This window comes from Zobellella endophytica (assembly GCF_003012775.1).
Taxonomy (GTDB): domain Bacteria; phylum Pseudomonadota; class Gammaproteobacteria; order Enterobacterales; family Aeromonadaceae; genus Oceanimonas; species Oceanimonas endophytica.
Genome location: NZ_PXYG01000005.1, coordinates 171,640 through 228,182 on the forward strand (window position 1 = coordinate 171,640; position 56,543 = coordinate 228,182).

The following is a 56,543-nucleotide window of genomic DNA, read 5'->3' on the forward strand; positions in this document are numbered from 1 at the left end:
GTGGGTTTCAAGAACGGTACCGACGGCACCATCAAGGTGGCGGTGGACGCCATCGGCGCCGCCAGCGCCTCGCACCACTTCCTCTCGGTGACCAAGTACGGCCATTCCGCCATCGTCGCCACCGCCGGCAACCCGGACTGCCATATCATACTGCGGGGCGGCAAGGAGCCGAACTACAGTGCCGAGCATGTGGCGGCGGTGTGCGATGGGCTGGCCAAGGCCGGCCTGCCGCAGAAACTGATGATCGACTTCAGCCACGCCAACAGCAGCAAGCAGTACCAGCGCCAACTGGTGGTGTGCGAGGACGTCTGTGGTCAGTTGGCCGCCGGCCAGCAGGCGATCATGGGGGTGATGGTGGAAAGCCACCTGGTGGCAGGACGCCAGGATCTGGAGGAAGGCAAGACATTGACCGTCGGCCAGAGCATCACCGACGCCTGTATCGGCTGGGAAGATACCGAGGCCCTGCTGGCCCAACTGGCGGAGGCGGTCACCGCCCGCCGCCAGGCCTGAGCCGATAGTCGTACATTAAAAATTAAAAAGGAGCCGAAAGGCTCCTTTTTGTTATTTGACTTCCACACCCTGGGCTTGCAGATCCGCGTGGTAGGAAGAGCGCACGAAGGGGCCGCAGGCGGCGTGGCTGAAGCCGATGCTGTCGGCCACGGCTTTCAGTTCGTCGAACTCGGCGGGCGGCACGTAGCGTTTCACCGGCAGGTGGTGGCGGCTGGGCTGCAGGTACTGGCCCAGAGTCAGCATGGTCACATTGTGTTCACGCAGATCCTTGAGCACCTCCACGATTTCCTCGTTGGTCTCGCCGAGGCCCATCATCAGGCCGGATTTGGTGGCCACCTGGGGGTGCATTTCCTTGAACCGGCGCAGCAGCTCCAGCGACCACTTGTAGTCGGCGCCGGGGCGGGCCACCCGGTACAGGCGCGGGGCGGTTTCCAGGTTGTGGTTGAACACGTCCGGCGGGGTGTCCTTGAGGATCTCCAGGGCGGTGTCCATACGGCCGCGGAAGTCCGGGGTCAGGATCTCGATCCTGGTGTTGGGGCTCTGCTCGCGGATGGCGCGGATGCAGTCGGCGAAGTGCTGGGCTCCGCCGTCGCGCAGATCGTCCCGGTCCACCGAGGTGATCACCACGTACTTCAGGCCCAGCTCCCTGATGGTCTTGGCCAGCTTGGCCGGCTCTTCCGGATCCGGCGCCAGCGGGCGGCCGTGGGCCACGTCGCAGAAGGGGCAGCGGCGGGTACAGATGGCGCCCAGGATCATGAAGGTGGCGGTGCCGTGGTTGAAGCACTCGGGCAGGTTAGGGCAGGAGGCTTCCTCGCACACCGAATGCAGCTTGTTTTCGCGCATGATGTTCTTCAAACCCTGTATGCGCTGGTTGCTGGGAGGAAGCTTGATCTTCATCCACTCCGGCTTGCGCAACACTTCCTCTTCCGCCTCCGGCATGTATTTGACCGGGATCAGGGCCATCTTGTCGGCGTCACGCAGTTTTACGCCGGGCTCGACGCGTACGGGTTTACTCATAATTTCAGCTTCTCTGTTGTGTAATAGAGATGCTGGTAACCAAGCTGTTCCGCCAGCAAGGGTACCAGGCGCGATTGGGCTTCTTCGATGGACTGCGGGCCGCCCAGGGCACAGCACTGGGTCATGGCCATGCCCGCATAGCCGCAGGGGTTGATGCGCAGGAAGGGGTTCAGGTCCATGTTGACGTTCAGTGCCAGGCCATGGAAGGAGCAGCCGCGGCGTACCCGCAGCCCCAGCGACGCTATCTTGCTGGCGCCCACATAGACGCCGGGGGCGTCGGGTTTGGCATGAGCTTCAATCTGGTATTGGGCCAGCAGGGTAACGATGGCGCTTTCCATGGCGGTGACCAGGTTGCGCACCCCCAGTTTCTTGCGGCGCACGTCCAGCAGCAGGTAAAGCACCAGCTGGCCGGGACCGTGATAGGTGACCTGTCCGCCCCGGTCGGCCTGGATCACCGGGATATCTCCCGGGTTGAGCACGTGCTCGGGCTTGCCCGCCTGGCCCTGGGTGAACACCGGCAGGTGCTCGACCAGCCAGAATTCATCCGTGGTGTCCTGATTGCGCCTGTCGGTAAAGGTCTGCATGGTGTGCCAGACGTGCTCGTAAGACGCCTGTCCCCAATGCCTGACGGTCAGATCCTGCGGTTGTTGCATCATGGTGTCCTAGAGCACGTACTTGACCAGTTCCAGCTTGCCCAGCTCCTGATACAGCAGCTCCACCTGTTCTTTGCTGTGCACCGTGACCTGCACGCTTACCGCATGGTAGTTACCCTTGCTGCTGGGGCGGATCTGTGGGCTGTAGTCACCCGGCGCGTGCTGCTGCAGCACTTCCACCACCATGTCGGGCAGGCGGGCGTCGGCCAGCCCCAGCACCTTGAACGGAAAACGGCAGGGAAAGTCGAGCAACTCATCAAATTTGGTATTCATGGCAACCTTTCAAACGGCAGTATTCAATTAGGTATGGAACGCGTTTCCACAGCCCGTGCCGCATTTTTATCATAAAACCTGCTAATCTGAAACCGACAACTTGCGGGGGGATTAAACACAGACTCAATGAAGTACAACGGGGACCCTGGGTCCCCGTTGCGGCATTAGTTGAACAAGCCCTGGATCAGCAGCTTGATGTAATCGATCAGCCGGCTGAACAGGCCGCCCTGCTCGATATCCTCCAGCGCCACCAGCGGCAGTGTCATCACATCCTCGCCGGCCAGCTTGAGGTGCAGGGTGCCGACCGGCTCTCCCTTGACCAGCGGCGCCTTCAGCGCCTTGTCGAGGGTAAAGTCGGCCTGCAGGTTCTGGGCCTGGCCGCGGGGGATGGTCACCGCCACCGCCTTGTCGACCCCCAGGCTGACGGTGTCCTTGTCGCCCATCCAGATGCGCTGGTTGATAAGCTCGGCACCGGCCTGGTAGGGGGTCAGGGTCTGGTAGAAACGGAAGCCGTAGGTCAGCAGCTTCTTGCTCTCGGAGGCGCGGACCCGCTCGTTGGCGGCGCCCATCACCACGGCGATCAGGCGCATGTCGTCCTTGGTGGCGGAAGACACCAGGTTGTAACCGACCGCTTCCACGTGGCCGGTCTTGATGCCATCGACGTTCAATGACTGATCCCACAGCAGGGAGTTGCGGTTATGCTGGGTGATGCCGTTGAAGGTAAAGGATTTTTCCGCGTAGACGGCGTATTCCTCCGGCACATCGCGGATCAGCGCCTGGCCCAGCAGCGCCATGTCGTAGGCGGTGGTGTACATCTCTTCGCTGTGCAGGCCGTGGGGGGTCACGAAGTGGCTGTTGTTCATGCCCAAGCGGGCGGCCCAGGAATTCATCAGATCGGCAAAGGAATTGACGCTGCCGGCTAGGTGCTCGGCCACGGCGATGGTGGCGTCGTTGCCGGACTGGATGATGATGCCCCGGTTCAGGTCGTCGATGCTGACCTGCTTGCCCACTTCCAGGAACATCACCGAAGAGCCGGGGAAGTTCTGGGCCCAGGCGGCTTCGCTGACGGTCACCATGTCTTCCCGCTTGACCTTGCCTTCCTCCAGCGCCTGACCGAGGATGTAGGAGGTCATCATCTTGGTCAGGCTGGCCGGCGGCAGCCGTTCATCGGCCTTCTCGGATACCAGCACCTGGCCGCTGGCATAGTCCATCAGCACATAGGACGTGGCGGCGATGGCCGGCGGCTCAGGGATCATGGGCGCGACGGTCTGGGCCTGGCCGGAGAAGGACACCACGGCGGCGAGAAACATAGTGGGGATAGTTTTAACCATACGCATAACGACTGTTTGGTCCCTGTAAAAATGGCAATGAGTGCCGGTTTAAGATGAAAGTCAGGCCGATTAGTTCAAAAAATACGCCTGGGCATAGCCTTCGGCAATCAGCCGGGCCAGGGTGTCATCCGTTTTACTGACCGGAATCGGCCCCATCTGCAGTTTGTACCATTCCGACTGGTGTTCGACCCGGGCGGGGAAACCATACTCCCTGCTCAACCGGGCGGCAAGTTCCTTGGCCTTGTCGCCGGAGCGGGTGGCCAGCAGCTGGATGTGCTTGCCGGCACCGGCTTGGGCCAGCCAGGTTTCCCGGCCGCTGGGTGCCGTGCGGATCAGCTCGACCCTGACCGGCGCCGTGCCGGTATCCAGCATGCCGAGTTTATAGGCGGCGGCATAGGACACATCAATGATGCGGCCGTCGTGGAAGGGGCCCCGGTCGTTGACCCGCACGATGACCTGCTTGCCGTTGGCGGTATTGGTGACCCGGACGAAGGAGGGCAGCGGCAGGTGCTTGTGCGCCGCGGTCATGGTGTACATGTCGTACACCTCGCCGTTGGAGGTATGGTAGCCGTGGAACTTGGTGCCGTACCAGGAGGCCAGGCCTTTGTCCTTGTAGTTTTCAATGTCCCGCCAGACCACGTAGTCGGCGCCCCAGACATTGTAATCCTTGTTGCCCTGACGGCTGTAGGGCTCGTAGCGCGGCACCGCGTCCTTGACGTGATCCAGGTTGGGCGCCACCCCGGGGGCCTTGTCCTGGCGCAGGGCGTAGCGACCGCCGGCGGTTTCCCGGTCGTAGGCCTCGTCGTTGTCTTGCCGCTCGGGCTGACTGCTGCTGCAGGCCGCCAGCCAAAGGGCGGCCAGGGGCAACACGCATTTAGCGAGATTGTTCATAAGCCTGCTTGATTTGCTCACTGAGTTGATAGACCGCCATGGCGTACAGAGGGCTGCGATTATAGCGGGTAATGACGTAAAAGTTATGCCGCACCACCCAGTATTCTGGGCCTTCCAGGCCATCCAACTTGATCAGTTTCACCGGGGTGTCCGCGTCCAGTTGCCGGTCCAGCACCACGCCGGCGGCGGCCAGTTCGGCCCAGGTCTTGTCGATTTCCAGGGCCGGGCTGAGCAGGGCGTCGGCCGTGTCCGCGTCGGTCACCCTGGCCGGGTAGGCCACGTCTTCGTTCCATTGCCAGCGATGCTGGTGGAAATAGTTGGCCACGCTGCCGATGGCGTCGGTCGGTGCGAACAGATCCCGCTTGCCGTCGCCGTCGAAGTCGACGGCGTAATGGCGGTAGCTGGAGGAGATGAACTGGCCCATGCCCATGGCACCGGCATAGGAGCCCTTGTGCTCATCCAGCGACCAGTTCTGCTCCCTGGCCAGCTGCAGGTAGTGGCCGAATTCGGAACGGAAAAATTCCCCCCGGGGCGGGTAGTGGAAGCCCAGGGTATAGAGGGCGTCCAGTACCTTGTGGCTGCCCATGTGGACGCCGTAAAAGGTTTCCACCCCGATGATGGCGGCGATGATCTGCGCCGGCACCTGCAGCTCCCGCTCGGCCCTGGCCAGGGTGTCGGCGTGCTGCTGCCAGAATGCCACCCCCTGCTGCAGCCGTTTTTCGGTGAGGAAAATGGGCCGGTACTGGTGCCAGGGCTTGCCCTCAGCCGGCCGGGTCATGGCGTCGATGATGGATTGCTGGTAACTGGCCTGCGCCACGGCCTCGGTCAGCTCGGCCCGGGGCAGTTCGAACTTGCCGGTCAGCTCGTCCAGCCACTGCTGTTGTTCATGATTCAGATCCGCCGCCTGCACCGAGGTGGTCAACAACAGGGCAGCAGGAAAAAAGGCAAGGCGCATTCAGTGATCCTTTTATTTCGCCAACAGGCGCTTATGGGTATGAACAGACATGAGAATGCCAAAACCGGCCATCAGTGTCACCATGGAGGTACCGCCGTAGCTGATCAGCGGCAGGGGCACCCCCACCACCGGCAGCAGGCCGCTGACCATGCCGATATTGACGAAGACGTACACGAAAAACGTCAGCGTCAGGGCGCCGGCCAGCAGCCGGGGAAAGGCACCCTGGGCCTGCACCGAGATGTAGAGGCCGCGGCCGATGATAAAGAGGTACAGCAGCATCAGCAGGCTGACGCCCACCAGGCCGAATTCCTCGCTCAGCACGGCGAAGATAAAATCGGTGTGCCGCTCGGGCAGGAACTCGAGCTGGGACTGGGTGCCCTGCAGCCAGCCCTTGCCCCAGAGGCCGCCGGAGCCGATGGCGATCTTCGACTGGATGATATGATATCCGGCGCCCAATGGGTCGCTTTCCGGATCGAGCAGAGTCAGTACCCGTCGCTTCTGGTAATCGTGCATCAGGAAAAACCACAGCGCCGGCAAAAACGCCGCCAGCGCCGCCGCTGCCGCCAGGATCAGCCGCCAGGACATGCCCGCCAGGAAGATCACGAACAGGCCGGAGGCGGCCACCAGCACCGAGGTACCCAGATCCGGCTGCCTGGCGATCAGCAGGGTGGGCACCAGCACCAGGGCGAAGGCCAGGCCCACGTGCAGCAGGCTGGGGGGCAACGGATAGCGGCTGATGTAGGCGGCGATGGTCATCGGCATGGCCAGTTTGAGGGCTTCCGAGGGCTGGAAGCGGAAGGCGCCGATCTCCAGCCAGCGCTGGGCGCCCTTGCCGATGTCGCCCACCAGCAGCACCAGCACCAGCAGCACCACTCCCAGCACAAACACCGGCGGCGCCCAGCGGGCATAAAAGCCGGGCGGCAGCTGGGCCAGCGCCATCATCACCAGCAGCGACATACCGATGCGGATCCCCTGGCGGGTGAGGGCCGCGGTGTCCTCGCCGCTGGCGGAGTAGAGTATCGCCATGCTGGCGGTGAGCAGGATCAGAAGGCCCAGCAGCAGGGGCCAGTCCAGGTGCAGCCGCTCCCATAACGGGCGGCGGCGACGGTGCTTATTCATCCGCGGCGAGCTCCTCTGAGGCGGTGGCTTCCGGTAGCAGGTAGGCGTCCAGCATGGCGCGGGCGAGGGGGGCGGCGTGGGTACTGCCGCCGCCGGCATTTTCCAGCACCACCGACACCACCACCTCCGGCTTTTCGAAGGGGGCAAAGGCGACGAACAGGGCGTTGTCGCGCAGGTGCTCCTGGGTGTTTTCGTGATCGTACTGCTGGTTCTCCGCCAGGCTGAACACCTGGGCGGTGCCCGACTTGCCGCCGGCCTGGTAGGGCGTGCCGGTGAAGGCCTTGCGCGCCGTGCCTTCGTTGCCGTGAACGACCCGGTACATGCCGGTCAGTCCCACCTCCCAGTAGCTTTCCTGCCTGAGCCTGATGGGCTCCCCCTTGCTGACGGGCATGACCCGTTTCTCCCCGTCGCTGACGATGCCGTGCAGCAGCCGGGGATGCACGGTTTCGCCGTGATCCACCATGATGGCGGTGGCCCGGGCCAGTTGCAATGGGGTGGCGGTCCAGTAGCCCTGGCCGATGCCCACCGAGATGGTGTCGCCCTGGTACCAGGGCTGCTTGTGGCGCGCCTGCTTCCAGTCCCGGGAGGGCATGGTGCCGCTGGCTTCCTCGTGCAGATCGATGCCCGAATACTGACCGAACCCGAAGCGGCTCATGTAGTCGTTCAGGGTATCGATGCCCAGCCGGTAGGCCAGGTCATAGAAAAAGGTGTCGGCGGAAATTTCGATGGCCCGGTACACGTCCATCCAGCCGTGACCCCAGCGCCGCCAGTCGCGGAACTTGCGGCTGGTATTGGGGATCTGAAAGTAGGGGCCGCCGAAGTAGCGGGTGCCCGGATTGAAGGCCCCTTCGTTGAGTCCCATCACCGACAGCATGGGTTTGACGGTGGAGGCCGGGGCGTAGATACCCTGGCTGGCCCGGTTGATCAGCGGCCGGTCGGGATCGTTGAGCAGGGCCCGGTATGCGGGGCCGCTGATGCCGTGCACGAACAGGTTGGGATCGTAGCTGGGGTTGGACATCACCGCCAGCAGGCGGCCGTCCTGCGGGGTCATCAGGATGATGGCGCCGCGCCGGCCTTCGAGCAGTTGCTGGGCTCGGAGCTGCAGGCGGATGTCGATGTTCAGGTAGATGTCGCTGCCCGGCACCGGCGGCTGATACTTGAGGGTGCGGATCACCCGGCCGCGGTTGTTGACCTCGACCTCCTGGTAGCCCGCCTGGCCATGCAGCAGATCCTCGTAATAGCGTTCCACCCCCAGCTTGCCGATATCCCGGCTGGCGGCGTAGTTGGCCAGCTTGTCTTCCTCGCGCAGCCGCTCCAGGTCCCGGTCGTTGATCTTGGCCATGTAGCCGAGCACGTGGGTAAAGGTGTCCCGGTAGGGATAGAACCGCTTGAGATAGGCTTCGATGGTGGCGCCGGGGTACTTGTGCTGATTGATGCTGAACAGCGCGACCTGCTCTTCGCTCAGCCGGCTGATCAGCACGATGGGGTTGAAGCGGCGCTGGCGGCGCGCGTCGGCCAGGAAGCGTTCCTTGAGCTCCGGGTCGAGCCCGAGCAGCGCGATCAGGCCGTCGACGGTGGCCTCGAGATCCTGCGCCTGTTCGGGGGTGATCTCCAGGCTGTAGATGGGGCGGTTTTCCGCCAGCAGGATGCCGTTCCTGTCATAGATAAGGCCGCGGGTGGGGGCGATGGGCACCACCTTGATGCGGTTGTCGTTGGAGCGGGTCTGGTAGTCCTGATGTTCGTTGATTTGCAGGTGGTAGAGGTTAACGAACAGGATGCCCATCAGCAGTAGTATGCCCAAAAAAGCCACCAGGGCCCGGCGCCAGTACAGGGACGACTCGGCACCGTGATCGCGCATCTTTACCCGGCCTTTTACCATGCTTACTCTCGGTGATAGGGATGGTTGTTATTGATGCTCCAGGCGCGATACAGGCTTTCCGCCGCCACCACCCGCACCAGGGGATGAGGCAGGGTCAGCGGCGACAGCGACCAGGACTGCTCGGCGGCGGCCTTGCAGGCGGGGGATAGGCCTTCGGGGCCACCGATCAGAATGGCGGTGTCCCGGCCGTCGAGCTGCCAGCGGGTCAGTTGCCCGGCCAGTTGCTCGGTGGTCCAGGGCTGGCCCGGGATGTCGAGGACTACGATACGCGCCGATTTGGGGACGGCGGCCAGCATCTGCTCGCCTTCCTTGTGCAGGATCCGCTCGATATCTGCATTCTTGCCTCTTTTGCCGGCGGCGACCTCGGTCAGCTCCAGCGGCAGATCCCGGGGAAAGCGGCGCTGGTATTCCTGAAAGCCGGCCGACACCCAGGCCGGCATTTTTGTGCCGACCGCCACCAGCTGCAATTTCATCAGGCTACGGCTCCGACGGTGCTGCCACCCCAGAGTTTTTCGAGCTGATAGAAGTCGCGGGTTTCTTCCTGCATCACGTGGACGATGACCTCGCCCAGGTCGACCAGCACCCATTCACCGGCGCCCTTGCCTTCCACGCCCAGGGTGTGCAGGCCGGCGTGCTTGGCTTCGGTAGCCAGGTGTTCGGCGATGGCGTTGACATGGCGGCTGGAGTTGCCCGAGCAGACTATCATGCAATCGGTGATGGTGGACTTACCGCGGACATCCAGGACCTGGATGTCCCGGGCTTTGAGATCGTCGAGTTTGTCGACGACAAAGGTGTGCAGTTCATTACCTTGCAAGGGGGTTTTCTCCTCAATTCCAAATGGCGGCGGATTATAACACGGGCCCCTGGTAGAGTCCCTTCTCTCGAATATAGGCCGTTACCGGATCAGGCAACAAATACTGCGGATTGTTCCCGGCCTTGATGCACTGGCGGATCTGGGTGGAAGACACCTCCAACTGGGGGTTGTCGATCAGGTAGATGCAGCCCCCGGGGCGGCGGTGCAGCAGTTCCCGATCCCGGGTGCCATGGGCCCGGTACAGCCCGGCGACATCGTCGTTGAAATCCGCCGTCCAGCCGGGCCGGTAGCTGACCACCAGGTGGGCGTGGTCGAGCAGCTCCCGCCAGCGGTGCCAGCGGTTGAGCGAGCAGAGCGAGTCCATGCCCATCAGGAAGCACAGGGGGCGATGGGGCAACTCCCGGCGCAGCTCGGTCAGGGTATCGATGGTGTAGGAAGGGCGGTTGCGCCTGAGCTCCCGGTCGTCCACCGTCAGCCCCGGGGTCTGGGCCACGGCCAGCCGGACCATGGCCAGGCGGTGCTCCGGCGCGCTGTCGGGGGTGGCCCGGTGCGGCGGGATGTAATTGGGCAGCAGGCGCACTTCGCCCAGCCCCAGCCGCTCCATGGTGCTGATGGCCGGGCGCAGATGGCCGATATGGATGGGGTCGAAGGTACCCCCCAGGAGTCCGATGGGTTTGCTCATGGTGTGATGATCAAGGGTTGTTCGTTCAGGAAGCCGATGCAGAGACTATAGAGCCAGCGCCAGGCTTCGTCGTCGTCGAAGGCGGCCACGGCCCGGTCCGCGGCCGCCAGCATGGCGTGCAGGCCGTGCAGCTTGGCCAGCGGCAGCCGGCCCAGCGCCGCCTGCATCAGCGGCTGGCGGCTGGACCAGACGTGCAGGGCGGCGGCGGCCTGATGAAAGTTCTGGCCGCCGTGCAGGGCCTGTTGCAGCGCCAGCAGGGTGCCCAGCTCTTTGGCCAGCAGGTGGCACAGCATGCCCGCTTCCACTCCTTCCTGGCGCAGTTGCAGCAGGATGCGGCAACCGCGCTTGACCTTGCCCTGCAGCAGCGGATCCAGCAGTTGGAAGGGGTTGAAGTGGTGATGGGGCTGTACATTCTGCTGCAACGCCGCCAGGGTCAGTGGCTGGGGCAGGCCGAGCAGGCTCAGCTTTTCGATCTCGCCGGCCACCGCCAGCAGGTTGCCCTCGAAGGCATAGGCCAGCCAGTGCAGGGCATCCGGCTCGGCGCGCAGCCTGTAGCGGTGCAACCGTTGCTCCAGCCAGCGGGGAAAGTGGCGGGCGTCCGGGGGAAACACGGTGACCGTGGGGCCTGCCGCCGCCAGGGCCTTGAACCAGGCGGTTTTTTGCTGGGCCTGGTTGAGCCGGGGGCCGGTGATCAGCAGCAATAAATCCGGGTGGCACTGGCCGGTGAGCTCGCGCAGCCGCTCGGAGCCGCTCTTGTCGAGCTTGTCCGGCAACTGCAGCTCGATGATCTGGCGGGCGCTGAACAGGCTGAGCGCCTGGCTGGCATCGAAGATGGCATCCCAGTCCAGCCCTTCATCCGCGTCGAAGCGGTGGCGCTCGTCGAAACCCCGCTCGCGGGCGGCCCGGCGCAGGGTGTCCAGGGCCTCCTGTTTGAGCAGGGGCTCGTCGCCGTAAATAAAATAGCAGGGCGCGAGCCCTGCCTGCAGATGTTGTGGCAGTTGCTCGGGATACAGACGCATCAGAACGACAGACGGCTTAGCTGGCGGAGGATCTGTTCGGCGGCCTCGAATTCCATCTGCTCGTGCAGCTGCTGCTGTTCGCGGCTGGAGGCCAGCGCCTGGTTGGACTTGTCCAGGAAGCTGCGGTTGAAGGCCACGTTGAATACCTGGCGCGGGGCGTCGGGCATGTCCAGGATGAAACGGGTACTGAAGCGCATGGCGTACTCGAGCGTATTGGCCCGGGCATTGACCGAGGCAGTGGTGTTGCTTTGCCCCAGGGGGGCGATGGTGAGCACCGGCGTGGCGCCGTCCGGCTCCACCAGCTGTACCCCGGCCCGCTGCAGGCGGGCCGATACCAGCCGGTAAAACTGGGTCTTGTCGTCACCGAGCAGCGCCAGCCGCTGCAGCTCGGGGGGCAGGTTTTCACCGCCCCTGAGCTGAAAACCGCAACCGGCCAGCAGCAGCGTCAGTACGATCAGTACCCCGGCCTTGATTCGAGAGAGCATAACAACTCCTTTAAAAACAGCGATAAGCTTGACGCCGGAAGCGTGAAGAGAAAGGCTTGAATGCTCAAGCCGTTATGCAATCCTTTTCCAGCTTCCAGCTTCCAGCTTCCAGCTTCCAGCTTCCAGCTTCCAGCTTCCAGCTTCCAGCTTCCAGCTTCCAGCTTTTAGTTCGCCACTATGTTCAGCAGTTTGCCGGGCACGTAGATCACCTTGCGGATGGTCTTGCCGTCCAGGTGGCGGGCCACGTTGTCCTCGGCCTTGCCGGCGGCTTCCACCACCGCCTGCTCGGCATCGGCGGCGACGGTCACCTTGCCGCGCACCTTGCCGTTGACCTGCACCACCACCAGCTTTTCGTCCTCCACCAGGGCCTCGGCCTCGGCCTCGGGCCAGGCCGCATGGTCGATGTCGTCATGGCCCAGGGCCTGCCACAGCTTGACCCCGGTGTGCGGCACTATGGGGTGCAGCATCACCACCACCGCCTCCAGCGCTTCCTGCAGCAGGGCGCGGTTCTGCTCGTCGTCCATCTCGACCCGGGCCAGCCGGTTCATCAGCTCCATGATGGCGGCGATGGCGGTGTTGAAGGTCTGGCGGCGGCCCACGTCGTCGCTCACCTTGGCGATGGTCTTGTGCACCTCCCGGCGCAGCGCCTTCTGCTCGTTGTCGAGGTCGGCCGGATCCAGCGCCGCCACCGCACCGCGGGACTGGTGCTCGAACACCAGCTTCCACAACCGCTTGAGGAAGCGCTGGGCGCCCTCCACCCCGGAGTCGGACCATTCCAGGGTCATGTCGGCGGGGGAGGCGAACATCATGAACAGGCGCACGGTGTCGGCGCCGTACTTGTCGACCATCACCTGGGGGTCGATGCCGTTGTTCTTGGACTTGGACATCTTGGTCATGCCGGTGTGCACCAGCTCGCGGCCGGCCTGGTCGACGGCTTTCCTGATGCGGCCCTTCTCGTCCCGCTCCACGCTGACCTCGAGCGGGCTGACCCACACCCGGCCGCCCTTGTCGTCGGTGTAGTAGAAGGCGTCGGCCAGCACCATGCCCTGGCACAGCAGGCGCTTGAACGGCTCGTCGGATGCCACCAGGCCGGTGTCGCGCAGCAGCTTGTGGAAGAAGCGGGCGTACAGCAGGTGCATGCAGGCGTGCTCGATGCCGCCGATGTACTGATCCACCGGCAGCCAGTAGTTGGCCTTGTCCACGTCCAGCATGCCCTGATCGTAGTCGGGGCTGCAGTAGCGGGCGTAATACCAGGAGGACTCCATGAAGGTGTCGAAGGTGTCGGTCTCGCGCAGGGCCGGCCGGCCCTGGTAAGTGGTTTTGGCCCACTCGGGATCGGCCTTGATCGGGCTCTGGATGCCGTCCATCACCACGTCTTCCGGCAGCAGCACCGGCAGGCTGTCTTCCGGCGCGCCGACCACGCTGCCGTCTTCCAGGTTGAGCATGGGGATGGGGGCGCCCCAGTAGCGCTGGCGGCTGACGCCCCAGTCGCGCAGGCGGAAGTTGACCGTTCTGCGGCCGAGGCCTTTTTCCGCCAGGGCAGCGGCGATGGCGTCGAAAGCCTGCTCGAAGTTCAGGCCGCTGAATTCGCCCGAGTCGAACAGCACGCCTTTTTCGGTGTAGGCGGCCTCGCTGATGTCGAGTTCGCTGCCATCGGCGGGCCTGATCACGGGAATAATGTCCAGCCCGTACTTGCCGGCGAATTCATAGTCGCGCTGGTCGTGGGCGGGTACCGCCATCACGGCGCCGGAGCCGTAATCCATCAGCACGAAGTTGGCGACCCAGACCGGCACCTGCTTGCCGGTCAGCGGATGCACCGCGTAAAAACCGGTGGCCATGCCTTTCTTCTCCATGGTGGCCATCTCGGCCTCCGCCACCTTGTGGTGCTTGCACTCTTCGATAAAGGCGGCGAGCTCCGGGTTGTGCTCGGCGGCTTTGGCGGCCAGCGGATGGGCGGCCGCCACCCCCACATAGGTTACTCCGAACAGGGTGTCGGGGCGGGTGGTATACACCTCGAAGCCGTCATCCTGGCCGTCCACCGCGAAGCGCAGGGTGACGCCCTCGCTACGGCCGATCCAGTTGCGTTGCATGGTCTTGACCTGCTCGGGCCAGCCTTCCAGCGCCTCGATGTCGTTGAGCAGCTCTTCCGCGTAGTCGGTGATCTTGATGAACCACTGGGGGATTTCCTTCTGCTCCACCGGGGTGTCGCAGCGCCAGCAGCAGCCGTCGTTGACCTGCTCGTTGGCGAGCACGGTTTCGTCGTTGGGGCACCAGTTGACGGAAGAGGTCTTCTTGTACACCAGCCCTTTTTCATAGAGTCTGGTGAAGAACCACTGTTCCCAGCGGTAGTACTCGGGAGTACAGGTGGCCAGCTCCCGCTCCCAGTCGTAGCCGAAGCCCAGCCGCTTGAGCTGGTGCTTCATATAGTCGATGTTTTCGTAGGTCCAGGGCGCCGGCGCCGTCTTGTTGTTGATGGCGGCGTTTTCGGCGGGCAGGCCGAAGGCGTCCCAGCCGATGGGCTGCAGCACATTTTTGCCCTGCAGACGTTGATAGCGGGAGATAACGTCACCTATGGTGTAGTTACGCACATGCCCCATATGTAGCCGACCTGAGGGGTAGGGGAACATGGACAGGCAATAGAACTTGTCTTTGCCCGGCTGCTCTGTGGCCTTGAAGGTCTGCTGCTCGGCCCAAAAGTGTTGCACTTCGGGCTCAATATTCTGGGGAATGTATTGCTCTTGCATTAGTGACGTCCGGTTCCGTGAAATGGGTGGTAACACATGCGATAAATCGGCATAGAATACCCCAGGGGGGATCAAGCAACAATAGCCGTCCCTCCCCGGCCCAACAGAGGAAAGTGCCATGAGCGAGAAAGAGGATAAGCATAAAAAAGGCTATGAAGCCTTTGTGGAGGAGCTGCGGCGGCAATGGGAGATGGCCGAAAACACCACCATCAAGGAGATGGTGGAAAAGACCCAGGCCTATATGGAGGCGGCCGGGGATCTGACCCGCGACGAACTGGCGCTGATCGCCGAGTATGTGAAGCGGGATCTGGCCGAATACAGCGGCGAGGCGTTCCGGGACAGCCTGTTCTACCGGCGCATCAGTGAAACCGTGTGGGGCTGGCTGGCCGGCGCCACCGACAAGAGCCGGCTGGAGTGGCAGGAGTTCACCCAGGATCTCGACCACCACGGCGAATACCGGGCCGGGGAAGTGGTGGGCCCCGGGTTGTACGATTGTGCCCTCTGTGCCCACCGTCATGAAATCAGTCACCCCGAGGTGCTCTCCACCTGCCTGGAGTGCGGCCACGACACCTTTATCCGCCGGCCGCTGCGGCCCTGAGCGGCCGCTATTTGAACAGGCTCTTCTTCTCCAGGCTCCAGGCGTTTTCATGCCGCCGGCATCCCAGGGCCGCCAGCAGCAGGCTGAGGGCCAGCCAGGCGACCAGGGGCGCGCTGCCGAAGCGGGCGTAGGGCGTGAGCCCGGTCATGCCGGTGACCTCGGCGCGCAGCACGCCCTGCTCGAACTGGGGCAGGCTGGCGGTGATGCGCCCCTTCTCGTCGGTGACCAGGGTGATGCCGTTGTTGGTGGCGCGGATCAGCGGCCGGCCCAGCTCCAGGGCGCGCATGCGGGCGATCTGCTGATGCTGCCAGGGGCCGATGGACTGGCCGAACCAGGTGTCGTTGGAGACGGTCAGCAGATAGTCGGTGTCCGGCTTCATGTTCTCCCGCACCAGTCCGGGAAAGGCGACCTCGTAGCAGATGGCCACGCTGAAATGGCGGCCGGCGGCATCCAGATCCGGCTGGCCTGCCCCGCCCCGGGAGAAGGATGACATCGGCAGGTTGAAGAAGGGCGCCAGCGGGCGCAGCAGGCTGCCGAAGGGCACGAATTCGCCGATGGGCACCAGCTGCTGCTTGTAATAGCGGTTGTCGTGGCCGTCCGCGTAGGCGCCGCTGCCCAGACCGATCACCGCGTTGTAGACCTCACCCTCGGCCGGGCGGGAGACGATGCCGGTGAGCAGGCTCTGGCCCCGCTCCCGCATCAACTGGTCCACCTCGGCCAGCCAGGGCGCCAGGTGCTGCTCGGAAGACGGCAGGGCCGACTCGGGCCAGATCACCACGTCCGCCTGCTGCTCCGGCAGGGTCAGGCCGATATGGCGCTCCAGGCTGAGCTCGAGCTGGCCCGGTATCCATTTCAGCGACTGTTCGATATTGCCCTGCACCAGGGCGAAGCGGCTGCTCTGGGTCGGACTGACCCACTGGACGAAGCCGACGCCGAAAGCGGCGAGCCACAGCGCCAGTGCCGCCAGGCCGGGCCACCAGGCCGGACGGCGCCGAACCAGCAGCCAGAGCGCGCCGGCGGAAAACAGCAGCAGCCAACTGATGCCCTGTACCCCCAGCACCGGCGCCAACCCGGCCAGGGGGCCTTCCAACTGGCTGTAGCCGAACCACAGCCAGGGAAAGCCGGTCATCACCCAGCCACGCAGCCAGTCCGCCAGCACCAGCAGGGCCGGCAGCGCCAGCAGGGCGCGCAGCACCGGGGAGGGCACCAGTCGTTGCGCGAGCCAGAGCGCGGCGGCGGTATAGAGACTGAGGTAGGCGGCGAGCAGGGCGACCAGGAAGAAGGCGGCCGGCAGCGGCAGGCCGCCGAACAGGGTCATGCTGACATGGATCCACCACAGTCCCGGCAGAAACAGGCCCATGGCCCAGGCGAAGCCCCGTTTGGCGGCGAGGGCCGGGGAGACGTGCTGGGTGGCGGCAAAGAGCCCGAACAGCGACACCAGCGCCAGCGGCCAGTAATCGAACGGACTGAAGGCGAAAACACCGAGGGCCCCGCTAAGCAGGGCCCCGAGTGATGGCAGATAATGGCGCACTTATACTGGTTCCGACGAGGAGGTTTCCTGATTGTCGGGTATCTTAACCTGTAACTGCAGCAAGCGTCGACGATCCGCGTGGGCCACCTTGAAGATAAAGCCGTCGATCTCGACCTGCTCTCCCTTGCCGGGCAGGTGGCCGAAGGCGTGCATCACCATGCCGCCGACGGTGTCGGCTTCTTCGTCGCTGAAATCGGTATGGAAGAACTCGTTGAAGTCCTCGATGTCGGTGAGCGCCGCCACCGCGAAGACTCGCTTGCTGATCTGGCGGATTTCGGCGCTTTCCTCGGCGTCGTATTCATCTTCGATATCGCCGACAATCAGTTCGAGGATGTCCTCGATGGTGACCAGGCCGGACACGCCGCCGAACTCGTCGACCACGATGGCCATGTGATAGCGCTCTTCACGGAATTCCTTGAGCAGCTTGTCGAGCCGCTTGCTCTCGGGTACCACCACGGCGGGACGTAGCACTTTTTCGATGGCGAAGGGCTCTTCGGTCAGACTGAAGCCGTATTGCAGCAGATCCTTGGCCAGCAGTATGCCTTCGATGTGGTCCTTGTCTTCGTTGACCACCGGGAAGCGGGAGTGGGTGGACTCGATGATCATCGGCAGGAACGCCGACACCGGCTGGGACTTCTCCACCGTGACCATCTGCGAGCGGGGGATCATGATGTCCCGTACCCTGAGCTCGCTCACCTCCAGCACCCCTTCGATCATGTCCTTGGTGTCCTGGTCGATGAGATCGCGATCACCCGCGTCCATAATGACTTCTACCAGTTCTTCACGGCTCTTCGGTTCGCCCTGAAAAAGCTGGCCAAGTCGCTCAAGCCAGTTTTTCTTGCTGGACGAACCGTTTTCTGAGTTCGAATTGTCGTCGCTCATGGACCTGTTCAACCTTCCTCTTCATCGTCTTGGTAAGGGTTAGCGATGCCCAATCCGGCCAGTATCGCTATCTCTCTGGATTCCATTATCTCGGCTTCGTCATCCTTAATATGGTCAAAACCGAGTAAATGCAAGCAGCCGTGCACTATCATGTGCGCCCAGTGGGCCTTTAACGGCTTGTGCTGCTCCGCGGCTTCCCGCTCCACCACCTGGCGGCAGACCACCAGATCGCCGAGCAGCGGCAGCGCCACCCCGGGCGGCGCCTCGAACGGAAAGGACAGCACATTGGTGGCATAGTCGCGGCCGCGATAGTCGCGGTTGAGCGCCCGGCTTTCCGCCTCGTCCACCAACCGCACCGTGACTTCGGCATCAATGCGCTCACCGGCGAGGGTGGCGGCCAGCCAGCGTTCGAACTCCTGCTCGTCCGGCAGGCCGGGGGCCTCGTCACAGGCTGTCTGCAGATCCAGCCACAGGGTCATGATTTGCTCTCATCGGGATGACGTTCGCGTTTCTGCTGTTCGTCGAAGGCTTCATAGGCGCGCACGATGCGGGCCACCACCGGGTGGCGCACCACGTCTTCGGCGCGGAAGAAATTGAACGACAGCCCTTCCACCTCGCCCAGTACCTCGATGGCGTGGCGCAGGCCGGACTTGGCGTTGCGCGGCAGATCGATCTGGGTGATGTCGCCGGTGATCACCGCCTTGGAGTTGAAGCCGATGCGGGTCAGGAACATCTTCATCTGCTCCACCGTGGTGTTCTGGCTTTCATCCAGGATGATAAAGGCGTCGTTCAGGGTACGGCCGCGCATGTAGGCCAGTGGTGCCACTTCGATGACGTTGCGCTCGATCAGCTTCTCCACCCGTTCGAAGCCCAGCATCTCGAACAGGGCGTCGTACAGGGGGCGCAGGTAGGGGTCGACCTTCTGGCTCAGATCCCCGGGCAGGAAGCCGAGCTTCTCGCCCGCTTCCACCGCCGGCCGGGTCAGCAGGATGCGGCGGATTTCCTGGCGCTCCAGGGCATCCACCGCCGCCGCCACCGCCAGGTAGGTCTTGCCGGTGCCGGCCGGACCGATGCCGAAGGTGATGTCGTGGCTCAGGATGTGGGCCACGTACTGGGCCTGGTTGGGGGTGCGCGGCTTGATCAGGCCGCGCTTGGTCTTGATGGTCACTTCCTTGCCGTACTGGTAGCCGTTGTCCGCCGCTTCCCCCTGCTCCAGCACCCGGCTCTCCTTGATGGCGAGATGGACCTGTTCGGGAGTGATGTCGGGGACCGACTGGCCGCGCACCGCCTGGGTTTCCACGTACAGCCGCCGCAGCAGTTCGCCGGTCACCTTGACCATGGCGGCCGGGCCCACCACCTGGAAATGCTGGTTGTGGTAGTTGATCTCCACCCCCAGTCGCCGCTCCAGCTGTTTGATATTGTCATCGAAAGGCCCGCACAGGCTGGCCAGACGCTGGCCATCGGCAGGCTGCAGTTCAAGTTCCAGATTGTTGACGTTTGCTGTCAAGGTAACTCCTGAATATCGGGGAATAGGGACTGGGGATTAGGACATCCAGTCCCTATTCCCCAATCCCGAGTCCCTGCATTTTAGGGGGTAAAAGTCGCCACGCCGACCTCGTCGGCCACCCCGTCCGGGCGGCGGGCCAGGATGCTCCGGGGCGAGACCTGTACCCGCAGGTCCATCTCGGCCTCGCCACGCAGGAACTTGCCACGCAGGCTGTGGGGCATCACTTCGGTAATTTCCACGTCGGCGAAGCCGCCGATAAGGCTATGAGGGCCTTCGAAGTTGACCACCCTGTTGTTTTCGGTACGGCCACGCAGCTCCATGGGGTTGAGCTTGGAGGGGCCTTCCACCAGGATGCGCTGGGTAGAGCCCAGCATCTGCCGGCTGATCTGCTGGGCCTGGTTATTGATCACATTCTGCAACCGGTACAGCCGCTCCTTTTTCTCGTCCATCGGCACGTCATCGGGCAGGTCGGCGGCCGGGGTGCCGGGGCGGGGGCTGAAGATGAAGCTGAAGCTCATGTCGAAGCCCAGCTCCTCGATGAGTTTCATGGTTTTCTCGAAGTCGTCGGCGTCCTCGCCGGGGAAGCCCACGATAAAGTCAGAGCTGATGGTGATGTCGGGCCGGGCCGCGCGCAGCCGACGGATCTTGGACTTGTATTCCAGCGCGGTGTGCGGCCGTTTCATCAGGGTGAGGATGCGATCCGAGCCGCTCTGTACCGGCAGGTGCAGGAAGCTGACCACCTCGGGGGTGTCCTTGTACACCTCGATGATGTCGTCGGTGAACTCGATGGGGTGGCTGGTGGTGTAGCGGATGCGGTCGATGCCGTCGATGGCCGCCACCAGCCGCAGCAGTTCGGCGAAGCTGCAGATGTCGCCGTCATGGGTTTCGCCCCGGTAGGCGTTGACGTTCTGGCCCAGCAAATTGACCTCGCGCACGCCCTGCTCGGCGAGCTGGGCGATTTCATAGAGCACGTCGTCCAGCGGCCGGCTCACCTCCTCGCCTCGGGTGTAGGGCACCACGCAGAAGGAGCAGTACTTGGAACAGCCTTCCATGATGGACACGAAGGCGGTGGCGCCTTCGGCCCTGGGCTCGGGCAGGTTGTCAAATTTCTCGATTTCGGGAAAGGCCACGTCCACCTGGGCGCCGTTGCCTTCGAGCACGGACTTGATCATCGCCGGCAGCCGGTGCAGGGTCTGCGGGCCGAACACGATGTCCACGAAGGGCGCGCGGGCGCGAATGGCATCACCTTCCTGGGAGGCGACACAGCCGCCGACCCCGATCACCAGCCCGGGGTTGGCCTCCTTCAGCGGGCGCCAGCGGCCCAGCTGGTGGAACACCTTCTCCTGCGCCTTTTCGCGGATCGAGCAGGTGTTGAGCAGCAGCACGTCGGCCTGCTCCGCTTCCTCGGTGAGCTGGTAGCCGTGGGTGGCGTCCAGCAGATCGGCCATCTTGGATGAATCGTATTCGTTCATCTGACAGCCCCAGGTTTTGATATGAAGTTTTTTGCTCATGGCACTCTTTGAATTACGGCAAGGGACATGCGTTCAGGACCGGGCATTCTACTCTTTTCTCCCGGCAGTGACCAGATAATATCCAGTGCGCCCGGGGCCAGATTCTCGCCGAAATCGCCGGTTAAATGGGGTAGAATGGCCGAAAAATCCGGAGGTTGGACAATGGAACACTGTGATGTCGCCATCATTGGCGGCGGTATGGTCGGTGCCCTGGCGGCGGCGCTGCTGGCGCCTGCCGGGCTGCGCATCCGGGTCATCGAAGCCAGGGCGCCCGCCACCTTCGAATCCGGGCAGGCATTTGACCTGCGGGTGTCCGCCATCAGCGCCGCCTCGGTACGGCTGCTGCAGCAAGCCGGGGCCTGGGACGCCATTGTCGCCATGCGGGCTTGGCCCTACCGCGCCCTGGAAGCGAGTGAATGGCAGGGCTTCGGCACCCGCTTCGAGGCCCGGGAGCTGGATTGCGACCACCTCGGCTTTATGGTGGAAAACCGGGTGATCCAACTCGGGCTGTGGCAGGCGCTGGCCCAATGGCGCAATGTGATGCTCGATTGCCCCAATGGCCTGGCCGGGCTCACCCGAAATGAAGACGGCGTCGAACTGGCACTGGAGGACGGCCAACGGCTACAGGCCAGGCTGGTGCTGGCCTGCGACGGGGCCGAGTCGCGCACCCGCCAGTTTGCGGGCATCGGCGTTACCGCCTGGGACTATGCCCAGCACTGCATGCTGATCGGCATCGAAGGCGAATCGCTGGAGGCCGATACCACCTGGCAACAGTTCTGCCCCAGCGGTCCCCGGGCCTTTCTGCCCCTGGGCCGGCATCAGGGCTCGCTGGTATGGTATGACCAGAAGGCGCGGATCAGGGAGCTGGCCGGACTGGATAACGATGCCCTGGCAGAGCGGGTAGCAGCGCATTTTCCGGCCCGGCTGGGCGCCTTCAGGGTGTTGGACAAGGGCCATTTTCCGCTGCGCCGCCGGCACGCCAACCAGTATGTGAAAGGTGCCGTGGTGCTGCTGGGGGATGCGGCCCATACCATCAACCCGCTGGCGGGGCAGGGGGTGAACCTCGGTTTCAAGGACGTGGCTTGCCTGAGCGAGCTGATGCACCAGGCGGTGGAAGGCGGCGAGGAGGTGGCCTCGGCCGCGCTGCTCGAGCGTTACCAGGGCCGGCGCCGGCCCGACAACCTGTTGATGCAGGGGGCGATGGATCTGTTCTACCAGACGTTCAGCAACGACCTGCTGCCGTTCAAGCTGCTGCGCAACCTGGGGCTGAAGGCCGCCCACCACAGCGGCCCGCTGAAAAACCGGGTAATGAAATACGCCATGGGGCTGTGACTTCAGGGACTTGGGATTGGGGAATAGGGACTGGTACGATTCCCTAATCCCTAATCCCTAATCCCTAATCCCTAATCCCTAATCCCTAATCCCTAATCCCAGAAAGCAAAAAACCAGCCAATGGGCTGGTTTTTGCTTCTTAAATGGCTGGGGTACCAGGATTCGAACCTGGGAATGGCGGGATCAAAACCCGCTGCCTTACCGCTTGGCGATACCCCAATTTTTAATGGTGCGGGAGGCGAGACTTGAACTCGCACACCTTGCGGCGCCAGAACCTAAATCTGGTGCGTCTACCAATTTCGCCACTCCCGCAAAAGAGTGGTGGCTATGGCGGGATTCGAACCTGCGACCCCATCATTATGAGTGATGTGCTCTAACCAACTGAGCTACATAGCCACATAAGCATTGAGTCGCCTCAATGGTTTTCTTAAAAATGGCTGGGATACCGAGTTCCGAACCTGGGCACTGAGGCCGGGATCAAAAACTCGCTGCTCAACCAGCTTTGCAGAAATATGGCTGGGGTACCAGGATTCGAACCTGGGAATGGCGGGATCAAAACCCGCTGCCTTACCGCTTGGCGATACCCCAACAGTAGTGGTTGGCAGTTATAGCACAATTGCCATCCACTTTGAAAAGTGCTGGCTACCGAGTTTGGACCTGGGCACTGAGGCCGGGAGCAAAACCCGCTGTTTGACCAGCTTTACAGAAAAATGGCTGGGGTACCAGGATTCGAACCTGGGAATGGCGGGATCAAAACCCGCTGCCTTACCGCTTGGCGATACCCCAGCAGAGTGGTGGCTATGGCGGGATTCGAACCTGCGACCCCATCATTATGAGTGATGTGCTCTAACCAACTGAGCTACATAGCCACTTCGCTGTCGATGACTGCTCGTCACCGGACGGGGCGCATTATGCGTATCCGGCTCGGGAGCGTCAACCGTTTTTTCCCGAAAAACAGCTCGGGCTCAACCGTTTGGCCAGAAACTAGGCATGGTGGCGCCGGGGTAGCCAGGGCGGCCGGTTTTTTGCCCGAAAAACAACAGGCCGGGGAAGTCCCCGGCCTTTTGCAACAGAGAAAGTCGGCTCAGACGTTGAACAGGAAGTTCATCACGTCGCCGTCCTTGACGATATAGTCCTTGCCCTCGGAACGCATCTTGCCCGCTTCCTTGGCGCCCTGCTCACCCTTGTAGGTGATGTAGTCGTCAAAGGCAATGGTCTGGGCGCGGATAAAGCCTTTCTCGAAGTCGGTGTGGATCTTGCCCGCCGCCTGGGGCGCGGTGGCGCCCACGGGGATGGTCCAGGCGCGCACTTCCTTCACCCCGGCGGTGAAGTAGGTCTGCAGGTTCAGCAACTGGTAGCCGCCGCGGATCACCCGGTTCAGGCCCGGCTCTTCCAGGCCCAGGTCGGCCATGAACTCGGCGGCTTCTTCCGCGTCCAGCTCGGCGATTTCCGACTCCATGGCGGCGCACACCGGCACTACGATGGCGTTTTCGGAGGCGGCGATTTCCTCCACCTGGGCCAGGTAGGGGTTGTTCTCGAAGCCGTCGTCATTGACGTTGGCGATGTACATGGTCGGCTTGATGGTGAGGAAGTTCAGGTAGTCGATGGCCGCCTTTTCTTCCTTGGTGAGTTCTACGCTGCGCAGTACCCGGGCCTGCTCCAGGGCGGGCAGCAGCTTTTCCAGCACCGTCATCTCGAACTTGGCGTCCTTGTCGCCGCCCTTGGCCTTCTTGGCGTTGCGCTGCATGGCCCGCTCACAGGTGTCCAGATCCGCCAGCGCCAGTTCGGTATTGATGATTTCGATATCGTCCCTGGGCGATACCTGGCCGGCCACGTGCACGATGTTGTCGTTGTCGAAGCAGCGCACCACATGGCCGATGGCGTCGGTCTCGCGGATGTTGGCCAGGAACTTGTTGCCCAGGCCTTCACCCTTGGAGGCGCCCGCCACCAGGCCGGCGATGTCCACGAATTCCATGGTGGTGGGCAGGATGCGCTGGGGCTTGACGATCTCGGCCAGGGCATCGAGGCGCGGATCCGGCACCGGCACCACGCCGGTATTCGGCTCTATGGTGCAGAAGGGGAAGTTGGCGGCTTCGATGCCCGCCTTGGTCAGCGCGTTGAACAGGGTGGACTTACCCACATTGGGCAGGCCCACGATACCGCATTTAAAACCCATAATCAGTGTCCTGAAATTTTACTTGGTGGAATCGGCGTTAAAGGCATGCAGGCGGTTCATCGCCCTGGTCATGCCGTCGTTGAATAAAATATCGGTGGCGCGGGCGGCCTCGTCCACCGTGGCCTCGAGCAGGCTCTGCTCGGGAGCCGGCGCCTTGGTGAGCACGAAGCCGGCGACCTGGGACTTGTGCCCCGGATGGCCGATGCCGAGCCGCAGCCGGTAAAAATCCTTGCTGTTGCCGAGGCTGCTGATGATGTCCTTCAGCCCGTTGTGGCCGCCGTGGCCACCGCCCTGCTTGAAGCGGGCGGCGCCCGGGGGCAGATCCAGCTCGTCGTGGGCCACCAGTATCGCCTCGGGCGGGATCTGGTAGAAGTTGGCCATGGCCGCCACCGCCTTGCCCGAGCGGTTCATGAAGGTGGCCGGGATCAGCAGCCGTACGTCACGGCCATGGATGCGTACCCGGCCGGTCCAGCCGAAGAACTTGGCTTCTTCCTTCAGCTGGCCGCCGTGCAGCCGGGCCAGTTCGGCCACATACCAGGCGCCGGCGTTGTGGCGGGTATGGGCGTATTCCGGGCCCGGGTTACCGAGCCCGACGATCAGTTCGATAGGATTCATATGCTGAGTCGGCCGTTAAAATGACGCCATATTCTAATGAAGAGCGGCAATAATGGCCACCTCGGTGACTTGATCCGCCAGAATCGGTAATATAGCCAACATTGTGTACGATCACGTTTAAGATCGTTTGCACTCTCCGGGGCTTCATTGCCCGTTTCATTGCTGCACGGATGCCTGTCACAGGATGCTTCTTATGTACGAACTGCTCGGCTGGGCCCTGCTCGCCGGGGTGCTCAATGCCCTGGCCGGTGGCGGCCTGTTCCTGACCCTGCCGGCGCTGCTGGCTACGGGGGTACCCAGCACCGGCGCCGTAGCCACCGCCAGCGTGGCCTCCTGGCCCGGCTACGCCAGCGCCTTCTGGGGTATCCGCCGCCAGCTCGGCAGCGGGCCCTGGCTGGCACTGACCGCCATCGGCCTGGCCGGGGGCGGCCTGGGTGCGTTGATGCTGGTGCAGTTCCATGCCGACAGCTTCAACTACCTGGTGCCCTGGCTGCTGCTGACGGTGAGCCTGCTCTACGCCCGTCAGCTGCTGAGCCGCGCCGGCTTCGAAGGGCCGCTCGGCATGAAACGCCGGGCCTGGCCGCTGTTGCTGGGCGGCGCCTTCTACGGCGGCTTTTTCGGCGGCGGCCTGGGGGTCCTGCTGATGGCGCTGACCGGCCAGTTGCGGATGGGCTCCAACCTGCAACAGCATGCCATCAAGCTCTATCTGTCGATGCTGGCCAGCGGCGCCACCATACTGGTGTATTCCCTGTCGGGGCTGGTGCACTGGCCGGCCTGCCTGGCGCTGGCGCTGGGGTATCTGGTCGGCGGCAAGCTGGGCGCCCGGTTGCTGGTGTGGATCCGGCCCCGGCTGCTGGCCTGGAGCATAGTGGCGTTCGGCATTGGCCTGAGTGGTTATTACTTTGTGCGCTTTTATTGGTAAATCCCGCATCCCGCACACAAAAAAGCCCGCGAACGCGCGGGCTTTTTGACTTCCAGCGTCCAGCTATCAATGCTCGAACATGGCGGAGATGGATTCTTCGTTGCTGATGCGGCGAATGGCTTCGGCCAGCATGCCGGACAGGGACAGTTGCTTGACCTTGGCCAGGGCTTCGATCTCCGCGCTCAGCGGAACGGAGTCGGTGATAATGACTTCGTCGATCATCGAGTCCTTGATGTTCTGGGCAGCATTGCCGGAGAACACGGCGTGGGTGGCGTAAGCGAACACCCGCTTGGCACCGTGGTTCTTCAGCGCTTCGGCGGCCTTGCACAGGGTGCCGCCGGTGTCGATCATGTCGTCGACGATCACGCAGTCACGACCTTCCACGTCACCGATCAGGTGCATCACCTGGGATACGTTGGCGCGCGGACGGCGCTTGTCGATGATGGCGATATCGGTTTCATCCAGCAGCTTGGCCACGGCACGGGCACGGACCACACCGCCGATATCCGGGGAGACCACCACGGCGTTGTCCAGGTTCTTGGCCTTCATGTCTTCCAGCAGCACCGGGGTGCCGAACACGTTGTCCACCGGTACATCGAAGAAACCCTGGATCTGCTCGGCATGCAGGTCAACGGTCAGTACCCGGTCAACACCCACGCTGGACAGGAAGTCGGCCACGACCTTGGCGGTGATCGGCACCCGGGCGGAGCGCACGCGGCGGTCCTGGCGGGCATAGCCAAAGTAGGGGATAACGGCGGTAATGCGGCCGGCGGAGGCGCGGCGCAGGGCGTCCACCATCACGATCAGTTCCATCAGGTTATCGTTGGTCGGTGCGCAGGTGGACTGGATGATGAAGACATCGCCGCCACGTACATTTTCGTTGATTTGTACGCTGATTTCGCCGTCACTGAAGCGGCCGACATCGGCAGCACTCAGTTTGATAAAGAGACGATCGGCGATACGTTGGGCGAGTTCCGGCGTTGCATTACCAGCAAACAGCTTCATGTCGGGCACGGTTGAAAACCTCGGGGTTGCTTCATGGGTGGCGAGACTGGACGGGGCCGTGAACCCGTATCACAGGAAAACCTGCTATCCAGCCCTTTTTTAGAATTCTGAATCGGGGCGCGTCCTGCAGGTAGCCCGGATTGGAAACCCGGACGGCGAGCCGGTGCATGACCGGGGCGTCCCGCAAGTCGCGCCGGGCAACGAACGGGCCCTCGGGATAAGGGAGAAAGCGGGCCCACCCCCACCTTCTTGCGATCGTTGCCCAGACTGCCGTATTCGATGGCGGGTCAGTTGTCCGTTATCTGCCGTAATGCACCGAACAGCGGCGAGGTATTGCAGCCTTTGGCGACAAAACCGCTGACCCCGGCAGGGGCTTTGTTCAGTGCTTGCTCAGCCGCTTCCCGGCTGTCAAAAGTAGCAAATACGCAGGCGCCAGTGCCCGTCATTCTTGACGGCGCGTATTCTAACAACCAGCCAAGGAGCTTGGCAACCTCGGGGTGACGCTTTTTGACCAGCGCCTCGCAATCGTTTTCCCAAGGCAGGGACAGCCGCTGTTCCAGGCTGAGGACCGGGCTGTTCCGGGGCAATTCCGGGTCGGTGAAGATGGCGGCGGTGGCCACCTCGATGCCGGGCGCGAGCACCAGGTACCAGGGCTCCGGCGGCGTGGCCGGGGTCAGGCGTTCGCCCACCCCTTCGGCGAAGGCGGCGTGGCCGCGCACGAACACCGGCACGTCGGCACCCAGTTGCAGGCCCAGCTCGGCCAGTTGCTTCTGGCTCAGCCCCAACTGCCACAGGTGGTTGAGGGCCACCAGGGTGGTGGCGGCGTCGCTGGAGCCGCCGCCCAGGCCGCCGCCCATGGGCAGGCGCTTGGTGAGCCGGATCCGCGCGCCCCGGGTGCAGCCGGTCTTGCTCTGCAGCAGGCGTGCGGCCCTGATGATCAGGTTCTGCTCCGGCGGCACGCCCGGCAAGTTCGGTTCGAGCCTGAGTTCGCCGTCGGGGGCGGGTGCGAACGCCAGGCTGTCGCCGTAATCCAGGAACTGGAACAGGGTCTGCAGGTTGTGGTAGCCGTCGTCCCGCCGGCCGGTGATATAGAGGAACAGGTTCAGCTTGGCGGGGGCCGGCAGGGTCAGGGTCATGCTTCGAACTCCCACTGGCTGATGGCCAGGCGCAGGGTGGTATCGCCATGGGTCAGGCTCAGGTGGCTGGGCAGCCAGAGCCCGCGGATCCGGGTGTAGCCCAGGTAGGTCAGCTGCCAGCCGTGGGCCTGTACCGTCCTGGGGCGGCCATCGGCGTCGTAGTCCACCCGATCGGCCTCGCCGGGCAGCCCCTTGATCCAGTAGGCCAGCTGCTCCACCGGCAGATCCCATCCGGTCAGCCGGAACACCAGATCCCGGGCGTTGCCGGCGGTATGCCGTTGCCCTTCGCTGTCGGTAAGCTGGATGGTGCCCCGGCGGCGGCTCAGGTCGAACACCCGCTTGCCCACCACGTTGGTGAGGTTGAGCCGGTAGTCGTCGCTGTCCTGGCGCCAGAACAGGCTGAGGCTGCCCCGCTCATCGGGGGTGATGATGCCGAGCCGGGCCGACAGTTGCCAGTCCTGCAACTGGGTCAGGGTGGCTCGCTGGGCCTGCCAGGAGCCAGACGGTGCCTGCTGCGCCTGGTAGGCGCAGCCCGACAACAACAGTACTAAGGTTAGCCAGATAACGCGCACGAGCGACTCCACACAGAATTTTGCCCAAGTATAAGGGCAAGGGTTGCGCCTTTTAAAGGCTTACCCTTTCTCGTACAATAGCCGGCTACTTGAAAGACGTTGTGAGCCGCAGAAAATCCTCATGAGCCTGCTGGTACTGGGAATCAATCATAAGACCGCTTCCGTCGCCCTGCGCGAGCGGGTGGCGTTTGGGCCTGATCTGGCGCCCAGGGCCCTGCACGAGCTGATGCATACCCAAGGGGTGGAGGAGGCGGTGATCGTCTCTACCTGCAACCGCACCGAACTCTATTGCTGCCTGGATCAGCAGGGGGAAAGCGACCCGGTCCGGCACTGGCTGCAACAGTTTCACCACCTGGACGAAGACGAACTGACTTCCTGCCTGTATCAGCATCAGGGCGAGGAAGCGGTACGCCACCTGATGCGGGTGGCCTGCGGCCTGGACTCCCTGGTGCTGGGCGAGCCGCAGATCCTGGGCCAGATCAAGCAGGCCTACAACCAGTCCCACCAGGTGGGCTCGCTCAAGGGCATACTGGAGCGGCTGTTCCAGAAATCGTTCTCGGTGGCCAAACGGGTGCGCACCGAAACCGACATCGGTGCCAGCGCGGTCTCGGTGGCCTTTGCCGCCGTCAGCCTGGCCAAGCGTATCTTCTCCGATCTGAGCCGGACCCGGGTGCTGCTGGTGGGCGCGGGCGAAACCGTGGAACTGGTGGCGCGCCACCTGAAAGAACAGTCGGTGACTCAGATGATGGTGGCCAACCGTACCCTGGAGCGGGCCCAGAACCTGGCCCGGGAGTTCGACGCCCAGGTGATGACCCTGGAGCAGATCCCCGACTACCTGCCCCGCGCCGACATCGTGATCAGCTCTACCGCCAGCCCGCTGCCGATCATCGGCAAGGGCATGGTCGAACGGGCGCTCAAGGCCCGCCGCAGCAAACCCATACTGCTGGTGGACATCGCCGTGCCACGGGATATCGAGCCGGAAGTGGATGAGCTCAACGACGCCTACCTGTATACGGTGGACGATCTGCAGGGCATCATCGAGCAGAACCTCGAAGCCCGCAAGCGGGCCGCCGGCCAGGCCGAACGCATCATCCTGGAGGAGCGGGACCAGTTTATGGGCTGGTTCCGTTCGCTCAAGTCGGTGGATCTGATCCGCGACTACCGGGCCCAGGCCGATATCCTGCAGCAGCAGGAACTGGAGCGGGCGCTGCAGTCCCTGGCCCAGGGGGAGGACGCGGCCCGGGTAATGCAGCAACTGGCCCGGCGTCTGACCAACAAGCTTATTCATACTCCTACCCAGGCGCTGAGCCAGGCGGGCAAGGACGGCGATCAGGAAATCCTGGCCGTGCTGGCCCAGAGCCTCGGCCTCGATCAGCGTTGACCAGCCACAGCGGCGAGAACCCCATGAACATATCCATACTGAAGAAACTGGAAGGCCTGCAGGAGCGCCATGAAGAGGTGCAGGCGCTGCTGGGCGAGGCCTCGGTGATCAACAACCAGGAACAGTACCGGGCCCTGACCCGGGAATACGCCCAGCTGGAAGACGTGGTCGGCTGCTTTCGCCGCTACCAGCAGGCGCAGGCGGATCTGGCCGGCGCCGAAGAAATGCTGGCGGAAGACGACGCCGAACTAAAGGCGATGGCGGAAGAAGAAATCGAGGCGGCCGGGGAAACCATCGAATCCCTGGAGCATGAACTGCAGATCCTGCTGCTGCCGAAGGATCCGAAGGACGACAACAACTGCTTCCTGGAGATCCGCGCCGGCGCCGGCGGCGACGAGGCGGCCATCTTCGCCGGCGACCTGTTCCGCATGTACAGCCGCTATGCCGAACAGCAGCGCTGGCGCATCGAGATCGTCAGCGCCAGCGAGGGCGAGCACGGTGGCTTCAAGGAAATCATCGCCCGCATCGAGGGCGCCGGCGCCTACGGCAGGCTCAAGTTCGAGTCCGGCGGCCACCGGGTGCAGCGGGTGCCCGAGACCGAATCCCAGGGGCGCATCCACACCTCCGCCTGTACGGTGGCGGTGCTGCCGGAAGTCCCCGAGACCGAGGCCCCCGAGATCAATTCGGCGGATCTGAAAGTGGATACCTTCCGCGCCTCCGGCGCCGGCGGCCAGCACGTCAACAAGACCGACTCCGCCATCCGCATCACCCACCTGCCCTCCGGCATGGTGGTGGAATGCCAGGACGAGCGCTCCCAGCACAAGAACCGGGCCAAGGCGATGGCGGTGCTGGCCTCGCGCCTGGCCCAGATGGAGCAGGACAAACGCCAGGCCGAGGAGCAAAGCACCCGCCGCAACCTGCTCGGCAGCGGCGATCGTTCCGATCGTATCCGCACCTACAATTATCCCCAGGGGCGGGTGTCGGATCACCGTATCAACCTGACCCTGTACCGGCTGAGCGAAGTGCTGGAAGGCCAGCTCGACATGCTGACCCAGCCGATACTGCAGGAACACCAGGCCGACCTGCTGGCCGCCCTGGCGGGGCACTGATGACCCTGGCCGGGCTGCGCCAACGGCTGCGCGAGCAACTGGCGGGAGGCGAATCGCCCGCCCTGGATACGGACGTGCTGCTGTGCCATGTGCTGGGCAAGCCGCGCAGTTTCCTGCTGGCCTGGCCGGAATATCAACCGACCCCGGCCGAGCTCGACCGACTGGCCGCCCTGGTGGCCCGCCGGCAACGGGGCGAGCCGGTGGCGCACCTTACCGGCGTGCGTGAGTTCTGGTCGCTGGAACTCGAGGTCTCGCCCGATACCCTGATCCCCCGGCCCGATACCGAACTCATGGTGGAGGCGGCCCTGGCCCGGCTGCCGGCCGCGCCCGCCACCCTGGTGGATCTGGGCACCGGCACCGGCGCCATCGCCCTGGCGCTGAAGAGCGAACGCCCCGCCGATACCGTGCTGGCGGTGGAATTCAACCCGCAGGCGGCAGCCCTGGCCCGGCGCAACAGTGAACGGATGGAGCTCGACATCGAAGTGCGCGAGGGCTGTTGGTTTGACCCGCTGGCAGGGCTTCATTTCGACATGATCCTGTCCAACCCGCCCTATATCGATGCCGCCGATCCTCATTTACAATCGGGAGATGTACGCTTCGAGCCGGTGTCGGCCCTGGTGGCGGAGCAGCAAGGCATGGCCGACCTGCGCCAGTTGATCGCCGAGGCCCCCCGCCATCTGGTGGCCGGCGGCTGGTTGCTGCTGGAGCACGGCTGGCAGCAGGGGGCAGGGGTGCGCAACGACTTTACCGCCGGGGGCTATCGACAGGTGGAAACCCTGCGCGACTACGGCGGCCAGGAGCGGATTACGCTGGGGCAGTGGCCCGGGAGGCAAGATGCTGAAGAGCAAGGTAAGTGATCGCTGGCTCGATGCGGCACCGCACAGCCTGATGACGCTGGCGCTGGACGTGGTGGAGAGCCTCTATGGCCCGCCGGCGCGGGACAAGGCCGGGCTCAGCCTGTTTGCCCTGGAGCGGGAGCTGGCCGAGGTGCTGGCGGGCACGGTGGCGGCCCGCCAGCTGGTGCCGGCGCTGTACCACCGCCTCGGGGTCGCGGGCGACTGGGAACGGTTCTTTTCGGCGGACAACACCCTGATGGATCGGGTGCTGGCACGGCGCCGGGGCATACCGGTGAGCCTCGGCATCCTGTTACTGCACCTGTGCGAACGGTTCGGGGTGCGGGCCGAGGGCATCTGTTTCCCCGGCCATTTTCTGGTGCGGCTCTGGTGCGGGGAAGAGGAGTCGATCATCGACCCTTTTACCGGCAAGGCCCTCGGTCGGCGGGAAATAGAACAGCTGCTACGCGGCGCCAGGGGCAACCTGGCCCGGCTCAAGCCCGAGCACCTGGAGCCGGCGGAGCCCATGGACATACTGGCGCGGCTGCTGAACGTGACCAAGGCGGTGTTCATCCGCCACAAGCAGTTTTCCCAGGCGCTGGCCTGCAGCCAGCTGCTGCTGAAAATCAAGCCGGATTGCCCCTACCAGCGGCGCGACCGGGGTTTTCTGTTCGAGCAACTCGACTGCGACCAGCTCGCCGCCGAGGATTTCGAATTCTTCATCCAGCACTGCCCCGAAGATCCGGTGGCCGACGTGCTGAAAGCCCAGATAGCGGCCCTCGACCTGGGTCCCAAAACCCTCCACTAGGAGTAGCGATGAAAACCGTCAAGATCGATCAGATTAACGTGGCCAACGATCAGCCCTTCGTGCTGTTCGGCGGCATCAACGTGCTGGAGTCCCGGGAGCTGGCGCTGAGAGCCTGCGAGCACTACGTCGAGGTGACCGGCAAGCTCGGCATTCCCTATGTGTTCAAGGCCAGCTGGGACAAGGCCAACCGTTCCTCCATCCATTCCTTCCGCGGCCCCGGCCTGGAAGAGGGCATGAAGCTGCTGCAGGAAATAAAGGACACCTTCAAGGTGCCGGTGATCACCGACCTGCACGAGCCCTGGCAGGCGGCCCCGGTGGCCGAGGTGGCGGACGTGATCCAGCTGCCCGCCTTCCTCGCCCGCCAGACCGATCTGGTGGAAGCCATGGCCAGGACCGGCCGGGTGATCAACATCAAGAAGCCCCAGTTCCTGAGCCCGGGGCAGATGAAGAACATCGTCGACAAGTTCATCGAGTGCGGCAACGACCAGCTGATTTTGTGCGAGCGCGGCGCCAACTTCGGCTACGACAACCTGGTGGTGGACATGCTCGGCTTCGGGGTGATGAAAAAGGCCACCGCCGGCGCCCCCATCATCTTCGACGTGACCCACGCCCTGCAGTGCCGGGACCCGCTGGGCGAGGCCTCCGGTGGCCGCCGGGAGCAGGTGGTGGACCTGGCCCGGGCGGGCATGGCCACCGGCCTGGCCGGCCTCTTCCTCGAATCCCACCCGGATCCGGAGCACGCCAAGTGCGACGGCCCCAGCGCCTTGCCGCTGGCCAGGCTCGAGCCCTTCCTGGCCCAGATCAAGGCCCTGGACGAGCTGGTGAAAAGCTTCGAACCGCTGGATACCCGCGGCTGAGCCGGACGGGATAGCTCGTTCTTCACAAAGGCGGCCAGGGTGCCGCCTTTGTTTTTCTCAATGGTTGAGCCGGATCGCCGAGTTATTTAGAATAGCCGTCCAGCCGTATTTATGGCTTCAACTATCCGACGGGATCCAGCCGGCAATGAGTGACAACCTCGACCATTTCGACCGCAAAATACTCGCCATCGTACAGCGCAACTGCCTGACCCGCAGCGAAGTCATCGCCGAGCACATCGGCTTGTCGCCGTCGGCGGTGCAGCGACGGCTGAAGCGGCTGCGCCAGAACAGGGTGATCAGCGCCGACGTGGCGGTGATCGACAACCGCAAGCTCGACAACCTGATGACCTTTATCGTCGGCCTGGAAATCGAGCGGGAAAACTACCAGGTGATGGACCGCTTTATGCGTTGGGCCCAGGGACAGGACGCCTTCCAGCAGATCTTCTACGTCACCGGCGCGGTGGATTTGGTGGCGGTGATCCTGGCCCGGGACGTGACCGAGTTCGACACCATCGCCGAAGCCACCATGAGCCAGTTCCCGGAAATCAAGCGCATGAATACCAATGTGGTGCTCAATGTGCTGAAGTCCGGGTTGAATCTGCCGATCTGACCCTTTTTTCTTATCCCGCCGCCGGGCGCAGCAGGGCGGCCACGGCGGCGATGTCCGCCGGCGAGGTGCGGCAGCAGCCGCCGATAAGAGCAGCGCCTTCCCGCTGCCAGTGCCCGGCGGCCCGGGCGAACTGCTCGCTGTCGGCCGGGCCGTGCCAGCACTTGTGGCCGGCGTCATACTGTTCGCCGGAGTTGGGGTAAACCAGCAGCGGCTTGGCGGTGGCGCCGCGCACCGATTGCAGCAGCCCGGGCACGTGCTCGGGGGCGGTGCAGTTGAGGCCCACCGCCACCACCGACTCGAAGGGCGCCAGGGCCGTGACACAGTCGCGCAGCCGTTCGCCCTGGCTGTTGTGCTCCGCATCCCGGCAGCTGAAGCTGACCCAGCCGCAGGCACCGGGGTACGCTTCCATCAGCCGGGCCAGGGCCCGGGCCTCGCTCAGGCAGGGCAGGGTCTCGCAGGCCAGCAGGTCGGCGCCGGCCGCCAGCAGCAGCTCCAGCCGGGGCCGGTGAAAGGCCATCAGGCCGGCTTCATCCAGCCCGTAATGGCCCCGGTACTCGGAGCCGTCCGCCAGCATGGCGCCGTAGGGGCCGACCGAGGCCGCCACCAGGGGGCGGGGGCGGCGCGCACGCTGCTCGGCGCTCAGTCCCCGCCAGAAGTCATCCCGCGCATCTACCGCCAGTTGCACCGCCCGGTGCATCAGGCCGGAGGCCTGTCCGGCATCCAGCCCGCGACGGGCGAAGGCCTCGAAGGTGGCCTGATAGCTGGCGGTGATGGCCACATCGGCGCCGGCGGCGAAATAGTCGTAATGGACGGCGTAGATAAGCTCGGGCTGCTCGATCAGCACCTTGGCCGACCACAGCGGATCCTTGAGGTCGCAGCCCCGGCTCTCCAGCTCGGTGGCCAGGGCGCCGTCGAGGATAAGCGGGGAAAACTGCGCGAGCAGGGCGTCGATGGGGTTGGACATGATTCACCTTGTGCAAGGCCGCCCGAGGGCGGGGGATTTAGAGGATCTGCGATAAAAACTGCTGCAGGCGGGGATGGGCCGGCCGGCTGAAAAAGCCGTCCGGGGTGTCTTCCGCCAGCAGCCGGCCGTCGGCCATAAACAGCACCCGGTCGGCCACTTCCCGGGCGAAGCCCATCTCGTGGGTGACCACCACCATGGTCATGCCGTCCCGGGCCAGGCCCTTCATCACTTCCAGCACTTCCCCCACCATTTCCGGATCCAGCGCCGAGGTGGGTTCGTCGAACAGCATGATGTGCGGCTGCATGCACAGGGCCCGGGCGATGGCCACCCGCTGCTGCTGGCCACCGGAGAGTTGGGCCGGGTAGTGGTCCATGCGATCCGCCAGGCCCACCTTGGCCAGCAGGGCTCGCGCCTGCCGCTCGACCTCGGCGCGCGGACGCCGGGCCACCTTGAGCGGCGCCAGCATCACATTGTGCAGCGCGGTCTTGTGGGGGAAGAGGTTGAAGCCCTGGAACACCATGCCCACCCGCTCCCGGAGCCGGTTGACATTGGTGGCTCGGGCGTGGATGTCGATACCGTCGAGCTCGATGCGGCCGGCGCTGATGCTTTCGAGCCGGTTGAGGGTGCGCAGGAAGGTGGACTTGCCCGAGCCCGAAGGCCCGACGATCACCACCACCTCGCCGCGGCGCACCTGTACCGATACCTGGCTGAGTGCCCGGCAGCCGTTGTCGAACACCTTGTCGACCCGGCTGGCGCCGAGAATGGTTTCTGCGTGCTTTATTCGCATGGGTGCTCCTAGTGTCCCGCCGCCAGGCGCTGTTCCAGCCGCTGCACCAGCCAGGACAGGGACGCCGTCATCACCAGGTAGAGCAGGGCCACGGTAAACCACACCTCGAAGGGGGCGAAGGTGGAGGACACCACTTCCCGCCCGGCCTTGGTCAGGTCGGTGAGGGAGATCACCGACACCAGGGAGGAGTCCTTGATCAGGTTGATGAACTGGCCGGCCAGGGCCGGCAGGCTGCGCCTGAGCGCCTGGGGCAGCACCACCTCGACCATGGCCCGCACATAGCTCATGCCGAGCGAGCGGGCTGCCTCCATCTGCCCCACCGGCACCGCCTGGATGCCGGCGCGGATGATCTCCGCCACATAGGCGGCGCTGAACAGGGTGAGGGCGGTGGCGCCGGCGGTGAAGCGATCCAGCGACAGCACGGTGCCGACGAAAAAATAGATGATGAAGATCTGTACCAGCAACGGGGTGCCGCGGATGATCTCGATATAGAGGATGCACAGCTTGCGCAGCGCCGGGTTGGCGGACAGCCGGCCCAGGCCCAGGCCCAGGCCGAGCAGCACGGAGCACAGCAGCGATACCAGCGACAGCTGCAGCGTCATCACCATGCCATGGAGGATGGGGCCGGCGCGCAGGCTGTCGATCCTAGCGACCTCGTCCCCCTCGAACAGCAGATCGCCGTCCGCCACCAGCAGGGTGCTGAATTTGTCCAGCACCAGGGGCGCATCGCCGTGATCGGACACCAGGGTCAGGGTTCGGCCATCGTCGCCGAGTTCGGCCTGGCCGTCGAAGGGCGCGCGGATGGACTCGGGCGAGGTGTCGACGATATAGGGCAGCACCCGCTCCCAGCGCCAGTGGTAGTCGATGCTCTGGGTGGACCAGTAGATACCGCCGGCCAGCATGAGCACCACGCCCATAAAAACCCCGTTCCACAGCCAGCGGTGTTTGGCAGCCTGCATATGCTCGTTCTTTCCCGTAAAACCCGCCGGCGGCGTTCGGACCGCCGGCGATGATCCGCTGTTACTGAACCCGGCCGACCCAGGCGTCGCTCTTGAACCACTTGCGATAGAGGCGATCGTAGCTGCCGTCTTCCCGGATCTGGCGCAGGTAGTTATTGAGGAAGTTGAGGAAATCCCCGTCGCCCTTGCGCACCGCCCAGCCCAGCGGACCGTAGGTGAAGGCCTGGTCCAGGTGTACCAGCCGGCCCGGATTCTGGGCGGCGTAGACGGCGTTGTAGCTGATGTCGTAGACGAAGGCGTCGGCCCGGCCGTTGGCCACTTCCTGGGCGGCGTCGGCGGAGCTTTCGAACAACCGCACCCTGGCCCGGCTCAGGTAACGCTTGATGGCGTATTCGCCGCTGGTGCCGAGCTGGGCGGTGACGGTGTAGCCTTCATCGTTGAGCTGGCGGTAGGAGTCGATGTTGTCGGCCAGTTCCGGGCGGAGCAGCACAGTCTGGCCGGCGTCGAAATAGGGCTCGGCGAAGTTGACGCTGAGGTTGCGCTCGGGGGTGACCGTCATGCCCAGGATCAGATCGCACTTGTTGGTGTGCAGGGCGGGGATGATGCCGTCCCAGCCGGTGTTGACCGGCACGAACTCGACGTTGATCGATCTGGCCATGGCTTTGGCGATGTCGATGTCGAAGCCGATGAAGTCGCCGCCCTTGTCGGTCATCTCGAAGGGCATGTAGCCGGACTCGAAGCAGAAGCGGAACTCGCCCGAGCTCTGGATCTGCTCCAGGGTGGAACTCTGGGCGGCGGCGCTGAACAGGCCGAGGCTGCCCAGCAGGAGAAGGCCGAGATGTTTTTTCATGAAACTGTCCCTGTGGCGAACGAAGGCATCGGGAGCGAGGGCCCCGATAGCGATAACGGAGCCCCGTATTCTAGCGGCAGCGCACGGGGATATTCCGCGTTATCGGGGAAAAAAGTGGGGTGTTGCGGCGCCGGGCGAAGCCCGGGCCGGCTCAGGTCATTTCGGTGGGCGAGTCGGGATCCTTGTCCTCTTTGCCGGGCGCATAGGGGCCGGCCATTTCCTGCAGGATCCGCCCCAGCTCCATCGGCAGGGGGAAGACGATGATCTTGCTGTTGTCGCTGCTCACTTCGGTCAGGGTCTGCAGGTAACGCAGCTGTATCGCTTCCGGTTGTTGCCCGAGTATGCGGGCGGCCTCCAGCAACTGCTTGGAGGCCTCCAGCTCACCGGTGGCGTGGATGACCTTGGCGCGCCGGGACCGTTCCGCCTCGGCCTGGCGGGCGATGGCGCGGATCATGGATTCATCGAGGTCCACGTGTTTTATCTCCACCGCAGTCACCTTGATGCCCCAGTTGTCGGTGCTCTGATCCAGGATGCGCTGCAGATCCGTGTTGAGGGTATCCCGGGCCGAGAGGATCTCGTCCAGCTCGTGCTGGCCGAGCACGGATCTCATGGTGGTCTGGGCCAGCTGACTGGTGGCCTCCAGGTAGTTTTCGATGTTGATGATCGCCTTCTGCGGATCCAGCACCCGGAAATAGAGCACCGCATTGACCCGCACGGTGACGTTGTCCCTGGAGATCAGATCCTGGGAAGGGATGTCCATGGTAATGATACGAAGATCCACCCGCACCATTTGCTGTACGAAGGGGATCACCAGGATAAGGCCCGGCCCCTTGATCTTGTAGAAACGGCCGAGCAGGAAGATCACCCCCCGCTCGTATTCCCGCAGTATGCGGAACATGCTGGTAAACAGCATGATCACCAGCACCACTATCAACAGTTGGAAATACAGAAAATCGATCATCATGACTTGCTCTCCTCTGCCGGAGCTACGTTGAGGGTGAGATCGTTCACCGACACCACCACCACCAGCCGGTTCGCGGCGATGGGCTGCGGGCTCCTGGCCTGCCAGCGTTCCCCCTGCACCAGCACGGTGCCGGCGGGATCGATGTCGGTCAGGGCGATGCCCCGTTCACCGACCATGGCGATGCTGCCGGAAACGGGAGCCCGACGGCGCTGTTTTACTATCATCCGCACCACCACCAGGATCAGGCTGAGCGAAAACAGGGTAAAGGCGCCGACGAAGGGCCAGGCCACGCGGAACGCCTGGTCCGGGGTGTCGAACAGCAGCACCGAGCCGATGGCGAAGGCCACCAGGCCGCCGCCGCCGAGGATGCCGAAGCTGGGGGCCAGGGCTTCGGCGATCATCAGCACCACCCCTAGCAGGATCAGCGCCAGGCCGGCGGTGCTGACCGGCAGCATCTGCAACGCCAGCAGGGCCAGCAGCAGGCAGATGGCGCCGGTGACGCCGGCCACGCCGAAGCCCGGGCTGTAAAATTCGAGCAGGATGCCGTACATGCCCACCAGCATCAGCAGGTAGGCGATATTGGGGTTGGTGATGATCATGATGAAACGCTGGCGCCAGTCGGGTTGGCGCTGCTCGGCCAGCAGCCCGCCGGTGGCGAAGGTATAGGAGCCGTCATGGAAGGTGATTTCCCGCCCGTCCAGTGCCTGCAGCAGAGCGGGGATGTCCGCCGCCATCAGCTCGATAACCTGCTGCTCCAGCGCCTCGGGGGCGGTGAGAGTGGCGGCGTCGCGCACCGCCTGCTCGGCCCATTCGGCGTTGCGGCCGCGCAGCTGGGCCAGGGACTTGATATAGGCCACCGCATCGTTCAGGGTCTTGCGCTCCATGGCGCCGGCGTCGGGGGCCGGCTGCTCGCCTTCCTGCTCTTCTTCCGCCTGATCCCGTGGCCGCTCGGTACTGCCGGGCGGGCCTATCTGCACCGGCGTCGCCGCGCCCAGGTGGGTGCCCGGGGCCATGGCCGCCACGTGGCTGGCATAGAGGATGTAAGTGCCCGCCGATGCGGCCCGGGCACCGCCGGGGGAGACATACACCACCACCGGCACCCGGGATTCGAGCATGGCGCTGATGATGTCGCGGGTGGCGCTGTACAGGCCGCCGGGGGTGTCCATGGTAAACAGCACGAAGGCGGGATTGTCCAGTTGGGCCTGGGTCAGTTCGGTCACGATAAAGTCCGAGGTGCCGGGGCCGATGGCCCCCTTGATATCCAGCTGCCAGTAACGCTCCTGGGCCAGCACCGGGGTGCCCAGCAACAATAGCAGCAGTAACAGGCCTCGCCAGTTCATATACCCAGCTCCAATGCAGTCTCTATTAGAGCTTAGTGCATGAAGCCGGAGTGGTGTTTTTTTAGCCGAAAAGGATAAGGCGTATGGCCCTGTTGCACCGCTCCCCGGGAGGAGGCACCATCGACTCTTTCGGGACCAGGGGCCGCCGACGGCGGCCATGCATGTTTACGGGAGCACATATGCCTGTCAGGACGGCGACCAAGGGGGATCTGCGGGCCATCCATGCGCTGGAGCGAGCCGCGTTCGGCAGCCACTGCTATCCGGATTTCTTTTTTCGCCAGGCGCTGGATCTGTGGCCGGCTTACCTGCTGGTGGCGGAAGACGATGACGACGTGCTGGCGGGTTACGGCCTGGGCGGCGCGGGAACGGCCCCCGGCGAGGGCTGGATACTGTCCCTGGCGGTGGCCGAGTCCTGCCGGGGGCAGGGCCTGGGCAAGGCGCTGCTGCAGGCCCTGCTCGCCGCCCTGGACGAAGGCGGCTGCCGACGGCAGCGGCTGACGGTGGCCCCGGACAACCCGGCGCTCGGGCTTTACCTGTCCCTGGGCTTCGTGGAGGAGGGCGGGGAGCCGGACTATTTCGGCCCGGGCGAGCCCCGGCTGGTGCTGGTGCGGGGTTAAGTGGCGCAGGCGGTCCGCCTGCCATTCCCGCGCGGAGGGAACCTGGGGTGCGCTCTCCTTGCTGGTCAGATCGTTATTTTTGGGTACAATAACGTGATTATTTTAATACAATTTACTCAAGGGTCTGGCACATGGACGTAAAACCCCGTATCGCGGCATTGATCGAACACCTGCAGCAGGGTCTTTTGGAACGGGATACCCCGGCCCGGCTGGCGCTGCTGGCGGCGCTTTCCGGCGAACACCTGCTGCTGCTGGGCCCGCCCGGCACCGCCAAGAGCGAATTGTCCCGCCGGCTGCACACCCTGCTCGCCGACGGTGCCTACTTCGAGCGGCTGCTGACCCGCTTCTCGGTGCCCGAGGAGCTGTTCGGCCCCCTCTCCATCAAGGCCCTGGAGCAGGACCGCTACCTGCGCCAGACCGGGGGCTACCTGCCCGAGGCCTCCATCGCCTTTATCGACGAGATCTTCAAGGCCAACAGCGCCATCCTCAACAGCCTGCTCACCCTGCTCAACGAGCGCCGTTTCGACAACGGCAACGAACGGCTGGAGGTGCCCCTGGTGTCGGTGATCGCCGCCAGCAACGAGCTGCCGGAAGGAGCCGAGCTCAACGCCCTGTACGACCGCTTCCTGCTGCGTTACCAGGTGGCGCCGGTGAGCGACCAGGCCTTTACCGCCCTGCTCACTCTCGACCAAAGTTATCGGGCGCCGTCGCCGGAACTGCGCCTGAGCGGCTGCGAACTGGCCGCCATCCGCGAGCTGGCGGGACGCCTGCCCCTGGCCCCGGCCCTGGTGCGGCTGCTCGTCGGTCTTCGCGCCTTCCTGGCCGAGCAGGAGATCACCGTCTCCGATCGGCGTTGGCGCAAGCTGGTCAAGCTGCTCAGGGTTTCCGCCTATTGCAACGGCGAACGGGAAGCCGGCCTGCTCGACGCCTGGCTGCTACCCCATTGCCTGTGGCAGCAGCCGGATCACTATCCCCGCCTGGCGGCCTGGCTGCACGAGCATATCGCCGCCGATCCGGGCTTCAGCCCGGCCCTGGTGACCGAGCTGGTGGACAGTTGGCAGCAACGGCTGGCGCAGGACGCGGATCCGGTGGTGCCGGCCCTGGACGAGCAGGGCTACCAGCTCTACCTGGATGAAGCCGGCCAGCCGGTGACCGAACGCGAGGGTCTGCGGCCGCGCCGCAACGCCGCCGGCGAGCTGCTCTACCGTCAGCCCCGCCTGCCCGACAGCTGTTTCACCGAGCGGGAAATCCGCAACCTGGGCGGCAGCCGGGATCAATACGAGCCGGTGCTGGAGTCCTACCCGCGGCCGTCGGCCCTGCAACCCCGGGCCTGGCCGGCGGCCCACCTGACCGCCCGCCTGGCGCAGCTCGATGAGCGCATCGACGAGCTGGACCAGTACCTGGGCTGGCTGGCCGGGCAGCGCCAGGGCCTGGATCGGCGGCTCGACCAACACCTCTGGCTGAGCCCCGTCCTGGGGGAGCAGGTGCGCCGGCAACTGGAGCGGCAGCAGCAGGAGCTGGGTCGCCAGCGGGAACGGCTGGGGGAACTCAGGAAAGCCTTCGCCGCCCTGCCGGTGGAGGACTGAGCCGTGCAGGATCAGCCGGCCGGCATCGGCTCCCTGGCGGCGCTGCCGGAAAGCCTGTTCGCCCTGGTGGCCACCCATCCCCTGGGCCGGCTGCTGCCCCGGACCCGGTGGGTGCTGGCCTGGCTGCAGCAACTGGACAAGGGACGCTTGCCAATCCTAAGCGACTGGCTGAACGGCAGCACCGAACGCCGCCTGCGCCATCTTCTGGTGCGCTCGGGGGCGCTCGGTTACTGCCGGGATACCCCGGAAGTGGCCCGGGTAGTGGTGCAGGACATACTGCTGGCGCTGGAGCAGGTGGAGCTGCAATGGCCGGTCACCGCCGCCCTGCTGGCGCGGGCCGGCATGGATACGCTGCGGGCCGAAGGCCGCGCCCGGGCCCGCCACGCTCGCCGGGCCATCGCGCGCCTTGCCGAACAGTGGAGCCAGCGGGTCAGCCTGTGGCAGGCCCTGGACGAGGTGACGGAAGAGTTCGGTATAGCACCGGCCATCGGCACCGATGTCAACGGCGGCCAGCTGCGGGACAGGGCCTGGTTCGATATGCAGCGGTTGTCCCGGTGGGTGGCTCAGATCCGTGAACTGCAGCGGTTGCTGAACCAGCTTGGCCAGCAGCGCCCGGATCCGGCGCAAAGTGCCACCCTGAGCCAAATTCGCCAGCAGATGAGCCCCCGGGACGCGGGCCCCCAGGAGCGTCTGTTGCCCGGCATGCCCATGGAAACCCAGGGCCTCACCCGCTCCGACCGGATCAGCCGCATGCTGCCCCAGGAAGCGGCCTTTCTCGGCCATCCGGTGCTGCACCTGCTGTGGCACGCCCGCCGTGCCGAGCAGGGGCTGCTCAGCTACGCGGTGGCCGGGGTCATGCCCATCGACGCCGGCAGCGACTGGCCCCTGCCCCGGGCCGGCCAGGGCCAGGGACAGGGCAAGGGCAGCCAGATGGGGCCCATCATCCTCTGCCTGGATACCTCCGCCTCCATGCACGGCCTGGCGGAGCAGGTGTCCAAGGCCATGGTGCTGGAGGCCCTGCGCCTGGCCAAACGCCAGCGACGGGGCTGCCTGGTGTACTTGTTCGGTGGTGAGGGCGAGCTGCAGGTGCTGGACAACGGTCAACTGACCCTGGCGGAGCTGATGGCCTTGCTGCGGGCCTCTTTCAGTGGTGGCACCGAGGTGGTCACCCCGCTGACGGCGGCGCTTTCGCGCCTCAGGGAGCAGGCATGGCGGCAGGCCGACATCCTGCTGGTGAGCGATGGCGAGTTCCAGGTGCCCGCCGCCCTGCGGGAGCAGGTGGAACAGGCGAAGGAAAGCCTGGGTGTGCGCCTGGTCGGCCTGCAGCTCGGCTACGCCACCGCCCTGCACGCCATGCGCCAGCTGTGCGATCCCGTGCACCTGTTCAGCGACTGGCGCAGCCTGGAGCAGGCGGCCAGGAGTTAAGATATCGAGGCGGGTTGGAGCGAGGTCTCTTGCCGTGTGCTCGTTCCCGGCCTCTGCGTGGGAATGGGTGTTGCTTGCCATGCCGGAGCGCGGGCGGGCCGCCCGCGCCCCAGGGGGAGGCAATGTTAATTGCCTCCCTTTTACGTTTGCGGGGGGAGATGAGGGTCAGAACCGGTAGCTCAGGCTGGCCTTGAGCTCGCGCTCGGCGCCGAACCAGCAGTTGCTCTCGTCGAAGCAGCTGTAGTAGCGCTTATCGAACAGGTTGTTGGCGGACAGTTGCACCCGGGCGCCGTCCCAGGTTGGCGTTGAGGTAGCCCAGATCGTAGCCCAGCGCCAGATCCACCAGGGTGTAGGCGGGCACCTGATCGGTATTCAATGAATCCATATGGGTCTTGCCCGCGTGGCGTACCCCGGCGCCCAGGGTGGCGCCGGCCAGGGCGCCCTCGAAGACGTCGTAGTTGGCCCACAGGCTGGCCTGGCGCTCCGGCACCCAGACCGGGGTCTTGCCGAGCAGCTCACCGCTGTCGTCCTTGCTGAACGCCATGTCCAGCAGGGTCAGGCTGGCGGCCAGGCTCCGGTTGTCGGTCAGGTAGCTGTTGGCTTCCAGCTCCAGGCCCTTGGCCAGCACCTCGCCGGCCTGAGTCTTGTTGTAGGGGCTGCCGTTGGGATCCCGGGTGGGCTCGTTCTGCTTGGTGATATGGAAGGCGGACAGGGTGCCCTGGTGGCGCCGGTCGGCGGATTGATACTTGACCCCGGCTTCCCACTGCTGGCTGGCGGTGGGTTCAAAGGTCTTGCCGTGCCGGTCCTGGCCGGTGATGGGCTCGAAGCCTTCGGCGTAGCTGACGAAGGGGGAGAAGCCGCCCGGCTCAGGCGCAGCCGGCGGATGTAGCGGGCCAGGCTCAGGCCGGTGGCGGCCTGGAAGTCCCGTTGCAGTTGCCAGCGGGAGCAGGCGGACAACTGCGCCAGCCGTTCCAGGGGGAGCGGTTCGTCCAGGTGGTGGTGGATATGGTGCAACAGGCGGTCCAGCCTGGGCTGGGGGGATAAGGGGGTTGGGGCCGTCATGGTGTGCCTCCGGCAAGAGCCGGCCCGGGGGCCGGCTCGACGTCGTTATTTCCTGTTCAGAACGTCCAGTTGACCGACAGGTTGGCGTTGCGCGGCGCGCCATAGAACGCCTGGTCCGCGCCCCAGTAGAGGCTGGTGAGGTATTTCTCGTCGGTCAGGTTGTGGATGTTGAGGGTGGCGGCAAGCCGGGGCGTGAACTCGTATTTCGCCATCAGCCCGAGCAGGGCGTAGCTGTCCTGCTTCGCCAGGTTGCCGTTGCCGTCCAGCGCCTCGATGTCGTCCTGCCATTTCAGGTTGGCGCCCACCTTCAGCTGCTCCATGGCCGGCAGCCGGTAGCTGGTGGCGACCTTGACCAGTTGGCTGGGGGTGTAGCTCTTGGCACTGTTGCCCTGGTTGTCCTCGATGTCCACGTAGCTGTAACCGGCGTTGGCTTCCCAGCCCGGCAGTATTTCCCCGGCCAGCTCCAGCTCCACGCCCTTGCTGGTCATGCCGTCCACCGCCTGGTAGATGGTGGTGCCGCCGCTGGTGCCCGCCACTTCGGCCACATTGCTCTGCTCGGTGCGGAACAGCGCCAGGTTGGCGTTGAGCCGGCCGTCGAGCCATTCGCCCTTGAGGCCGGTCTCGATGGTGTGGCCTTCGATGGGGTCGAGGCGGTCGCCGTTGGCGTCGATCTCGAACTGGGGGGTGAAGATCTCGGTGTAGCTGGCGTAGGCCGAATAGTTCAGGTTCAGGTCGTACACCAGGCCGGCGTAAGGCACCAGCACCCCGTTATATTCGTTGACCTTGTCCTTGCCGTAGCTGGTGCCGTGGCTGTCCCAGTTGGACAGCCGGGCGCCGGCGAGCAGGGTAAGGTCGTCGGTCAGGCTGAAGCGGGCGGCGGTATAGAGGCTGGTCTCCTTGTCGGTCCAGTTGCTGCCGCCGCCGTCGATGGTGAACGCGGGCTTGGGATAGTTGCCGTTCCAGCCGTGCAGATCGCCGACTTCGGTGCCCAGGGTATCGCCGTGCCAGGAGTGATCCCGGGTGTTGGCCCTGGACCAGCCGGCGCCGGCCACCAGCTCATGCTCGCGCCCGCCCAGGGTGAAGGGGCCGGAGGCATAGAGATCGACGATGTCCTGCCGGGTCTTGAAGTGGTACTGGCTGGGGTAGCTGAACACCCCGGCCTGGGTAGCGCGATCCGGGTTGCCGTAAACGTAGAACAGCTCGGAGTCGGACTCGTTTTCCACGTGGGAGTAGACCGCCTTGGCGCTCCAGCCGTTGCCCAGCTCCTGGGCCAGCTCCACGAAGCTGCGGTTATCCTTTACGTCCCAGTAGGCCCAGTCGGCGGCGCTGCTGTCGGAGCGGCTGTAGTCGGTGCGGGTGCCGTCGCTGTAGAACAGCGGCAGCGAGCCCCACAGCGGGCTGTCGGCGTTGTTCTGCTGGTAGCTGTGGCCCAGGGTGAGCAGGGTACTGTCGGTCAGATCCGCTTCCACCACGCCGTAGAAGAGCCCGCGCTGCTGCTGGTAGCGATCCAGGTAGGAGTCTTTCTCCTGGCCGGCCACCACCAGGCGGGCGCGGACCCGTTCGCTGATGGCGCCGGAGATGTCGCCGTCCAGCCGGCGGTAGTCCCAGGAGCCGGCGCTGGCCCTGGCCGAAGCCTGGAATTCCTGGGTGGGGCGCTTGCGCACGAAGTTGACGGTGGCGGAGGGCTGGCCGGCGCCGCTCATCAGGCCGTTGGCGCCCTTGAGCACCTCCACCTTGTCGTAGAGGGCGGTGTCCAGATCGCCCGAGACGTTGCCGTAGACCAGGGGCGCGCCGACGCCGTCAAACTGGAAGTTGGTGATGTCGAAGCCGCGGGCGGTGAAGTAGGTGCGGTCGGTTTCGACCCGCTCGACATTGACGCCGTTGGTGTTGTCGAGCACCGCGTTGACGTCGTTGAGGGCGAAGTCGTCCATCTTGGTGCGGGTGGTCACCGACACCGCCTGCGGGGTTTCCCGGATCGACAGGTTGAGCTTGGTGGCGGTGCGGCTGTTTTTGGTGGTGTAGCTGTCGCTGCCTTCGGTGACGTCGTTCTCACGCTCGGCGTTGACGTTGACGGTGCTCAGCACCAGCGCCTCCTGGGCCAGGGCGGGCGCCAGGGTGCCGGTGGCGAGCAGGGCGGCTATCATCCGGGATATATGTTTCTTCTGAAACGGCATGTCCTGATTTCTCCTGATTAATTATAGAAACATAAAAGTAAATAATTCGTATTTATTGTATTGGGCGCGTTGGTGCCGGCATGTCGGTAGCTGGCGGCCGCCGGAGCGGCCGGAACAGCGCCGCGCGCTTTTATCCCGTTGTTATAACCGCCCGTTTCCGGGCAGGCATTCAGGCGACCGGTCAGGGGCCGGCCGCGGTATTTTTCAGAACTTCACGTTGTAGGTCAGGCTGAAGGTGCGGCCCCGGCCCTTGAAGTCGTAGAGTTCGTTCGGGCCGTAGTAGGGCACGTACCAGACCTGGGCGCGCTGGCCCCAGATGGTGGTGTAGTCCCGATCGAACAGGTTCTCGATGCCGGCACTGAGGGTGCCCACCGGCAGCTGGTAGCGGCCCAGCAGGTCGACGGTGTGGTAGCCTTCCAGCTTGTTGCCGTCGTCGTCGCGCAGATCGAACATCTTCTGGGCCTGCAGCCGCAGCGACCAGGGCTGGGCCGGTTGCCAGGCAAGGAAGGAGGTCAGCTTGCTCGGGCTGGCCTCGGTCACCGCCAGCTTGCGCCAGCCGGCGGTGGTTTCGGTCTCGGAGAACACCCAGTGTCCGCCGACGCCGGCCTGCCAGTCGTCATGCAGCCAGACGCTGAGATCCCCTTCCAGGCCGTAGATGCGGCGCTTGTCATCCTTCAGCAGCACCGACAGGGTCTGCCGGTCGTAGCTGATGGTCTTGTCCGACAGGCTGTAGTAGCCGGCCAGCTGGGCGTCCCAGATGCCGTCGGAGAGGCGCCAGCCCAGCTCCCAGGACTGGGTCTCGACCCCCTGCAGCGGCGAGCCGGCCACGTCCACCGAATCCAGCAGCGGCAGGTGGCCGTTGGCATCGGCGGCGCCGTAGTTGCCCAGGCCGTAATACTTGGCGATATCCGGCAGCTCGAAGCCTTCGGCATAATTGAGCCAGAGCTGCTGGCTGGCGTTCAGGTCATACACCAGGCCGGCGTTGAACAGGTTGACGTCGTAGTCGATCTCGCCGCCGGGAATGGCGTCGGCCGAGGTGGCGCTGCCGTTGGCGATGGCGATCTGCTGGTTCATGGCGATGTAATCATCCACCCGGTTGCTCAGGCGCTGGTGGCGGAAGCCGGCGTTCAGGCCGAGATCCTCGGTCAGGGCGTAATTGAGCTGCATAAAGCCAGCCAGGCTGTCGACCCGGTAGCCCGGGTAGCGGCCCACGGTAACGTCTTCCTGCATGGTCAGGCCGCCGCTCTGTTTGGCCTGGTCCAGATCGAAGTACATCTGGGTGGCGTCGAACAGCTCCCGATCGACATCCACGCCGTAGGTCAGGCTCAGGCGCTCCAGCGGTTTGGCCACCAGCGCCAGCTTGGCGCCGAACACCTCGGTGTTCTGCTGCGAGGCGGCATAGGCATAAACGTTGTCGTAAGCGGTCCCGTTGACGTAGGGGAAGGGGTGGTAGTTGAACGACTCGCTGCGGTAGAAGCCCTGCAGGTAGAGCTCCTGGCCGAGCCAGTTTTGATGGTGATAGCTGGCGTTGAGGAAATCGCGCCGGGTGCGGGGCGAGCGGTCGGAGTCGACCCCGCCGCGAATGGCCAGCTGTTCCGGATCCTTTTCGGTGACGCCGCCGAAGTCGTCACCGAGGAACATGCCGTGCTCGCCGTCGCTCTTGCTGTCGTAGTACTGGGCGGTCAGCGACAGGCTCTGCTCCGGGGTGAAGCGGAACTGCAGGTTGCCCATCAGATCCAGGGATTCGTTGTACTGCAGGCTGGTCTGGGCGATGTCCATCAGGATGGGATCGCCGTCGGCGTTGTAGGCGCCCCGGTTCTTGCCGTAGGCCAGCGACAGCCGGCCGTTGATGTCGTCGTTGCCGCCGCTCAGGGCCAGGCCGGTGCGCAGGTCGCCGTCGTCGCTGCTGTTCAGGCCGCTGCGTGCCCCCGCCTCCAGCTCCAGCTGCCGGCCGGGCTCGCCCTTCTTGGTGATGATATTGATGATGCCGCCCAGGCCGCCGGCGCCGTAGAGGGCGCTGGTGCCGGACAGCACCTCGATGCGTTCGATGTTGAAGGGGTCGATGCCGTCGAGCTGGCGGCCACCGCCCCGGGACGAGTTCATCGATACCCCGTCGATCATCACCAGCACCGCCCGGCCGCGCATGTTCTGGCCGGCGTTGGTGCGGCTCTGGCTGCCCAGATCGAGGGCGGGGATGAGCTGGGCCAGGGCGTCCTTGAACTCCTTGCCGGCCTTGATCTGCTGCTCAAGCTGCTCTTTTTCGATGACCCTAACGCTGTTGCTCAGGTCGGATATCTGGGCCTGGCTGCGGGAGCCGGTGACCATGACGGTGTCGAACTGGGTCGTTTGCTGGGCCCAGGCCGGGCCGGCCAGCAGGGCGGCGGCGATAAAACGGGACAGGTGTTTCTTCTGAAACGGCATTACAACCTTCTCCTGAATCTGCAGTTGAGCACGAAAGCCAATGATTGTTATTTTTATATAGGCCCCGAGATGGCGGCGCCATGCCCGAGGCGTTGTTATTACTTGATCACACCGCCCGCTTGCGGGCCAGCAGGTAAATAAAGTAGCTGCCGCCCATGATGGAGGCGAGGGTGCCGGCGGGCAGCTGCATGGGGTAGAGCAGCACCCGGCCCAGCCAGTCCGACAGCAGCATCAGCGCCATGCCGAGCAGGGAGGCCAGCAGCAGCTGGGAGGCGGCCTTGCGCGCGCCCAGCAGGCTCGCCATGTGCGGCGCCAGCAGGCCGACGAAGGCCACCGGCCCCATCACCGCCGTGACCAGGGCGCAGATCACCGACACCAGCACCAGCAGCAGCACCCGGGTGCGGTCCAGGGCCAGGCCCCGGCCGAGGGCGATGCCGTCGCCGATGGACACGAGGGTCAGGCCGCGGCCCGAGGCCAGGGCCAGCAGCCAGGTGAGCAGGATGCCGGCGGTGAGCCAGCCGGCCTGGGCTTCGCTCACCCGGTAGGTGGAGCCCGACAGCCAGCCGAGGATGGCGAACACCTGATCGTTGCCCTTGGCCAGGGTGAACTGCAGCAGGGCGTCGAGGAAGGCGGCGAGGGCGATGCCCACCAGCGCCATCATCGCCGGGGCGTAGCCGTGGCGGCGGCCGAGCAGCAGCAGGATGGCCAGCACCGCCATGCTGCCGCCGAAGGCCAGCAGCGGGCCGCCGTCGTGGATGGAGTTGCCGCCGAGCAGCACGCCCAGCACCAGCGCCAGGGTGGCGCCGGCGGAGATGCCCATGATGTCCGGGCTGGCCAGGGGGTTGCGGATCAGCCGCTGCAGTATCACCCCGGCCACCGCCAGGCCGGCGCCGGCGCCGGCGGCGGTGAGCAGGCGCGGCCAGCGCAGCGACCACAGCAGCTCATCGGGCCAGGACCACTGCCAGCCCTGGCCGGTGGGCGCCAGGGTCAGGTTGATCAGGATCAGGGCCAGGATGGCGGCCGCCACCGCCAGCCAGCTGGCCCGGGTGACCCGCCAGCGCTCGCCGGGCAGGCGGATGGCGCTCTGATCCTGGGCATGCATCCGGCTGCGCAGCAGCCACAACAGGGCGGGCGCGCCGATCAGCGCCGCCGCCGCGCCGCTCGGCACCAGATCGGTGGAAACCCGGCTGAAGCCCAGGGCGATGGCGTCGGTGGCCAGCAGCAGCAGGCCGCCGAGCAGGGTGGAAAAGAGCAGCTCGTCGCGGGCGGTGCGGGCGCCGAAAAAGCGCGCCATGTTGGGGGTGAGCAGGCCGATAAAGCCGATCAGGCCGACGGCGGTGATGGCCAGCGAGCTCAGCCAGAGCGCGGCCACCAGCAGGGCGAGCAGCACCGGCCACAGGCTCATGCCCCGGGCGCGGGCGGCGTCGTCTCCCAGGCGCAGCAGGGTCAGCGGCCGGGGTGCGAACAGCGCCAGCAGCACTGCCACCGGCAGCAGCCGGGGCAGCAGCCAGAGCACCCAGTGCCAGTCGGTCTGGGCCAGATCGCCGGCGCCCCAGATAAAGAGGTTGCGGGTGTACTGATCGTTGAGCAGCACCAGCCCCGAGGCCAGGGCGCCCAGCAGCAGGTTGACCGCCATGCCCGCCAGCACCACCGGCAGGCCGCGGATGCCGTGGCGACCGGCGATCAGCAGCACCAGCGCCGCCGACAGCGCCGCCCCCAGCAGGGCAATCCAGTGGCCGTGGCTGGCCGCCAGGGCGGGCGCCCAGACGGCGGCGCACACCAGCCCCAGCCAGGCGCCGGACGAGGCGCCCAGGGTCATGGGCGACACCAGCCGGTTCTGGGTGAGCTGCTGCAAGACGCTGCCGGAAAGCCCCAGGGCGCCGCCCACCAGCAGCGCCATGGCCACCCGGGGCAGGGCGCTGTAGAAAAACTGGAATTCCGCGAACTGCTCGGGCTCGGCACCCCACAGCAGGGCCCATTGCCCGGCGAGGGGCACCGTCGGCTCCAGCTGCAGGTGCAGCAGGGCCAGCGCCAGCAGGGCGGCCGGCAGCAACAGGTATCGGCTCATTCCTTCGGCACGCTCAGCAGGGCCCGGGTCAGGTTGTCGGCCAGGTAGCCGAGGGACATGACGCCGCCGTAGGTCCAGGTGGAGGGCACCGCCGCCAACCGGCCGGCACGGGCAAAGGGCATGGCCCGCCACAGCGGGGTGGCGAACAGCTTGTCGGCCTCGGGGAAGGGCTCGATATAGAGCACCACGCCGTCGCGCAGGGCGCCCAGATCGGTCAGCTTCTTCTGCACCTGGCCCCACTGGGTGGCGGGCTGGGGCAGGGCGGGGGCGATGCCGAGGCGTTCCAGGGCATACTGGGGCATGCCGTTGTCGCCGTAGATGCGCACATGGCTGCTGTCCATCAGCCGCACCACGGTCACCTTGGGCAAGGTGTCGCCGAAGTGGGCGTGCAGCCGGGCCTTCAGTTGCTCGAAGCCCTGCTCCAGCTCGGCCAGGCGTTGCTCGGCCCGCTCCTCCCGGTCCAGCACCCTGGCCAGGCTCAGGAACACCCGGCGAGCGGCCTCGGCGTTGTTGTGCTCGCTGCTGAAACTCTCGAAGTGCAGCACGGGGGCTATCTGGGACAGGCGGGGCACCAGATCCCCTTGCTGGTCACCGCTGATGATGAGATCGGGCTTGAGTTCCGCCAGCCGCTCCAGGTTGGGCTCCTGGCGCATGCCGACGTCCTCGACCCCGGCGGGCAGGGCCGGCTGCACCACCCATTCCCGGTAGCCGGTGACGTCGGCTACCGCCAGCGGGGTGACGCCCAGCTCCAGCAGATGCTCGGCGGCGGCCCAGTTGAGGGCGACCACCCGCTGCGGCGCAGAGGCGAATTCGTGGCGGCCCAGGCTGTCGGTAACGTCAATGGCCTGCGCCTTGAAAGCGGCAAGGAGGAGCAACAACAGGGTAAGGGGTGTTTTCATCAACATGACTCAGGCGACAACGGCGATCTTTTCATCCTGGTCCGGATGGTCGATCAGGCGAATGGGAATGTTATAGAGCTCGGACAGCAACTGCTCCGACATCAGCTCGGCCGGGGCCCGGTCGAACAGCAGCCGGCCCTGTTTCAGCGCGACGATGCGATCGGCGAAGCGCAGCGCCAGGTTGAGATCGTGCAGGATCACGATAACCCCCCGGCCCTGCTCCCGGTTGAGGGTTTGCAGCAGCTTGAGCAGTTCGTACTGGTGGCTGAGATCCAGCGCCGAGGTGGGCTCGTCCAGCAGCAGCAGCGGCGACTGCTGGGCCAGCAGCATGGCCACCCAGGCCCGCTGGCGCTCACCGCCGGAGAGCAGGTCGGCCTGGTGCTCGGCATGCCGGTCCACCCTGGTATGGCTCATGGCTTCTTCCACCAGGGCATGGTCACCGCGCTGCCAGCGGCCCAGCATGCCGCGCCAGGGAAAGCGACCCAGGTGCACCAGCTCGCGCACGTTGAGCCCGGCCACTTCCGGCAGGCGCTGGGGCAGGAAGGCGATGCGGCGGGCGAACTCCCGCTGGGAATAGTGGCCGAGGGGCCGGCCGTCGAGATGGATGCGGCCCTCGTCCGGCGGCATTTGCCGGGCCAGCAGCTTCATCAGCGTCGACTTGCCCGAGCCGTTGTGACCGAGGATGACGGTAAAGGCGTCCGGCGCGAACGACAGTTCGTCCAGGCTCAGTATGGTCCTGTTGTCGCGGTGCACACGAATCTGTTGCAGTTCCAGCATCGGGGCTTCGGGGTGTGTGAAATCATGGTGCGTATGATAGTGAGATTGATTATCACTTTTCAAGTATTTTGTCGGAAAGAAGAGGGTTAGCCCGTGGATCCGGCGCCACCGCCGCAGGGTCGACTGCAGGGTCGAATTTATTCGACCGAACACGGCGCGGTTATCGGAAAGGTCCACTGAAGTGGACCCTACGGCAGACCCGGTGCAACGCGCCAACTTGTAGGGTCGAATTTATTCGACCGAACCCCGACGCCGTTATCGGACAGGTCCACTGAAGTGGACCCTACGGCAGACCCGGTGCAACGCGCCAACTTGTAGGGTCGAATTTATTCGACCGAATCCTGGTGCCGTTATCGGAAAGGTCCACTGAAGTGGACCCGACGGCAGACCCGGTGCAACGCGCCAACTTGCAGGGTCTAATTTATTCGACCGAATCCTGGTGCCGTGGTCGGACAGGTCCACTGAAGTGGACCCTACGGCAGACCCGGTGCAACGCGCCAACTTGCAGGGTCGAATTTATTCGACCGAACCCCGGCGCCGTTGGTGGGCATGGCCCATTGACATGGGCCCTACGGCGGGGCCTGTAGGGTCGAATTTATTCGACCGAACACGGCACCGTTATCGGAAAGGGTCGAATTTATTCGACCGAATCCCGGCGCCGTTGGTGGGAAAGGCCCATTGACATGGACCCTACGGCGGGGCCTGCAGGGTCGAATTTATTCGACCGAATCCCGGCACCGTTGGTGGGAATGGCCCATTGACATGGGCCCGACGGCGGGGGCTTGTAGGGTCGAATTTATTCGACCGAACCCCGGTGCCGTGGTCGGACAGGTCCACTGAAGTGGACCCTACGGCAGACCCGGTGCAACGCGCCAACTTGCAGGGTCGAATTTATTCGACCGAACCCCGGCGCCGTTGGTGGGAAAGGCCCATTGACATGGGCCCGACGGCGGGGGCTTGCAGGGTCGAATTTATTCGACCGAATCCCGGTGCCGTGGTCGGACAGGTCCACTGAAGTGGACCCTACGGCAGACCCGGTGCAACGCGCCAACTTGTAGGGTCGAATTTATTCGACCGAATCCCGGCGCGGTTATCGGAAAGGTCCACTGAAGTGGACCCTACGGCAGACCCGGTGCAACGCGCCAACTTGTAGGGTCGAATTTATTCGACCGAACCCGGCGCCGTGGTCGGACAGGTCCACTGAAGTGGACCCTACGGCAGACCCGGTGCAACGCGCCAACTTGTAGGGTCGAATTTATTCGACCGAACCCCGGCGCCGGTGGCGGAAAGGTCCGTTGAAACGGACCCTACGGATGGAGGTGTCTGTCGGGTCGAATTTATTCGACCGAACACGGCGCCGTTGGTGGGAAAGGCCCATTGAAATGGGCCCTACAGGAGCGTGCCGTTCAGGCGGCCTTGTTGAGCATGGAGTCGTCGAAGCTGGCCTTGTTGACCACCAGCTCCAGCGGATCGAAGTCGTCCACGTTGATGGTGCGCAGCCGGCTGGCTTCCGCCACTTTCAGCAGGGCGGCTTCCTCCTGGCTGATGGCATCGACGGCCAGGGCTTCTTCCGCCAGCTGGTCGAGCATCGTAAAGGGGCGGCGGCCGACGGCCCTGGTCGCCTTGTCGAACACCGGCTCGGCGCGCAGTATGTCGGTGAGCGCCTGCTCCAGCATGCCGAGCGGGTTGCCCTCCTCGGGAGTGAGGTAAAGGTCGCCGGCCAGGCTGTTGCGGGCCAGGCCCGGGGTTTGCAGCAGGCGGGCCACCTGGTGATCCAGCCGGTCGGAGGGGCGCTTGAGCGGCGCGCCAAAGGGCATCAGCAGCAGCTTTAGTACCCTGCCGAGGCCGCGGGCGGGGAAGTTGTCGAGCAGCTCCACCAGCGCCACCTGGGCCCGGTAGAGGCCGTCCTGGCAGGCCCAGTGCACCAGCGGCAGCACCTCGGCCGGGCGGCCCTCGTCGTTGAAGCGCTTGAGGGTGGCTGACACCAAGTAGAGCTGGCTCAGGATGTCGCCGAGGCGCGCCGACAAGCGCTCCTTGCGTTTGAGCTCGCCGCCCAGGGTGGCCATGGCCACGTCGGACAGCAGCCCCAGGTTGGCGGACAGCCGGTTCATCTGGCGGTAGTAGCGGGCAGTGGCGTCCTTCACCGGCGCCGGGCTCAGGCGGGCGCCGGTAACGCCGAACCAGGCGCTGCGGGTGAAATTGCCCAGGGCGAAACCGAGGTGGCCGAACAGGGCCCGGTCGAACTGGGCCATCGCCTTTTTGGCGTCCGGCTCCTGCACCGACAGCATCTCCGCCAGCACGTAGGGATGGCAGCGGATGGCGCCCTGGCCGTAGATGATCATGCTGCGGGTGAGGATGTTGGCGCCTTCCACCGTGATGGCGATGGGCGCACCCTGGTAGCCCCGGGCCAGGTAGTTGCTGGGGCCCATGCAGATGCCCTTGCCGCCGTGGATGTCCATGGCGTCGATGATGCTGCGCTGGCTGCGGTCGGTGAGGTGGTACTTGACGATGGCCGAGATCACCGAGGGCTTTTCGCCCAGGTCGATGCCGGTCACGGTGAGCATGCTGGCCGCGTCCGACAGATAGGCGTTGCCGCCCAGGCGGGCCAGCGGCTCTTCGATGCCTTCCATCTTGCCGATGGGAAGCCGGAACTGGCGGCGGATGCGGCTGTAGGCGCCGGAAGCCAGCGCCGACACCCGGCTGCCGGCGGTGCCGTTGGAGGGCAGGGTGATGCCCCGGCCCACGGACAGGCATTCCACCAGCATGCGCCAGCCCTGGCCGGCCATTTCCTGGCCGCCGATGATATAGTCGATGGGCACGAACACGTCCTTGCCCTGGGTGGGCCCGTTCTGGAAGGGCACGTTGAGCGGGAAGTGGCGGCGGCCGATGTCCACCCCCGGGGTGTGGGTGGGGATGAGCGCGCAGGTGATGCCGAGATCTTCCTCGCCGCCCAGCAGCCGCTCCGGGTCGCGCAGCTTGAACGCCAGCCCCAGCACCGTGGCCACCGGCGCCAGGGTGATGTAGCGCTTGTTCCAGGTGATGCGCATGCCGAGCACCTCTTTGCCCTGCCACTCACCCAGGCACACCACGCCATAGTCGGGAATGGCGCCGGCGTCCGAGCCCGCTTCCGGGCTGGTGAGGGCGAAGCAGGGGATCTCCTCGCCCCGGGCCAGGCGGGGCAGGTAATGGTCTTTCTGCGCTTTGGTGCCGTAGTGCTGCAGCAGCTCGCCCGGGCCGAGGGAGTTGGGCACGCCCACGGTGGAGGCCAGCACGGCGCTGGTGCTGCACAGCTTCTGCAATACCCGCGACTGGGCATAGGCGGAAAATTCGAGGCCGCCGTATTCCTTCGCGATGATCATGGCGAAGAACTTGTGTTCTTTCAGGTAGGCCCAGACTTCCGGCGACAGATCGGCGCGCTCGTGGGTCACTTCCCAGTCGTTGGTCATGCGGCACACGGTTTCCACCGGGCCGTCCAGAAAGGCCTGCTCTTCCTCGCTCAGGCGGGGTTGGGGGTAGTTGTGCAGGGTCTGCCAGTTCGGCTTGCCGCGGAACAGCTCGGCCTCCCACCAGGTGGTGCCGGCCTCGATGGCCTCCTTCTCGGTGCGCGACATCTCCGGCATCAGCCCCTTGTACACCCGGAACAGCGGCCGGCTCAGCAGGCCGTGGCGCAGGGCCGGCAGGTTGAGCACCCCGGCCACCAGGGAGAACAGCAGCCAGACGACCGGGCCCACCTCGCCCAGGGCGGTGCCCAGGCCGAGAATGACGGCGGTAACCAGGGTGGCGACCACCAGCCGGTTCTGGCGATAGGCCAGCCCCCCCCAGGTGAGCAGCAGCAACAATGCGGTAACCATAAACAACTCCTTGTACGATGAAGGTAAGAGGTCTGACCTGTT

The 56,543-nt window shown here is 64.8% G+C and carries 50 protein-coding genes and 6 tRNA genes (1 of these 56 running past the window's edge); 13 read left to right on the forward strand and 43 right to left on the reverse strand.

All coding sequences use genetic code 11. From position 1 onward, the window contains the following. On the forward strand, positions 1-510 hold the end of the coding sequence (aroG, locus tag C7H85_RS12745; protein ID WP_106730085.1) for a 3-deoxy-7-phosphoheptulonate synthase AroG. Its footprint begins 546 nt before the window's first position; only the last 510 of its 1,056 coding nucleotides appear in the window; the start codon falls outside the window, past its left edge; its stop codon occupies positions 508-510. A 51-nt stretch (positions 511-561) separates the two neighbouring features. Here the strand turns inward: aroG and lipA are convergent, their stop codons facing one another. The 14 genes from lipA to leuS all read right to left on the reverse strand — a co-directional run bounded on the left by lipA (position 562) and on the right by leuS (position 14,372). Next, positions 562-1,527, reverse strand: coding sequence for a lipoyl synthase (gene lipA, locus C7H85_RS12750; RefSeq protein WP_106730086.1), 966 nt, complete (start codon positions 1,525-1,527; stop codon positions 562-564). Then, positions 1,524-2,183 (reverse strand): lipoyl(octanoyl) transferase LipB, encoded by a 660-nt coding sequence (gene lipB / locus C7H85_RS12755; RefSeq protein WP_425445071.1) that lies wholly within the window; start codon positions 2,181-2,183, stop codon positions 1,524-1,526. Before lipB ends, lipA begins: the two co-directional genes overlap by 4 nt. A 6-nt stretch (positions 2,184-2,189) precedes the next feature. Next, positions 2,190-2,453, reverse strand: a complete 264-nt coding sequence (ybeD, locus tag C7H85_RS12760; RefSeq protein WP_106730087.1) for a DUF493 family protein YbeD — start codon at positions 2,451-2,453, stop codon at positions 2,190-2,192. 164 nt (positions 2,454-2,617) lie between these two features. Continuing rightward, the gene (locus C7H85_RS12765; protein WP_168388265.1) at positions 2,618-3,784 is read right to left on the reverse strand and encodes a serine hydrolase; all 1,167 of its coding nucleotides are present in this window, start codon (positions 3,782-3,784) and stop codon (positions 2,618-2,620) included. Between the two features lie 69 nt (positions 3,785-3,853). Next, positions 3,854-4,675 carry a septal ring lytic transglycosylase RlpA family protein gene (locus C7H85_RS12770; protein WP_106730089.1) on the reverse strand — a complete coding sequence of 274 codons (822 nt, stop codon included), beginning with the start codon at positions 4,673-4,675 and terminating at the stop codon, positions 3,854-3,856. Then, positions 4,659-5,630, reverse strand: coding sequence for a lytic murein transglycosylase B (mltB, locus tag C7H85_RS12775; RefSeq protein WP_106730090.1), 972 nt, complete (start codon positions 5,628-5,630; stop codon positions 4,659-4,661). Before mltB ends, C7H85_RS12770 begins: the two co-directional genes overlap by 17 nt. A 12-nt stretch (positions 5,631-5,642) precedes the next feature. After that, complete coding sequence (gene rodA / locus C7H85_RS12780; RefSeq protein WP_106730091.1) at positions 5,643-6,749, reverse strand: rod shape-determining protein RodA; 1,107 nt, start codon at positions 6,747-6,749, stop codon at positions 5,643-5,645. After that, positions 6,742-8,628, reverse strand: a complete 1,887-nt coding sequence (gene mrdA / locus C7H85_RS12785) for a penicillin-binding protein 2 (protein WP_106730092.1) — start codon at positions 8,626-8,628, stop codon at positions 6,742-6,744. The genes rodA and mrdA overlap by 8 nt, the downstream gene beginning before the upstream one ends. Before the next feature lie 2 nt (positions 8,629-8,630). Next, positions 8,631-9,101 carry a 23S rRNA (pseudouridine(1915)-N(3))-methyltransferase RlmH gene (gene rlmH / locus C7H85_RS12790; RefSeq protein ID WP_106730093.1) on the reverse strand — a complete coding sequence of 157 codons (471 nt, stop codon included), beginning with the start codon at positions 9,099-9,101 and terminating at the stop codon, positions 8,631-8,633. Beyond that, the gene (rsfS, locus tag C7H85_RS12795) at positions 9,101-9,442 is read right to left on the reverse strand and encodes a ribosome silencing factor (protein WP_106730094.1); all 342 of its coding nucleotides are present in this window, start codon (positions 9,440-9,442) and stop codon (positions 9,101-9,103) included. The genes rlmH and rsfS overlap by 1 nt, the downstream gene beginning before the upstream one ends. A 34-nt stretch (positions 9,443-9,476) precedes the next feature. Then, the gene (nadD, locus tag C7H85_RS12800; RefSeq protein WP_106730095.1) at positions 9,477-10,124 is read right to left on the reverse strand and encodes a nicotinate-nucleotide adenylyltransferase; all 648 of its coding nucleotides are present in this window, start codon (positions 10,122-10,124) and stop codon (positions 9,477-9,479) included. After that, on the reverse strand, positions 10,121-11,143 hold the full coding sequence (holA, locus tag C7H85_RS12805; protein ID WP_106730096.1) for a DNA polymerase III subunit delta: 1,023 nt from the start codon (positions 11,141-11,143) through the stop codon (positions 10,121-10,123). The genes nadD and holA overlap by 4 nt, the downstream gene beginning before the upstream one ends. Continuing rightward, on the reverse strand, positions 11,143-11,628 hold the full coding sequence (locus C7H85_RS12810) for an LPS-assembly lipoprotein LptE (RefSeq protein ID WP_106730097.1): 486 nt from the start codon (positions 11,626-11,628) through the stop codon (positions 11,143-11,145). Before C7H85_RS12810 ends, holA begins: the two co-directional genes overlap by 1 nt. A gap of 164 nt (positions 11,629-11,792) precedes the next feature. Beyond that, a complete protein-coding gene (gene leuS / locus C7H85_RS12815; RefSeq protein WP_146140457.1) occupies positions 11,793-14,372 on the reverse strand; it encodes a leucine--tRNA ligase in 2,580 nt (859 codons plus the stop codon). Between the two features lie 118 nt (positions 14,373-14,490). Here leuS and C7H85_RS12820 point away from each other — a divergent pair, with 118 nt between their 5' ends. After that, positions 14,491-14,970, forward strand: a complete 480-nt coding sequence (locus C7H85_RS12820; RefSeq protein ID WP_106730099.1) for a zinc ribbon-containing protein — start codon at positions 14,491-14,493, stop codon at positions 14,968-14,970. 7 nt (positions 14,971-14,977) lie between these two features. Here C7H85_RS12820 and lnt read toward each other — a convergent pair whose 3' ends face one another. The 5 genes from lnt to miaB all read right to left on the reverse strand — a co-directional run bounded on the left by lnt (position 14,978) and on the right by miaB (position 20,401). Then, positions 14,978-16,501 carry an apolipoprotein N-acyltransferase gene (gene lnt, locus C7H85_RS12825; protein WP_106730100.1) on the reverse strand — a complete coding sequence of 508 codons (1,524 nt, stop codon included), beginning with the start codon at positions 16,499-16,501 and terminating at the stop codon, positions 14,978-14,980. Further along, entirely contained in the window at positions 16,502-17,383 is an 882-nt protein-coding gene (gene corC, locus C7H85_RS12830) for a CNNM family magnesium/cobalt transport protein CorC (RefSeq protein ID WP_106730101.1), read from the reverse strand. Between the two features lie 8 nt (positions 17,384-17,391). Beyond that, positions 17,392-17,862 carry an rRNA maturation RNase YbeY gene (gene ybeY, locus C7H85_RS12835; RefSeq protein ID WP_106730102.1) on the reverse strand — a complete coding sequence of 157 codons (471 nt, stop codon included), beginning with the start codon at positions 17,860-17,862 and terminating at the stop codon, positions 17,392-17,394. After that, a complete protein-coding gene (locus C7H85_RS12840; RefSeq protein WP_106730103.1) occupies positions 17,859-18,890 on the reverse strand; it encodes a PhoH family protein in 1,032 nt (343 codons plus the stop codon). Before C7H85_RS12840 ends, ybeY begins: the two co-directional genes overlap by 4 nt. An 80-nt stretch (positions 18,891-18,970) precedes the next feature. Beyond that, positions 18,971-20,401 carry a tRNA (N6-isopentenyl adenosine(37)-C2)-methylthiotransferase MiaB gene (miaB, locus tag C7H85_RS12845; protein ID WP_106730104.1) on the reverse strand — a complete coding sequence of 477 codons (1,431 nt, stop codon included), beginning with the start codon at positions 20,399-20,401 and terminating at the stop codon, positions 18,971-18,973. A 162-nt stretch (positions 20,402-20,563) separates the two neighbouring features. On the opposite strand from miaB, the gene C7H85_RS12850 reads away from it, so the two are divergent. Then, entirely contained in the window at positions 20,564-21,733 is a 1,170-nt protein-coding gene (locus tag C7H85_RS12850; protein ID WP_106730105.1) for an FAD-dependent monooxygenase, read from the forward strand. Positions 21,734-21,877: 144 nt separating this feature from the next. Here C7H85_RS12850 and C7H85_RS12855 read toward each other — a convergent pair. From C7H85_RS12855 to pth, 8 genes are all read right to left on the reverse strand, one after another. Continuing rightward, a tRNA-Gln gene (locus tag C7H85_RS12855) sits at positions 21,878-21,952 on the reverse strand. Positions 21,953-21,960: 8 nt separating this feature from the next. Further along, a tRNA-Leu gene (locus tag C7H85_RS12860) sits at positions 21,961-22,045 on the reverse strand. A gap of 7 nt (positions 22,046-22,052) precedes the next feature. Beyond that, positions 22,053-22,129 (reverse strand) — tRNA-Met (locus tag C7H85_RS12865). 117 nt (positions 22,130-22,246) lie between these two features. Further along, positions 22,247-22,321, reverse strand: a tRNA-Gln gene (locus tag C7H85_RS12870). A 123-nt stretch (positions 22,322-22,444) separates the two neighbouring features. Next, positions 22,445-22,519: transfer RNA gene (locus C7H85_RS12875), tRNA-Gln, on the reverse strand. A gap of 6 nt (positions 22,520-22,525) precedes the next feature. Next, a tRNA-Met gene (locus C7H85_RS12880) sits at positions 22,526-22,602 on the reverse strand. A gap of 215 nt (positions 22,603-22,817) precedes the next feature. Next, positions 22,818-23,909 (reverse strand): redox-regulated ATPase YchF, encoded by a 1,092-nt coding sequence (gene ychF / locus C7H85_RS12885; protein ID WP_106730106.1) that lies wholly within the window; start codon positions 23,907-23,909, stop codon positions 22,818-22,820. Between the two features lie 18 nt (positions 23,910-23,927). Next, positions 23,928-24,524 (reverse strand): aminoacyl-tRNA hydrolase, encoded by a 597-nt coding sequence (gene pth / locus C7H85_RS12890; RefSeq protein WP_106730107.1) that lies wholly within the window; start codon positions 24,522-24,524, stop codon positions 23,928-23,930. 193 nt (positions 24,525-24,717) lie between these two features. Here pth and C7H85_RS12895 point away from each other — a divergent pair, with 193 nt between their 5' ends. Next, positions 24,718-25,446 (forward strand): sulfite exporter TauE/SafE family protein, encoded by a 729-nt coding sequence (locus C7H85_RS12895; RefSeq protein WP_106730108.1) that lies wholly within the window; start codon positions 24,718-24,720, stop codon positions 25,444-25,446. A gap of 66 nt (positions 25,447-25,512) precedes the next feature. Here the strand turns inward: C7H85_RS12895 and C7H85_RS12900 are convergent, their stop codons facing one another. From C7H85_RS12900 to lolB, 3 genes are all read right to left on the reverse strand, one after another. After that, a complete protein-coding gene (locus C7H85_RS12900; RefSeq protein ID WP_146140458.1) occupies positions 25,513-26,460 on the reverse strand; it encodes a ribose-phosphate pyrophosphokinase in 948 nt (315 codons plus the stop codon). A gap of 278 nt (positions 26,461-26,738) precedes the next feature. Further along, a complete protein-coding gene (ispE, locus tag C7H85_RS12905; protein ID WP_106730110.1) occupies positions 26,739-27,587 on the reverse strand; it encodes a 4-(cytidine 5'-diphospho)-2-C-methyl-D-erythritol kinase in 849 nt (282 codons plus the stop codon). Continuing rightward, positions 27,584-28,159, reverse strand: coding sequence for a lipoprotein insertase outer membrane protein LolB (gene lolB / locus C7H85_RS12910; protein WP_158260090.1), 576 nt, complete (start codon positions 28,157-28,159; stop codon positions 27,584-27,586). Before lolB ends, ispE begins: the two co-directional genes overlap by 4 nt. A 121-nt stretch (positions 28,160-28,280) precedes the next feature. Between lolB and hemA the strand changes: the two genes are divergently transcribed. The 6 genes from hemA (at position 28,281) to C7H85_RS12940 (ending at position 33,757) form a co-directional block, all read left to right on the forward strand. Further along, on the forward strand, positions 28,281-29,540 hold the full coding sequence (gene hemA, locus C7H85_RS12915; protein ID WP_168388261.1) for a glutamyl-tRNA reductase: 1,260 nt from the start codon (positions 28,281-28,283) through the stop codon (positions 29,538-29,540). A 23-nt stretch (positions 29,541-29,563) separates the two neighbouring features. Further along, positions 29,564-30,649: a peptide chain release factor 1 gene (gene prfA / locus C7H85_RS12920; RefSeq protein WP_106730201.1), complete on the forward strand. Its 1,086-nt coding sequence runs from the start codon at positions 29,564-29,566 to the stop codon at positions 30,647-30,649. Further along, complete coding sequence (prmC, locus tag C7H85_RS12925) at positions 30,649-31,506, forward strand: peptide chain release factor N(5)-glutamine methyltransferase (RefSeq protein ID WP_106730113.1); 858 nt, start codon at positions 30,649-30,651, stop codon at positions 31,504-31,506. The genes prfA and prmC overlap by 1 nt, the downstream gene beginning before the upstream one ends. After that, the gene (locus tag C7H85_RS12930; protein ID WP_106730114.1) at positions 31,484-32,290 is read left to right on the forward strand and encodes a SirB1 family protein; all 807 of its coding nucleotides are present in this window, start codon (positions 31,484-31,486) and stop codon (positions 32,288-32,290) included. Before prmC ends, C7H85_RS12930 begins: the two co-directional genes overlap by 23 nt. An 8-nt stretch (positions 32,291-32,298) precedes the next feature. Next, the gene (gene kdsA / locus C7H85_RS12935) at positions 32,299-33,147 is read left to right on the forward strand and encodes a 3-deoxy-8-phosphooctulonate synthase (RefSeq protein ID WP_106730115.1); all 849 of its coding nucleotides are present in this window, start codon (positions 32,299-32,301) and stop codon (positions 33,145-33,147) included. A 145-nt stretch (positions 33,148-33,292) separates the two neighbouring features. Next, positions 33,293-33,757 (forward strand): Lrp/AsnC family transcriptional regulator, encoded by a 465-nt coding sequence (locus C7H85_RS12940; protein WP_106730116.1) that lies wholly within the window; start codon positions 33,293-33,295, stop codon positions 33,755-33,757. Positions 33,758-33,767: 10 nt separating this feature from the next. Here C7H85_RS12940 and mmuM read toward each other — a convergent pair whose 3' ends face one another. From mmuM to C7H85_RS12970, 6 genes are all read right to left on the reverse strand, one after another. Further along, entirely contained in the window at positions 33,768-34,721 is a 954-nt protein-coding gene (gene mmuM, locus C7H85_RS12945; protein WP_106730117.1) for a homocysteine S-methyltransferase, read from the reverse strand. A gap of 37 nt (positions 34,722-34,758) precedes the next feature. Further along, on the reverse strand, positions 34,759-35,508 hold the full coding sequence (locus tag C7H85_RS12950; protein ID WP_158260091.1) for an amino acid ABC transporter ATP-binding protein: 750 nt from the start codon (positions 35,506-35,508) through the stop codon (positions 34,759-34,761). Between the two features lie 8 nt (positions 35,509-35,516). Next, positions 35,517-36,467 carry an amino acid ABC transporter permease gene (locus C7H85_RS12955; RefSeq protein WP_106730118.1) on the reverse strand — a complete coding sequence of 317 codons (951 nt, stop codon included), beginning with the start codon at positions 36,465-36,467 and terminating at the stop codon, positions 35,517-35,519. Positions 36,468-36,528: 61 nt separating this feature from the next. Then, complete coding sequence (locus C7H85_RS12960; RefSeq protein ID WP_106730119.1) at positions 36,529-37,317, reverse strand: transporter substrate-binding domain-containing protein; 789 nt, start codon at positions 37,315-37,317, stop codon at positions 36,529-36,531. 151 nt (positions 37,318-37,468) lie between these two features. Next, positions 37,469-38,281, reverse strand: a complete 813-nt coding sequence (locus C7H85_RS12965) for a slipin family protein (RefSeq protein WP_106730120.1) — start codon at positions 38,279-38,281, stop codon at positions 37,469-37,471. Further along, the gene (locus C7H85_RS12970; RefSeq protein ID WP_106730121.1) at positions 38,278-39,621 is read right to left on the reverse strand and encodes an NfeD family protein; all 1,344 of its coding nucleotides are present in this window, start codon (positions 39,619-39,621) and stop codon (positions 38,278-38,280) included. Before C7H85_RS12970 ends, C7H85_RS12965 begins: the two co-directional genes overlap by 4 nt. A gap of 179 nt (positions 39,622-39,800) precedes the next feature. Here C7H85_RS12970 and C7H85_RS12975 point away from each other — a divergent pair, with 179 nt between their 5' ends. From C7H85_RS12975 to C7H85_RS12985, 3 genes are all read left to right on the forward strand, one after another. Next, entirely contained in the window at positions 39,801-40,238 is a 438-nt protein-coding gene (locus C7H85_RS12975; RefSeq protein WP_106730122.1) for a GNAT family N-acetyltransferase, read from the forward strand. 131 nt (positions 40,239-40,369) lie between these two features. Beyond that, on the forward strand, positions 40,370-41,824 hold the full coding sequence (locus C7H85_RS12980) for an AAA family ATPase (RefSeq protein WP_106730123.1): 1,455 nt from the start codon (positions 40,370-40,372) through the stop codon (positions 41,822-41,824). A gap of 3 nt (positions 41,825-41,827) precedes the next feature. Next, positions 41,828-43,249 (forward strand): vWA domain-containing protein, encoded by a 1,422-nt coding sequence (locus C7H85_RS12985; protein WP_106730124.1) that lies wholly within the window; start codon positions 41,828-41,830, stop codon positions 43,247-43,249. A 250-nt stretch (positions 43,250-43,499) separates the two neighbouring features. Here the strand turns inward: C7H85_RS12985 and C7H85_RS12990 are convergent, their stop codons facing one another. From C7H85_RS12990 to fadE, 7 genes are all read right to left on the reverse strand, one after another. Continuing rightward, entirely contained in the window at positions 43,500-44,327 is an 828-nt protein-coding gene (locus tag C7H85_RS12990) for a TonB-dependent siderophore receptor (protein WP_158260092.1), read from the reverse strand. 40 nt (positions 44,328-44,367) lie between these two features. Continuing rightward, on the reverse strand, positions 44,368-46,485 hold the full coding sequence (locus C7H85_RS12995; protein WP_245879662.1) for a TonB-dependent siderophore receptor: 2,118 nt from the start codon (positions 46,483-46,485) through the stop codon (positions 44,368-44,370). A 204-nt stretch (positions 46,486-46,689) separates the two neighbouring features. Next, complete coding sequence (locus C7H85_RS13000) at positions 46,690-48,906, reverse strand: TonB-dependent receptor (protein ID WP_106730126.1); 2,217 nt, start codon at positions 48,904-48,906, stop codon at positions 46,690-46,692. Positions 48,907-49,012: 106 nt separating this feature from the next. Further along, the gene (gene fhuB / locus C7H85_RS13005) at positions 49,013-50,974 is read right to left on the reverse strand and encodes a Fe(3+)-hydroxamate ABC transporter permease FhuB (RefSeq protein ID WP_106730127.1); all 1,962 of its coding nucleotides are present in this window, start codon (positions 50,972-50,974) and stop codon (positions 49,013-49,015) included. Beyond that, positions 50,971-51,873, reverse strand: coding sequence for an iron-siderophore ABC transporter substrate-binding protein (locus C7H85_RS13010; protein WP_245879663.1), 903 nt, complete (start codon positions 51,871-51,873; stop codon positions 50,971-50,973). Before C7H85_RS13010 ends, fhuB begins: the two co-directional genes overlap by 4 nt. Positions 51,874-51,882: 9 nt before the next feature. Next, entirely contained in the window at positions 51,883-52,650 is a 768-nt protein-coding gene (locus C7H85_RS13015) for an ABC transporter ATP-binding protein (protein ID WP_106730128.1), read from the reverse strand. 1,406 nt (positions 52,651-54,056) lie between these two features. After that, the gene (gene fadE, locus C7H85_RS13020) at positions 54,057-56,501 is read right to left on the reverse strand and encodes an acyl-CoA dehydrogenase FadE (RefSeq protein WP_106730129.1); all 2,445 of its coding nucleotides are present in this window, start codon (positions 56,499-56,501) and stop codon (positions 54,057-54,059) included. Between the last annotated feature and the right edge of the window lie 42 nt (positions 56,502-56,543).

Coding starts and splice junctions, on each gene's coding strand:
- lipA (WP_106730086.1), bottom strand. CDS start 1,527: ATGAGTAAACCCGTACGCGTCGAGCCCGGCGTAAAACTGCGTGACGCC.
- lipB (WP_425445071.1), bottom strand. CDS start 2,183: ATGATGCAACAACCGCAGGATCTGACCGTCAGGCATTGGGGACAGGCG.
- ybeD (WP_106730087.1), bottom strand. CDS start 2,453: ATGAATACCAAATTTGATGAGTTGCTCGACTTTCCCTGCCGTTTTCCG.
- C7H85_RS12765 (WP_168388265.1), bottom strand. CDS start 3,784: ATGGTTAAAACTATCCCCACTATGTTTCTCGCCGCCGTGGTGTCCTTC.
- C7H85_RS12770 (WP_106730089.1), bottom strand. CDS start 4,675: ATGAACAATCTCGCTAAATGCGTGTTGCCCCTGGCCGCCCTTTGGCTG.
- mltB (WP_106730090.1), bottom strand. CDS start 5,630: ATGCGCCTTGCCTTTTTTCCTGCTGCCCTGTTGTTGACCACCTCGGTG.
- rodA (WP_106730091.1), bottom strand. CDS start 6,749: ATGAATAAGCACCGTCGCCGCCGCCCGTTATGGGAGCGGCTGCACCTG.
- mrdA (WP_106730092.1), bottom strand. CDS start 8,628: ATGGTAAAAGGCCGGGTAAAGATGCGCGATCACGGTGCCGAGTCGTCC.
- rlmH (WP_106730093.1), bottom strand. CDS start 9,101: ATGAAATTGCAGCTGGTGGCGGTCGGCACAAAAATGCCGGCCTGGGTG.
- nadD (WP_106730095.1), bottom strand. CDS start 10,124: ATGAGCAAACCCATCGGACTCCTGGGGGGTACCTTCGACCCCATCCAT.
- holA (WP_106730096.1), bottom strand. CDS start 11,143: ATGCGTCTGTATCCCGAGCAACTGCCACAACATCTGCAGGCAGGGCTC.
- C7H85_RS12810 (WP_106730097.1), bottom strand. CDS start 11,628: ATGCTCTCTCGAATCAAGGCCGGGGTACTGATCGTACTGACGCTGCTG.
- leuS (WP_146140457.1), bottom strand. CDS start 14,372: ATGCAAGAGCAATACATTCCCCAGAATATTGAGCCCGAAGTGCAACAC.
- C7H85_RS12820 (WP_106730099.1), top strand. CDS start 14,491: ATGAGCGAGAAAGAGGATAAGCATAAAAAAGGCTATGAAGCCTTTGTG.
- corC (WP_106730101.1), bottom strand. CDS start 17,383: ATGAGCGACGACAATTCGAACTCAGAAAACGGTTCGTCCAGCAAGAAA.
- ybeY (WP_106730102.1), bottom strand. CDS start 17,862: ATGACCCTGTGGCTGGATCTGCAGACAGCCTGTGACGAGGCCCCCGGC.
- miaB (WP_106730104.1), bottom strand. CDS start 20,401: ATGAGCAAAAAACTTCATATCAAAACCTGGGGCTGTCAGATGAACGAA.
- C7H85_RS12850 (WP_106730105.1), top strand. CDS start 20,564: ATGGAACACTGTGATGTCGCCATCATTGGCGGCGGTATGGTCGGTGCC.
- ychF (WP_106730106.1), bottom strand. CDS start 23,909: ATGGGTTTTAAATGCGGTATCGTGGGCCTGCCCAATGTGGGTAAGTCC.
- pth (WP_106730107.1), bottom strand. CDS start 24,524: ATGAATCCTATCGAACTGATCGTCGGGCTCGGTAACCCGGGCCCGGAA.
- C7H85_RS12895 (WP_106730108.1), top strand. CDS start 24,718: ATGTACGAACTGCTCGGCTGGGCCCTGCTCGCCGGGGTGCTCAATGCC.
- ispE (WP_106730110.1), bottom strand. CDS start 27,587: ATGACCCTGACCCTGCCGGCCCCCGCCAAGCTGAACCTGTTCCTCTAT.
- hemA (WP_168388261.1), top strand. CDS start 28,281: ATGAGCCTGCTGGTACTGGGAATCAATCATAAGACCGCTTCCGTCGCC.
- prfA (WP_106730201.1), top strand. CDS start 29,564: ATGAACATATCCATACTGAAGAAACTGGAAGGCCTGCAGGAGCGCCAT.
- prmC (WP_106730113.1), top strand. CDS start 30,649: ATGACCCTGGCCGGGCTGCGCCAACGGCTGCGCGAGCAACTGGCGGGA.
- C7H85_RS12930 (WP_106730114.1), top strand. CDS start 31,484: ATGCTGAAGAGCAAGGTAAGTGATCGCTGGCTCGATGCGGCACCGCAC.
- kdsA (WP_106730115.1), top strand. CDS start 32,299: ATGAAAACCGTCAAGATCGATCAGATTAACGTGGCCAACGATCAGCCC.
- C7H85_RS12940 (WP_106730116.1), top strand. CDS start 33,293: ATGAGTGACAACCTCGACCATTTCGACCGCAAAATACTCGCCATCGTA.
- mmuM (WP_106730117.1), bottom strand. CDS start 34,721: ATGTCCAACCCCATCGACGCCCTGCTCGCGCAGTTTTCCCCGCTTATC.
- C7H85_RS12950 (WP_158260091.1), bottom strand. CDS start 35,508: ATGCGAATAAAGCACGCAGAAACCATTCTCGGCGCCAGCCGGGTCGAC.
- C7H85_RS12955 (WP_106730118.1), bottom strand. CDS start 36,467: ATGCAGGCTGCCAAACACCGCTGGCTGTGGAACGGGGTTTTTATGGGC.
- C7H85_RS12960 (WP_106730119.1), bottom strand. CDS start 37,317: ATGAAAAAACATCTCGGCCTTCTCCTGCTGGGCAGCCTCGGCCTGTTC.
- C7H85_RS12965 (WP_106730120.1), bottom strand. CDS start 38,281: ATGATGATCGATTTTCTGTATTTCCAACTGTTGATAGTGGTGCTGGTG.
- C7H85_RS12970 (WP_106730121.1), bottom strand. CDS start 39,621: ATGAACTGGCGAGGCCTGTTACTGCTGCTATTGTTGCTGGGCACCCCG.
- C7H85_RS12975 (WP_106730122.1), top strand. CDS start 39,801: ATGCCTGTCAGGACGGCGACCAAGGGGGATCTGCGGGCCATCCATGCG.
- C7H85_RS12980 (WP_106730123.1), top strand. CDS start 40,370: ATGGACGTAAAACCCCGTATCGCGGCATTGATCGAACACCTGCAGCAG.
- C7H85_RS12995 (WP_245879662.1), bottom strand. CDS start 46,485: ATGCCGTTTCAGAAGAAACATATATCCCGGATGATAGCCGCCCTGCTC.
- C7H85_RS13000 (WP_106730126.1), bottom strand. CDS start 48,906: ATGCCGTTTCAGAAGAAACACCTGTCCCGTTTTATCGCCGCCGCCCTG.
- fhuB (WP_106730127.1), bottom strand. CDS start 50,974: ATGAGCCGATACCTGTTGCTGCCGGCCGCCCTGCTGGCGCTGGCCCTG.
- C7H85_RS13010 (WP_245879663.1), bottom strand. CDS start 51,873: ATGAAAACACCCCTTACCCTGTTGTTGCTCCTCCTTGCCGCTTTCAAG.
- C7H85_RS13015 (WP_106730128.1), bottom strand. CDS start 52,650: ATGCTGGAACTGCAACAGATTCGTGTGCACCGCGACAACAGGACCATA.
- fadE (WP_106730129.1), bottom strand. CDS start 56,501: ATGGTTACCGCATTGTTGCTGCTGCTCACCTGGGGGGGGCTGGCCTAT.